This is a genomic window from Bacillus salipaludis, assembly GCF_030938565.1.
GTDB classification, from domain to species: Bacteria; Bacillota; Bacilli; order Bacillales; family Cytobacillaceae; genus Neobacillus; species Neobacillus salipaludis_A.
This window is the reverse complement of record NZ_JAVGVR010000001.1, coordinates 930344-988014: the sequence shown is the minus strand read 5'-3', so window position 1 is coordinate 988014 and position 57671 is coordinate 930344. Positions and strand designations below refer to the sequence as shown.

The 57671-nt window shown below is 40.2% G+C and carries 46 protein-coding genes (1 of these 46 cut by a window edge); 11 read left to right on the top strand and 35 right to left on the bottom strand.

What is annotated here, in order from left to right:
- Positions 1 to 26 precede the first annotated feature (26 nt).
- The 4 genes from RCG21_RS33755 to RCG21_RS04740 all read left to right on the top strand — a co-directional run bounded on the left by RCG21_RS33755 (position 27) and on the right by RCG21_RS04740 (position 1666).
- A complete protein-coding gene (locus tag RCG21_RS33755) occupies positions 27 to 221 on the top strand; it encodes a hypothetical protein (protein ID WP_504928504.1) in 195 nt (64 codons plus the stop codon).
- Between the two features lie 218 nt (positions 222 to 439).
- A complete protein-coding gene (locus RCG21_RS04750) occupies positions 440 to 886 on the top strand; it encodes a sulfatase-like hydrolase/transferase (RefSeq protein ID WP_133338234.1) in 447 nt (148 codons plus the stop codon).
- A complete protein-coding gene (locus RCG21_RS04745; protein WP_133338232.1) occupies positions 867 to 1385 on the top strand; it encodes an LTA synthase family protein in 519 nt (172 codons plus the stop codon). The genes RCG21_RS04750 and RCG21_RS04745 overlap by 20 nt, the downstream gene beginning before the upstream one ends.
- Before the next feature lie 71 nt (positions 1386 to 1456).
- Positions 1457 to 1666, top strand: coding sequence for a hypothetical protein (locus tag RCG21_RS04740; RefSeq protein WP_133338230.1), 210 nt, complete (start codon positions 1457 to 1459; stop codon positions 1664 to 1666).
- Between the two features lie 174 nt (positions 1667 to 1840).
- Here the strand turns inward: RCG21_RS04740 and RCG21_RS04735 are convergent, their stop codons facing one another.
- From RCG21_RS04735 to RCG21_RS04710, 6 genes are all read right to left on the bottom strand, one after another.
- Positions 1841 to 3259, bottom strand: a complete 1419-nt coding sequence (locus tag RCG21_RS04735) for an aldehyde dehydrogenase family protein (protein ID WP_133338228.1) — start codon at positions 3257 to 3259, stop codon at positions 1841 to 1843.
- Positions 3260 to 3277: 18 nt separating this feature from the next.
- The gene (gabT, locus tag RCG21_RS04730) at positions 3278 to 4621 is read right to left on the bottom strand and encodes a 4-aminobutyrate--2-oxoglutarate transaminase (RefSeq protein ID WP_133338226.1); all 1344 of its coding nucleotides are present in this window, start codon (positions 4619 to 4621) and stop codon (positions 3278 to 3280) included.
- 139 nt (positions 4622 to 4760) lie between these two features.
- Positions 4761 to 5549: a carbon-nitrogen hydrolase family protein gene (locus RCG21_RS04725; protein WP_133338224.1), complete on the bottom strand. Its 789-nt coding sequence runs from the start codon at positions 5547 to 5549 to the stop codon at positions 4761 to 4763.
- A gap of 63 nt (positions 5550 to 5612) precedes the next feature.
- Positions 5613 to 6965 (bottom strand): APC family permease, encoded by a 1353-nt coding sequence (locus RCG21_RS04720; protein WP_133338222.1) that lies wholly within the window; start codon positions 6963 to 6965, stop codon positions 5613 to 5615.
- Between the two features lie 344 nt (positions 6966 to 7309).
- Positions 7310 to 9043: a sigma 54-interacting transcriptional regulator gene (locus tag RCG21_RS04715; protein WP_165976350.1), complete on the bottom strand. Its 1734-nt coding sequence runs from the start codon at positions 9041 to 9043 to the stop codon at positions 7310 to 7312.
- Between the two features lie 192 nt (positions 9044 to 9235).
- Positions 9236 to 10777, bottom strand: coding sequence for a bifunctional GNAT family N-acetyltransferase/carbon-nitrogen hydrolase family protein (locus tag RCG21_RS04710; protein WP_133338218.1), 1542 nt, complete (start codon positions 10775 to 10777; stop codon positions 9236 to 9238).
- Between the two features lie 220 nt (positions 10778 to 10997).
- On the opposite strand from RCG21_RS04710, the gene bacA reads away from it, so the two are divergent.
- From bacA to RCG21_RS04690, 4 genes are all read left to right on the top strand, one after another.
- A complete protein-coding gene (gene bacA, locus RCG21_RS04705) occupies positions 10998 to 11795 on the top strand; it encodes an undecaprenyl-diphosphate phosphatase (RefSeq protein WP_133338216.1) in 798 nt (265 codons plus the stop codon).
- A 185-nt stretch (positions 11796 to 11980) separates the two neighbouring features.
- The gene (locus RCG21_RS04700; RefSeq protein ID WP_133338214.1) at positions 11981 to 12967 is read left to right on the top strand and encodes a metal-dependent hydrolase; all 987 of its coding nucleotides are present in this window, start codon (positions 11981 to 11983) and stop codon (positions 12965 to 12967) included.
- A gap of 112 nt (positions 12968 to 13079) precedes the next feature.
- Positions 13080 to 14231, top strand: a complete 1152-nt coding sequence (locus RCG21_RS04695; protein ID WP_133338212.1) for an MGDG synthase family glycosyltransferase — start codon at positions 13080 to 13082, stop codon at positions 14229 to 14231.
- A gap of 104 nt (positions 14232 to 14335) precedes the next feature.
- Positions 14336 to 15094, top strand: coding sequence for a TrmB family transcriptional regulator (locus RCG21_RS04690; protein ID WP_133338246.1), 759 nt, complete (start codon positions 14336 to 14338; stop codon positions 15092 to 15094).
- A gap of 35 nt (positions 15095 to 15129) precedes the next feature.
- Here RCG21_RS04690 and deoD read toward each other — a convergent pair whose 3' ends face one another.
- The 6 genes from deoD to RCG21_RS04660 all read right to left on the bottom strand — a co-directional run bounded on the left by deoD (position 15130) and on the right by RCG21_RS04660 (position 24268).
- Positions 15130 to 15828, bottom strand: a complete 699-nt coding sequence (gene deoD, locus RCG21_RS04685) for a purine-nucleoside phosphorylase (protein ID WP_133338210.1) — start codon at positions 15826 to 15828, stop codon at positions 15130 to 15132.
- Between the two features lie 27 nt (positions 15829 to 15855).
- A complete protein-coding gene (locus RCG21_RS04680) occupies positions 15856 to 17034 on the bottom strand; it encodes an MFS transporter (RefSeq protein WP_308912915.1) in 1179 nt (392 codons plus the stop codon).
- Between the two features lie 139 nt (positions 17035 to 17173).
- Positions 17174 to 18355 (bottom strand): NupC/NupG family nucleoside CNT transporter, encoded by a 1182-nt coding sequence (locus RCG21_RS04675; protein ID WP_308912914.1) that lies wholly within the window; start codon positions 18353 to 18355, stop codon positions 17174 to 17176.
- 283 nt (positions 18356 to 18638) lie between these two features.
- On the bottom strand, positions 18639 to 22049 hold the full coding sequence (locus tag RCG21_RS04670) for a S8 family peptidase (RefSeq protein WP_133338204.1): 3411 nt from the start codon (positions 22047 to 22049) through the stop codon (positions 18639 to 18641).
- A 156-nt stretch (positions 22050 to 22205) separates the two neighbouring features.
- Positions 22206 to 23045: an aldo/keto reductase gene (locus tag RCG21_RS04665; RefSeq protein ID WP_133338203.1), complete on the bottom strand. Its 840-nt coding sequence runs from the start codon at positions 23043 to 23045 to the stop codon at positions 22206 to 22208.
- A gap of 17 nt (positions 23046 to 23062) precedes the next feature.
- A complete protein-coding gene (locus RCG21_RS04660) occupies positions 23063 to 24268 on the bottom strand; it encodes an MFS transporter (protein ID WP_133338202.1) in 1206 nt (401 codons plus the stop codon).
- A 184-nt stretch (positions 24269 to 24452) separates the two neighbouring features.
- On the opposite strand from RCG21_RS04660, the gene RCG21_RS04655 reads away from it, so the two are divergent.
- Positions 24453 to 24821 carry a winged helix-turn-helix transcriptional regulator gene (locus RCG21_RS04655; protein WP_133338200.1) on the top strand — a complete coding sequence of 123 codons (369 nt, stop codon included), beginning with the start codon at positions 24453 to 24455 and terminating at the stop codon, positions 24819 to 24821.
- A 158-nt stretch (positions 24822 to 24979) separates the two neighbouring features.
- On the opposite strand, the gene RCG21_RS04650 is transcribed toward RCG21_RS04655, so the two are convergent.
- On the bottom strand, positions 24980 to 25915 hold the full coding sequence (locus tag RCG21_RS04650; RefSeq protein ID WP_133338198.1) for a helix-turn-helix transcriptional regulator: 936 nt from the start codon (positions 25913 to 25915) through the stop codon (positions 24980 to 24982).
- A gap of 157 nt (positions 25916 to 26072) precedes the next feature.
- Between RCG21_RS04650 and modA the strand changes: the two genes are divergently transcribed.
- Positions 26073 to 26864: a molybdate ABC transporter substrate-binding protein gene (modA, locus tag RCG21_RS04645; RefSeq protein ID WP_133338196.1), complete on the top strand. Its 792-nt coding sequence runs from the start codon at positions 26073 to 26075 to the stop codon at positions 26862 to 26864.
- Between the two features lie 39 nt (positions 26865 to 26903).
- Here the strand turns inward: modA and RCG21_RS04640 are convergent, their stop codons facing one another.
- The gene (locus RCG21_RS04640; RefSeq protein WP_133338194.1) at positions 26904 to 28172 is read right to left on the bottom strand and encodes an MFS transporter; all 1269 of its coding nucleotides are present in this window, start codon (positions 28170 to 28172) and stop codon (positions 26904 to 26906) included.
- 157 nt (positions 28173 to 28329) lie between these two features.
- Entirely contained in the window at positions 28330 to 28503 is a 174-nt protein-coding gene (locus tag RCG21_RS04635; RefSeq protein ID WP_208025409.1) for a tRNA-specific adenosine deaminase, read from the bottom strand.
- Positions 28504 to 28722: 219 nt separating this feature from the next.
- Between RCG21_RS04635 and RCG21_RS04630 the strand changes: the two genes are divergently transcribed.
- Positions 28723 to 29325 carry a DedA family protein gene (locus RCG21_RS04630; RefSeq protein WP_133338190.1) on the top strand — a complete coding sequence of 201 codons (603 nt, stop codon included), beginning with the start codon at positions 28723 to 28725 and terminating at the stop codon, positions 29323 to 29325.
- Positions 29326 to 29352: 27 nt separating this feature from the next.
- On the opposite strand, the gene RCG21_RS04625 is transcribed toward RCG21_RS04630, so the two are convergent.
- From RCG21_RS04625 to RCG21_RS04530, 20 genes are all read right to left on the bottom strand, one after another.
- On the bottom strand, positions 29353 to 29910 hold the full coding sequence (locus RCG21_RS04625) for a PepSY-associated TM helix domain-containing protein (RefSeq protein WP_133338188.1): 558 nt from the start codon (positions 29908 to 29910) through the stop codon (positions 29353 to 29355).
- A gap of 213 nt (positions 29911 to 30123) precedes the next feature.
- Positions 30124 to 31083, bottom strand: a complete 960-nt coding sequence (locus RCG21_RS04620) for an efflux RND transporter periplasmic adaptor subunit (RefSeq protein WP_133338186.1) — start codon at positions 31081 to 31083, stop codon at positions 30124 to 30126.
- Between the two features lie 164 nt (positions 31084 to 31247).
- Positions 31248 to 32237: a LacI family DNA-binding transcriptional regulator gene (locus RCG21_RS04615; protein WP_133338184.1), complete on the bottom strand. Its 990-nt coding sequence runs from the start codon at positions 32235 to 32237 to the stop codon at positions 31248 to 31250.
- Positions 32238 to 32249: 12 nt separating this feature from the next.
- Positions 32250 to 33299: an aldose epimerase family protein gene (locus RCG21_RS04610; protein ID WP_308912913.1), complete on the bottom strand. Its 1050-nt coding sequence runs from the start codon at positions 33297 to 33299 to the stop codon at positions 32250 to 32252.
- An 18-nt stretch (positions 33300 to 33317) separates the two neighbouring features.
- On the bottom strand, positions 33318 to 34793 hold the full coding sequence (galT, locus tag RCG21_RS04605; protein ID WP_308912912.1) for a UDP-glucose--hexose-1-phosphate uridylyltransferase: 1476 nt from the start codon (positions 34791 to 34793) through the stop codon (positions 33318 to 33320).
- Between the two features lie 11 nt (positions 34794 to 34804).
- Complete coding sequence (galE, locus tag RCG21_RS04600) at positions 34805 to 35794, bottom strand: UDP-glucose 4-epimerase GalE (protein WP_133338178.1); 990 nt, start codon at positions 35792 to 35794, stop codon at positions 34805 to 34807.
- A complete protein-coding gene (locus tag RCG21_RS04595; protein ID WP_133338176.1) occupies positions 35791 to 36972 on the bottom strand; it encodes a galactokinase in 1182 nt (393 codons plus the stop codon). The genes galE and RCG21_RS04595 overlap by 4 nt, the downstream gene beginning before the upstream one ends.
- Positions 36973 to 37191: 219 nt before the next feature.
- Positions 37192 to 39450, bottom strand: coding sequence for an alpha-galactosidase (locus tag RCG21_RS04590; RefSeq protein WP_308912911.1), 2259 nt, complete (start codon positions 39448 to 39450; stop codon positions 37192 to 37194).
- An 85-nt stretch (positions 39451 to 39535) separates the two neighbouring features.
- Positions 39536 to 42736: a glycoside hydrolase gene (locus RCG21_RS04585; protein WP_308912910.1), complete on the bottom strand. Its 3201-nt coding sequence runs from the start codon at positions 42734 to 42736 to the stop codon at positions 39536 to 39538.
- 255 nt (positions 42737 to 42991) lie between these two features.
- Complete coding sequence (lacZ, locus tag RCG21_RS04580; protein ID WP_308912909.1) at positions 42992 to 46021, bottom strand: beta-galactosidase, LacZ type; 3030 nt, start codon at positions 46019 to 46021, stop codon at positions 42992 to 42994.
- Positions 46022 to 46048: 27 nt separating this feature from the next.
- Positions 46049 to 46873, bottom strand: a complete 825-nt coding sequence (locus RCG21_RS04575; RefSeq protein ID WP_133338172.1) for a carbohydrate ABC transporter permease — start codon at positions 46871 to 46873, stop codon at positions 46049 to 46051.
- Positions 46866 to 47792, bottom strand: a complete 927-nt coding sequence (locus tag RCG21_RS04570) for a carbohydrate ABC transporter permease (RefSeq protein ID WP_133338242.1) — start codon at positions 47790 to 47792, stop codon at positions 46866 to 46868. Before RCG21_RS04570 ends, RCG21_RS04575 begins: the two co-directional genes overlap by 8 nt.
- A 321-nt stretch (positions 47793 to 48113) precedes the next feature.
- Positions 48114 to 49400: an ABC transporter substrate-binding protein gene (locus RCG21_RS04565; protein ID WP_308912908.1), complete on the bottom strand. Its 1287-nt coding sequence runs from the start codon at positions 49398 to 49400 to the stop codon at positions 48114 to 48116.
- Positions 49401 to 49578: 178 nt separating this feature from the next.
- Positions 49579 to 51351: a sensor histidine kinase gene (locus RCG21_RS04560; protein ID WP_308912907.1), complete on the bottom strand. Its 1773-nt coding sequence runs from the start codon at positions 51349 to 51351 to the stop codon at positions 49579 to 49581.
- A gap of 12 nt (positions 51352 to 51363) precedes the next feature.
- Positions 51364 to 52920, bottom strand: coding sequence for a response regulator transcription factor (locus tag RCG21_RS04555; protein WP_308912906.1), 1557 nt, complete (start codon positions 52918 to 52920; stop codon positions 51364 to 51366).
- Positions 52921 to 53038: 118 nt separating this feature from the next.
- Positions 53039 to 54271 carry a Zn-dependent hydrolase gene (locus tag RCG21_RS04550; RefSeq protein ID WP_308912905.1) on the bottom strand — a complete coding sequence of 411 codons (1233 nt, stop codon included), beginning with the start codon at positions 54269 to 54271 and terminating at the stop codon, positions 53039 to 53041.
- Positions 54272 to 54565: 294 nt separating this feature from the next.
- Entirely contained in the window at positions 54566 to 55750 is a 1185-nt protein-coding gene (locus RCG21_RS04545; protein ID WP_026573618.1) for an ABC transporter substrate-binding protein, read from the bottom strand.
- Positions 55751 to 55943: 193 nt separating this feature from the next.
- Positions 55944 to 56672: a hypothetical protein gene (locus RCG21_RS04540; RefSeq protein ID WP_308912904.1), complete on the bottom strand. Its 729-nt coding sequence runs from the start codon at positions 56670 to 56672 to the stop codon at positions 55944 to 55946.
- The gene (locus RCG21_RS04535; RefSeq protein WP_165976349.1) at positions 56669 to 57406 is read right to left on the bottom strand and encodes a hypothetical protein; all 738 of its coding nucleotides are present in this window, start codon (positions 57404 to 57406) and stop codon (positions 56669 to 56671) included. Before RCG21_RS04535 ends, RCG21_RS04540 begins: the two co-directional genes overlap by 4 nt.
- On the bottom strand, positions 57384 to 57671 hold the 3' portion of the coding sequence (locus tag RCG21_RS04530; RefSeq protein WP_133338160.1) for an ATP-binding cassette domain-containing protein. The gene runs 615 nt beyond the window's last position; 288 of the gene's 903 nt are visible here — the last part of the coding sequence; the start codon falls outside the window, past its right edge; the stop codon is at positions 57384 to 57386. Before RCG21_RS04530 ends, RCG21_RS04535 begins: the two co-directional genes overlap by 23 nt.

Sequence of the window (57671 nt, the reverse complement as noted above, 5' to 3'; positions counted from 1 at the left end):
TTTAATGATTTAAGCCAGGGATATTAATGGTCAGTGCTGGATGTGTGTTATTAGTATTTTCTTGGATCCTTTTTTTACAACCAAAAGCACGGTTGTATACCCTATGGTTCACTTCTACCCTTCTCAGTTTTATCGTTTTTTGTGATTTAATCTATTTTCGCTATTTCGATGACCTCACTTCCGTAACACTTTTAAATCAATCGGGCAGGTTACCAGTTTAACGGAAAGTATCGGGGAGTTATTCTCGAAGGAAGAATTACTTTTATTCGCTGATAGCATTCTTCTAATTCCGTTTTTAGTTCTAGTCCCACTCATCTATAGAAAAAAGGAAAAATTCCCTTCCAAAACTAGTCTTATCGTTGGAATTTCGCTTTTTTCGTTAGGTATATAATTTACCTGTTATCCTATTAACAAATGGCTTACTAACGGCGGGGGCTATTTGTTTGAAAAGCAGTTTTCAAATGAGCGGGTTTATGGAGTGCTGGGTCTGTTAGGCTACCACGGTTACGATCTAAAAGTATATGCTGAATCCATCTTGAGTAAAAAGAAATTTTCAAAAGACGAAGAAAAGAATATTCATGATTTGCTGAAGACAAAATCGGAGAGTCGCTCTTTCTCGACTCCCTTAAAAGGAATCGCAAAAGGAAAAAATGTTATCATTGTTCAATTAGAGTCGATGCAATCCTTTGCGATTGATAGGAGCATTAACGGGCAAGAGATTACCCCTCATCTTAATAAATTAAAAAATGAGATGTTTTGGTTCCCAAACATTTATGATGTTTCCTCGCAAGGAAGAACCTCAGATGCTGAATTTCTTATGAACACCTCCCTTCACCCGTTATTGACAGGTTCTGTTTACATGAAACATCCCGTTAAATACGTATGATGCCTTACCGGGAATCTTAAGGTCAAACGGTTATGATACCGCTGCGTTTCATCCCTATAAGGGAGGATTTTGGAATCGAAATACCGTTTATAATCATTTTGGTTTCAATCATTTCTATACCGAAAAGGATTTTACTGGTGAAGTAGTTGGTTGGGCGGTCAATGATAAGGATTTCTTTTTACAAAGTCTTGAAAAAATGAAGGAGTTAAAGAAACCTTTTCAAGCGACGATGATTGCCTTAACGAATCATCATCCATATGTAATACCCGAAAAGTATAAAAAATTAAATACAGCGGGTTACAATGAGAAAATGTTTCAGAATTACCTTAACGGCGTTCACTTTGTTGACGAGGCTGTTGGTACTTTTGTTGACCAACTGAAAAAGGAAGGTCTATGGGAGACTTCAGTTATTGTTTTCTATGGGGATCACGACAATGCTTTAATGACGGAAAATGGGGATATGATGAAGTTTTTAAAAGTCAAAAAGTCCGGACTTTAATCCGGTGGTACAATATAAATTTACGGAGGGTAATCCCACTTCTTATCCACATTCCTCAACAAATAGGAAGTGTGGTAGCAAAAACTGGTTCCCAAATTGATTTTGCCCCGACCCTTTTGCATCTTCTTGGGATTAACAAGAATCCCCTGTATATGCTTGGGGGAAATTTACTTAACAAGGAAAAAGGGCAAGCCGTTCAACGGGTTGGCAGTTTTATGAACGATGATTATCTATACATAGCTCCAAATGAAGGGCAGGTCAATTCCAGTTCATGCTATTAAGTAAAAACAAATAAAAAGATTAACCTTAGTGCCTGCGAAAAAGACCTCAAAGAAGTACATCAAGAGATTGAAATATCTGATCTCCTTATCCAGCAAGACGGGATTAAACAACTGAACCAACAAAAATGAAAAATTCGGGTGGTGGCACCACCCGAATTTTGTCTAATTCACACTCTATTTTTTAATGCTGATTAATTTCATTTCTGTCATTTCTTCAATTGCGTACTTTAGACCTTCGCGTCCGATTCCGCTTTCTTTTACGCCGCCGTATGGCATGTGGTCGACGCGGAAGGTTGGGATGTCGTTGATCATGACGCCGCCTACTTCTAGTTCTTCGGCTGCATGAAGTGCTTTAAAGATGTCATTTGTGTAGATTCCCGCTTGAAGTCCGTATCTTGAATCATTCACATAGGCAATAGCTTCTTCAACGGAAGCAACTTTGTTAATCAAGACAATTGGTGCAAATACCTCTTGGCAAGAAACCTTTTGTTTCGGATCAACATTTAATAGAACGGTTGGCTCAACGATATTGCCATCACGTCCGCCTCCTGCAGCTACAACGGCGCCAGACTGTCTTGCTTCCTCAATCCACGAAACCGCTCTTTCTGCATCTTTCGGACTAATAACTGCAGAAACATCTGTTTCCGGATCCAGCGGACTGCCGAGTTTCAACGTCTTCGTTTGGGCAATGAATTTTTCGGTAAACTCCCCATAAAGGTCCTCATGGACATAAACCCTTTGCAATGAAATACAAACCTGTCCGGCAAAGGAGAAGGCACCAGTAACGGTTCTTGGGATAATCGAATCAATATCGACACCTTTATCAACGATTAGCGCTGAGTTGGAGCCAAGTTCAAGGGTTACCTTCTTTAATCCTGCTTTATTGCGGAGACCAATTCCTACCGCAGGGCTGCCTGTAAAGGTAATTACTTTTACACGGTCATCCTGGATTAAGCGGTCACCGACAACACTTCCGCTTCCTGTTACCACATTGATTGCGCCATCAGGTAAGCCCGCTTCCTGAAGCAGTTCCGCTAAGAAAATGGAAGTTAACGGTGTTTGTGATGCCGGCTTCAATACGACTGTATTCCCTGCTGCAATCGCTGGACCGACTTTATGAGCCACTAAATTCATTGGAAAGTTAAATGGAGTAATCGCTGCTACTACGCCGACTGGCTCCCTTAACGTAAACGTAATCCGGCCTTCTCCCCCTGGGGCTGCATCCAACGGAATCGTTTCCCCATGAATACGTCTTGCTTCTTCTGCTGCAAATTTATAGGTCATGATTGTCCGCGCTACCTCAGCCTTTGCTGTCGTCCAAGGCTTTGCTGCTTCAAGTGCGAGCAAACGGGTACATTCTTCTTCATTTTTCGTTAAAAGCTCGACTAATTTTTCTAAAATCGATGCACGTTGATGTGCCGGCATTTTTGCCATAACAGGTCTTGCTTTCTCAGCAGCTGCAATCGCATCATCTACATCCTGAGCATCAGCATAGGCAATTTCAGCCAGGAGTTCATTATTGTAAGGGCTGTATAACGGACGGTACTCTTTCGTTTCCTTCCATTGTCCATCTATTAAAAGATGCTTTTTCATCTAGAACACTCCTATTCTTTAAACCAATTTTTTAAAAATGGATTCAATTGTATCAAGCGCCTCATCTAATTGCTCATCTGTAATCACAAGCGGAGAAAGGAAGCGAAGTACATTGCCGTATAAACCTGCACTTAGCACAATTACCCCTTGCTTTTGGCATTCTGCAACAAGTTTATTCGTTAAATCTTTGTCAGGCTCCTTCGTTTGCGGATCTTTTACAAGCTCAACCGCACACATTGCCCCTAAACCACGGACATCGCCGATTACATCATATGTTTCTTTTAAGCTGTTGAAACGGGAGATGATTTTTTCTCCAATCACATTTGCACGGTCAAGTAACTGATCTTCTTCAATTGTTTCAATCACCTTTAAGCCAGCCACACAACCAAGCGGACTTCCGCCATACGTACCGCCAATTTCTCCTGGTGCTGCTGCATCCATAATTTCCGCACGGCCTGTTACAGCACTGAGTGGCAGCCCCGCAGCGATTGATTTTGACATAGTCATCAGGTCTGGAACAACATCAAAGTGTTCAATCGCGAACATTTTCCCTGTACGTCCAAAACCGGTTTGGATTTCATCTGCAATAAATAGAATACCATTTTGTTCACAAATCCGTTTCACGCCTTGTACAAATGTCTTGGACGGAACAATAAATCCGCCTTCACCTTGAACGGGTTCCATAATAATCGCTGCAATTTCTTCTGCAGGAACTTCAGATTTGAAAAAGTCCTCAAGTTGATGTAATAGATTTGCATCAAGCTCTTCCTGGCTTACACCGAATGGTGCACGATAATAATAAGGGTAGCGTACTTTATACGTATCCGGTGCAAATGGACCAAAACCAAATTTGTAAGGTTTCACTTTACTTGTTAATGACATTGCCAGCAGTGTTCTACCATGGAAGGCACGGTCAAAAGAGAGAATAGCCTTTCTTCCTGTATATTTACGAGCAATTTTCACTGCATTTTCAACTGCTTCTGCACCGCTGTTTAGGAAAAAGGTCTTTTTCGCATGGGAACCAGGTGTAATTTCGTTTAACTTTTCAGCAAGTTCAATATATGGTTCGTACATCATCACGTTAAAGCCTGGGTGAAGATACTTTTGAATTTGCTCTGTTAATGCTTCAACCACTTTTGGCGGGCAATGACCTGTATTTTGTGTACCAATCGCTCCAGCTAAATCAATATAAACATTTCCGTCCACATCTTCTAAGATTGCTCCATTACCTTTTGCTGCAAAGGATGGCACATTATTCGATACTCCTACCGGTACATTATTTGCTCTTCTTTCTAAAAGGGCTTCAGCTTTTGGCCCTGGAATGGATGTTTTCAGTTCAATTGTTTTTGTTGTTGTGCTCATGTTATTATCCCCTTTATCAATTTATTCAACTACTAATCTATAATGCAAGAAGTGTGCCAAGTGCTAAATTCCCTGTTTACAATCAATCACAGAGAAATATTATTCAAAAATGAATATTCGCTATTCATAATTAAATGGATTAATAGAGTTCTCTTCTCCTGTCAGATAAATAGTCAAAAACAGCGCTAGGTTTTTTAAAGTTCTCGAAAGAAAGATCAATGATTTGCACCGTTTCAACATCGTCAGCAATTTCCATAATGATTTTTCCATCCGGCCCAATGACTGCACTTTGCCCATGATACTCATATTTTGAATTTGCCCCGATTCGATTACAGTAAACCACAAAGATTTGATTTTCGAGTGCTCTCGACTGAATAAATAAGCGATGGATATATTCGTATGGTGCCATATTGGCCGAATTCACGATTAAGAAATTTACCCCTTGTAATGCAAGTGCCCTTGCCGGCTCAGGAAATTCAATATCATAGCAGGTGAGAAACCCCAATGAAAGGCCGTCTTGGCTAAAGGCTATAAGCTCGTTCCCCTTGCTGAATAGTTCATTTTCTTCAGTAAAGAGATGTGTTTTACGATAATAAGCCAATGCCTCGCCGTCCTTGCCTACCAAGCAGGAGGTTATATAGATTTCCTCTTCAGAGACATACTCTGGAAAAGAATACAGTACAGATACAGGGTAATCTGCCAGCATACGTTGAATCCGGTTAAAGCTCTCCCCTTCGCGCGGCTCCGCTATTCCTGTCAATTGGTCCTTCGAGACTAAGCCGGTCAGGTTTAATTCCGGTAAAATCAAGAGATCTGCCGATTCCTTCCACGCACTCTTAATGGCAGATTCCATTTTCATCAAATTTTCTTCTTTATTTCCATCCGCCACAGCCAGCTGTGCGAGTGCAATTCTATAGTTTGCTTCCACTTATATGCCTCCCATTAGCGATAAAAGAGGGGCTTCATCCATGCCCTTCCCTTATTTTCATCCTTATACAGCCTCATCCATTTCCTCAAAATGCATTTCCGGCGGCTGCTTTTTAAACATTTTTGTAAGAACAAGTAGATAGACAAATCCGATTACTGCCCAAGTACCGCCTAAAATTAGTGCATTTTTATCAAGATTTACAAACAGCCAAATATCGAAGCAGCATCCTATGGCAGGAAATAATAAATAGAAAATCTTTTCTTTTCCTGTCCGTTTACCGCCTTTTATATAAAAGTGAGCAATAACGGAAACGTTTACTAAAATAAAGGCAATAAACGCACCAAAGTTTATAAATGAAGTGGATGTTGACACACTTAGCTTTAATGACAGTAACCCAATCACAGCGACAACAAGAATATTCAGTACAGGTGTTTTAAACTTTGGATGGAGATAGCCAAAGATTTTTTTCGGAAGTACGGAATCGCGGCCCATTGCATACAGCAATCTTGATGCACTTGCTTGAGCGGAAATTCCTGAAGCAAACTGGGCGATAATAATCCCTGCTAAGAAAATGGCGCTAAATAAGTTCCCGCCTATTTGCTTGGCAATTTCAAACCCTGCAGAATCTACCGCTTTGAAATGCGTAAAATCCGGGTGAGCTAAATGAGTGAAATAGGTAGAAACAACAAAAATCAATCCACCGATAACAGTTGTCAAAATGATGGCTCTTGGGATAGTTTTTTCAGGATTTCTTGTTTCTTCGGTAAAGGTTGAAATGGCATCAAAACCTAAGAATGAGTAGCAGGCAATTGATGCTCCAGCCAGGACAAATGAAAACGAAACATGAGTATTCACGAACGGGCTTACGGAAAGAAGTGTACCGGCGCCGCCACCGCCTAATACGCTTTTAATACTTAAAATAATAAATAGTGCAATAACTAAAAATTGAAACACCATCATAAGAAAGTTAACCTTGGTACTTAATTTGATTCCAAGAATATTGATTGCGGTTGTAACAAATATAAATAAGAGGATCCATAACCATGATGGTACAGAAGGAAATGCCGCATTCAAATAAGCACTTCCAATCAGCCAGATGGCCATTGGTATAAAGACATAATCGAGCAGGGTAGCCCAGCCGACCATAAATCCGAGGTGTGAATTAAGAGATTTACGTGTATAGGTATAGGCAGATCCGGCAACAGGATAAGCTTTAACCATATGCGTATAGCTGAAGGCAGTAAAAAACATTGCAATTAAGGCAACCAAATAAGCGCTTGCCTCAAGTCCATGGGTTACTTCTGCAACCGTCCCATAGATTCCAAACACAATCATCGGAGCTAAATAAGCAAGTCCAAATAAAACTAGATGTGTTAATGTAAGTGATCGTTCAAACGATACCTCTTGTTTTTCCATATATGTTCCCCCTTAAGTTGTCGTAAAACTTATAAGATAACGTTCATTTTTTTGTAAACGCTATCTATTTGACTAGTCACCCTTATCGGAATAGTCAGAAAGTTATAGCCGTGGCTTTGATTCCTCCCTCACTTATTATGGCAGTACAACTTTCCCTCTACCCTTATACTTTTAAACTATCCCTATTATTCTAATATGCATATTTCGTGCCAATCCTTTAAATATCGACATATCAACTATGTTTATAGATATAAAACGACAGTTCATTCATTTTTGAATGAATATTATTCAAAAATGAATGAACTGCTCGTTCAGCTATATTAGAAAAACAATTGTACTATTTTTTAACGAACCTGAAGACTGTTCTTCAGTTTATTATAAAGTCTGCTGATAGTCGGTTGACTCACCTCTAACACTTCTGCCACTTTTGTTAGCGTCTTATATTTCAATAAAGCTAATTGAAGCAGCTGTCTTTCCGTATCCTGGACTGCATGCTGAAGGGGGATAATGGTATGCACTTCTACAGGATGTTGGTTTTTCTGACGATTGTCCAATATTTTCACAAGGTCATTGGCAGTAATCATTTGCTCCGCCGTAACCACCATGGCCCGTTCTGTTACATTTTGCAGCTGCCGGATATTCCCTGGCCACTTATATGTTTTTAACACTTCCATTGCATCCTCTGAAAAATATTTCTTCGACGAAAATCTTTCATTATAATATTCAAGGAAATGGTAAACAATAGGTTCAATATCTGCGATTCTTTCCCTTAATGGTGGAATAAATAACGGAATAACATGAATTCGATAAAATAAATCCTCGCGGAAGGTTCCCTGCGAAACCATTTCCTCCAAATTTTTATTGGTTGCCGTAATAATTCGAATATTAATCGGGATTGCTTTGCTGCCGCCAATTTTCATAATCTCGCGTTCTTGTATCGCCCTTAAAAGCTTTACCTGTAAATTAAGCGGTAACTCGCCAATCTCATCTAAAAAAAGAGTTCCTTCATTGGCTAATTCGAACAAGCCCTTTTTTCCGTTGCTTAGGGCGCCGGTAAAGGCACCTTTTTCATAGCCAAATAGCTCGCTCTCCAATAAATTTTCAGGGATGGACCCGCAATTAATGCGAATAAATGGATTTTCCGCTCTTGGGCTCAGCTGATGGATGGCTTGAGCAAACAGCTCTTTCCCTACCCCTGATTCTCCATATAAGGTAACCGTTGATTCAACTCGGGCCACCCGTTCGACCTCAAACATTAAATTTTTAATTTGTTCAGATTGATAGATAATCTTCTTCTCATTTCCATGCTGAACTTTCTTTAAGATATCTACCTCTTTGCGATATTTTTCTTTTAATGTTTTCGCCTCTTCAAGTTCTTCCTCTAATTTTTTAACGGCTGTAATATCACGGGAAGCAATCACAATTCGTTCTAATTCATTTTTTTGATTAAAAACCGGGTTCCCGACGGCTAGTATTTTCCTGCCCAAGCGGTTATGCTGGACAATCGAAATTTTCTTCTTTTCCTCCAATACTTTTCTTGTAACAGAAGGCTTAAACCAGCCCTTTTCTTCAAGTTCTAAAATATTTTGACCAATAACCGTTTCAGGGTCTACTCCCCATAATTGATGGGTGCTTCGATTGGAAACCCGAATGATTTTTCCAAGACTGTCAACAACTAAAACTTCATCATATATCGAATCAACAATTGCTTCCAAATCGGTCGTTATGGCTCCTAGGTCTTTCGAATATGCTTGTTTTAGATGATCAATTTCCACTGACTTCTGATCCATCCAACCGATTATCTCCCCAGTATCATCCTCAATAAGGGCATATGAGAAATTATCATTGGCAAGAGAAAAGATATCCTTGCTGGTTGTTAGGATAAAATCCGTATGAAAAACTACTTTTTGTTCAGGCTGGTCTTTTTGCATTAATAGGTGAAAGCTGTCACAGACTCCGACAGGCTTTCCTTCTGATTCTATAACTAATAACCGGATACTAGCTTGAATTATCGTATCCAAGGCTTCCCTTACATTTGTTGAGGCATTGATTACGGCAAAGTCTTTATTATAATTCAACTGAATTTCTTCCTTCCCCGCTATTAAAATCATAATGTTGCAATAACTTTTTTACTATTCATATGATACCACGGTTATACGAAAAGAGTAAGCGCATGCATCAGTCGGAAAAGGGCCAAATCCCCTTCGGTGTAGTTTTTTCGACATCAAGTTTATAAAATATAGCTGCCCCCAACACTGGGAGCAGCTTATTTAGCTTAGATTTTTCCATTCCACTCGATATAAATCATGTCTTCGATCCCGCAATTGCCTAAGGGACCCGGAATTTCGAGAGCGCCTCAGTTTCTCAAGGTCAACGTCACCGACTACGACTGTATCAATATTTGCGTCACATTCCCCGACAATCCCGTCTCTGGCAAACTCAAAATCGGAAGGCGAGTAAATCCCGGATTGCGCATATTGAATATCCATATTTTCTACATGTGTTAAATTGCCGACCGTTCCAGCAATACAGGTATATACCTGATTCTCAATGGCACGTGCCTGAGCACAGCAGCGAATGCGGAGGTAGGCCTGGCGATCCTCCGTACAAAAAGGCACAAAAATGATGTTTGCTCCTTTATCCACGGCAATCCTTGCAAGCTCCGGAAATTCCACATCATAAGAAATCTGGATAGCAATTTTACCGCAATCAGTGTCAAACACATTGATATCCTTTCCTTCTGATATTCCCCACCATTTACGTTCATCCGGTGCTGCATGAAGTTTGGACTGTCTCTCAATTGTACCATCGCGGCGGAATAGAAAACCAATATTGTATAAATCACCATTCTCCTCAACAAAATGTGATCCGCCAATAATGTTGATATTGTATCTCACAGCAAGTTGTGTAAACAGTTCAATATACTGATTTGTATAGGTAGCAAGTTTCCGAACTGCTTGATCGGGGCGTTTTTCTTCGAGAAAGGACATCAACTGAGTCGTAAAAATCTCTGGAAAGACAGCAAAATCAGATCCAAAATCCGCCGCAACATCTACATAGTATTCGACCTGCCGGCTAAAATCCTGAAACGAATCAATTTTCTTCATCATATACTGCACGGCACAAATTCGAATGGGAAACGCTGTTCGATAGATTCGTTTGGACTTTGGACGATAATCAACATTATTCCATTCCATCAGGGTTGCCATGGAATCCGACGCTTTATCATCTGGCAGATACCTTGTGTTAATCCGTTTAATTGTAAATCCTTGAAGGAGCTGGAAGGACAATACCGGGTCGTAGATACTATGCTTCTCAACGGCCGCAACATATTCACGGGCTGTCATTTCTTCCTTATATTTGTGGTAATTTGGAATTCTTCCGCCGATAATAATACTTTTTAGATTTAACCGAACAGCAAGGTCCTTGCGTGCCTCATAAAGGCGGGCTCCTAATTTCATCCTGCGATATTCGGGGTCGACCATCACTTCGATCCCATATAAATTAAATCCATCCGGGTCATGATTGGTAATATACCCGTTGTCCGTGATGACATCCCATGTGTGCTGGTCATCATATTCATCAAAATTAACGATTAGACTGGAACAAGAACCAACAATCTTGTCCTCATATTCCACACAAAACTGACCATCGGGGAAAATTCGAATATGGCTTAATAATTGCTCCCTTGTCCACGGCTCCATGTTAGGGAAACAAACCTTCCCCAAGGCGATAATGGCATCAATATCATCCACACGTATATTACGGATTATAATTTTCTTTTCATATTTCGATATATCTGTCTCTGACATACTTTCACTTCCTGGTTTTCATGATTGGTAATTGATTATATAATTCCCTCTATTTCAAAAAACTAACGTATTTCTTCCATTAATCGATTTTTGAGTAAAAAAGACCCAAACTAAATGGAATATTAAGATTATGTAATTTTCTTGTAATTAGGGTTGAAATAACAATAGAGATGAGACTATACTTCCTTATACAAATTGACCAATGAAGGGATTAAGAAAAATGCATGAGAATCTCATCGCTTTTATTTTAGGAATCGTAGAAGGTTTAACAGAATATTTGCCTGTATCCTCCACCGGGCATTTAATTTTAGTAGGGAACTTATTAGGATTTAAAGGTCAAAAGGCCAATACCTTTGAGGTTGTGATTCAACTTGGCTCAATGCTTGCGATCTTAGTACTGTATTGGAAAAGATATTTATCTCTATTAAATTTCAGTACGATTGGAAAACCAGCTAAGAAATTAGATGCTATCCACATCATATTAGGAGTTATACCTGCGGCAATTGCCGGTTTGGTACTGCATGATTTTATAAAAACTCAGCTCTTTTCACCGAAGGTTGTAGTTTATAGCCTTATTGCTGGTGCTATTTTAATGTTATTCGCAGAAAAAAGACATGGAAAATTCACCTCTAATACAGTTGATGAATTGACGTACAAACAAGCATTAGCCATTGGACTTTTTCAATGCTTAGCTGTGATCCCTGGTTTTTCTCGAGCGGGATCCACTATTTCAGGAGGACTTTTAGTTGGAGCAAATCATCGAACGGCTGCCGAATTTTCCTTTTTAGTCGCTCTCCCCATTATGGTAGGTGCGACCGGCTTGGACTTAATTAAGAGTTTGGATTTTCTTCATACAAGCGACATCCCCATGTTTGCCATCGGTTTTATTACGGCTTTTGTTGTTGCGATGGTTGTTGCTGTCGTGTTCCTTAAATTAATTCAAAAAATTGGTCTAACCGTGTTTGCTTATTATCGAATTGCATTGGCTATTCTATTTACGGTATTTGTTATTCTTTAATTTCACTAAACTCTGAAATCTACCCGCTTTAAACAAACCAAAGAGCCATTAATAAAAGGGGATAATGCTCCCCTTTTATTAGTGGCTCTTACAAACTCTTTACATACTTTTAATAGTTGATTAATCTTGAAATCACAATTTCTTCAATATAATAAAAGTAACTTTATTATTTGGAGAGTGGTCAAATGGACACATTTTCTCACGTAATCATCGGTATAGGATTAGGTGCTCTAGCTCAAGTCGACCCGGCAATCGCAAATCAACCCATCCTATCCAATGCTGTCATTGCAGGGACCATCATTGGTTCAAATGCACCTGATTTTGACTTTATTTGTCGCTTAAAGGGAAAAGGCAGCTATCTCCGAAATCATCGAGGCTTTTCTCATTCACTCCCTGCTATTCCAATATGGAGTATTGTTGTCTCAAGCGTCATCTACCTTTTTTTTTCAAACACTTCATTTCTCCACCTGTATTTTTGGACACTTATAGCCGTATTGGTACATGTCTTTTTGGATTTATTTAATGTGCACGGTACGCAGGTTTTACTGCCTTTTTCTCGTAAATGGATTGCCTTTGATTCCATCCCGTTGGTCGATCCTTATATTTTATTCCTTCATGTTCTAGGAATCAGCTTACTCCCCTTCTATATGGCAGGGAAAACTTTTCTAATCATTTATATTCTCATCCTCATATACCTTGTTATTCGAGCACTTTCCTCCCTTTTAATAAAAAGACACTTACAAAATCATTTTAAAAATGCAGTTCGTTTAAAATTAATTCCAAGAATGACTATGTTTAAATGGGACGTTATCATTGAGACAAAGGAAGATTTATTATTTGGAGTTTACTTAAAGAATGATCTTTTTATTGACCACACTCTCTCTAAAAAAATTGACCTTCCAGAATTAGTTGAAGAGAGTAGAAATGACCCTTCCGTTTTAGACTTTTTATCAAGTACACACTTTGCCTATCCTTTTGTTAAGAAAAGAAAAAAGGGATTTTATGTTTATTGGAAGGATGTAAGATTTCGCACAAATAAATTTTTCCCTGCACTTGCAATTATGTTCATTTCATCTGACCTCAAAAACAAAAATAGTTTTATAGGGAAATTACATTCCTTAAAACAATACAAAAAGGTGCTTAGAGATTTAAAACGCTTCGATTCAAATTAGTAAATTCCTTGACTAGGTTTGTTAAAACTTAACATGGTTTTTACATTATTCAACTATGAAATTATTCTTATTTTGTTATGGTTTTACTAGGTCATTATGAGAGGCTGATAACATGGGGAAAACTGTACTTATTATTTCTTCCGATTATACCGGTCAAGGTCATAAAAGCATAACAGAGTCTTTATGTGAAAAAACTGAATTTCATCCTAACGTTAAAATTCATGTTGTAGATGGCTTTTCGCTCGGTGGACCATTTCTACTGAATATCGGCAAAATGTATGGACCCCTTACAAGAAATTCAGAGAATTTATGGAAGTATTTATGGAAATTATCAGCTATTAATCCTTCGTACCTTAACGATTTTTTAGAAGTTCTTATCAGAGATAACCTTCAAAAATTATTGGATGAAGTAAAACCTGATATGATTTTATCTGTTCATCCTAATTTTAATGGTTCTATCTTAAACATCTTAGAAAAACAGCATCTCAAAATACCTTTTATTACGCTTATTGCAGATCTTGTAAATATTTATCCTCTATGGGCTGATCTGCGGGCAGATTATATTATCAGCCCCACGTTTGAAGCTCGTCACAGGTGTTTAGAATATGGTATTCCAGATAAGAAAATAAAAGTTTTAGGATTTCCAGTCCGTTCTAAATTTTTCAAAAAAAATAAAATAGAAAAAGTTCATTATAAGAAAGAACAACCCTTCACATGCCTAATTATGAGCGGAGGTGAAGGCGTTGGAAATATGAAAAAGATCGCTCAAACCTTGCTTAATCATTTTGATTGCTCAGTAAAAATTGTAGCTGGAAGAAATGAAAAACAAAGAATTAAGCTAGAAAAATTGCTTAAAAGTCAATATGGAGAGAAAGTGGAGATTTACGGTTTTATCAAAAACATTCAGGACCTAATGTTAGCTTCTGATATCATTTTTACTAGAGGCAGTCCTAATGTAATGTTTGAGGCGATTGCTACTGCAACTCCTCTTATCATTACAGGTGCCTTACCAGGTCAAGAGGAAGATAATCCTGCTTTTGTTGAAAAATTAAATTTAGGAGTGGTATGTAAAAATCCGCATGATATTAAAAATACCATAAACACATTGCTTGAAAATAACGGTGAAAAACTAAAGATAATGAAGAAATGCCAGCAGGAATTTATCAATTCAAATGCTGCAGAAGATATCTTCCGATTTATAGTAGAATCTGCAGATCCTTATTATGAAGAGAAAATACTCCCCAAAAAGAAGCGATTACTATAATAGAGTAATGATTACAACTGCTGCGGTTTGATTTTACAAAAATTCTGTATTCTAATATGATTAAGACAATATAGATGAACTTTTCTAAAAATGAGGTCAGAATGATGCTGCAAAAGTTTGGTTTTTCACAGTATGAAAGTAAGGTTTATGAGATCCTTTCCTCCAATGATGAACCGCTGGATGCCACTCAAATTGTAAAATACTCCGGGGTTCCAAAAGCAAAGGTATATGAAGTGTTGACGCGGATGATTGAAAAAGGGCTGGTGCTGGATTCTGTTTCAGAGAAGAAAAAGCTCTATACGGCGCTGCCGTTGAATCTAGTCATAGAAATGCTGACAAAGCAATTCCAAGCCAATATCGATCGTTTGAAACAAAATTCATCAAAAAAACAAATAACCGATGACCGGGTGTGGAGTCTCAAGGTCGATTCCTCGATTCAATTAAAATGTAAACAGCTGCTACAAGAGGCAAAGAAAACAATACAAATTTCCCTTTGGGAAGAAGACTTCCAAGACTTTCTGCCTGTTTTACTCGAAAAAGAACAAGCGGGTGTGAAAGTAGAGGCACTTGTTGTCGGGAGTGTGGAGGCCGCGTTATCCTCGCTCACGATTTTGTCTCCGAATGAAGAGCATCAAATGTTAGAAAATAGCCGCTTAATCATAACGGATGAAGAGGAAATTTTGTTCGCCGGTGTGGAAAACGGTGCATGGCAGGCAATGATCACAAAATCACCACCCTTTGTAAAATTTTTTGCTGACTTTTTCTACCATGATTTAGCCTTAGCAAAAATTACGAAAAGATTTGAAGATACATTAATGCAGGATGAGGAAATAAAAAACCTTTTAATGAGGCTTCGATATTAAAATGGCAGCGGGGTTTGTGACCCGCTGCCTTTATTTTATAATGCATCCAGCGCAATAACGACCATTTCATTAAATGTCGTTTGGCGTTCTTCGGCTGTCGTTTCTTCCCCGGTAAAAATATGATCACTGACGGTTAAAATCGATAGGGCGTTCACGCCATATTTTGCTGCCAGCGTATATAATGCGGTGGTTTCCATTTCCACTGCGAGCACACCATAATCAGCCAGTTTTTTCACAATATCCATGCTGTCCCGGTAGAATACATCCGCTGACAATACATTGCCAACCTTTAGTTCCATCCCCTTTTGCCTGCCTGCTTGATAAGCATTATGCAGTAGATTAAAGTTGGCACACGGTGCATAATCAATTCCTGGAAAAGCCATGCGGTTGGTATTCGAATCAGTTGAAGATGTCATCGCCAGAACCACATCCCGGACCTTTATATCCTTCTGGATTGCCCCGCAGGAACCTACACGAATTAAGTTTTTCACTCCATATTCTCGGATTAACTCATTCACATAGATGGATATCGACGGAATTCCCATCCCTGTTCCTTGAACAGATACTTTTTTTCCTTTATACGTACCGGTAAAACCAAGCATACCGCGCACTTCATTGTAACAAGTCACATCTTCCAAAAAGGTCTCCGCGATATACTTGGCACGCAAAGGATCTCCAGGTAATAAAATATTTTCTGCAATTTCCCCTTGTTTTGCATTGATATGAACACTCATTCGGCCATGATGCTGAAGTGGATATTCCTACTCCATCATCATGCTCACCTCCTCTTGTCTATTTTCGGTTGGTTTTCTTGTGATAGAAAAAATGGCACATAGTAAAGCAAAGATGATAAAGACCCCGCCCACTGATGCATTCGCTTGAACTGAATATTGATTAATCACCATTCCGCCGATTACGGAGCCTAGTGCAATCCCAATATGCAAGGCTGAATTATTCAAGCTCTGCTGGATATCGGATGTTTCTGGCGCTGTTTCAATTAAATAATTTTGCTGTGCCGGTGTAATGGCCCAGCTTAACGCACTCCAAATCATCATCACGATGACAAAAATCGTAATTGAAGATGTAACATTCGGCAGGACAAACAGAGTTACAGCAAATACGGTTACGATGGTTAAAATGCTTTTCTTTGAACCCCATTTGTCGGCCAGCCAGCCGCCAAAGCCACCGCCAAACACTGCCGAGATCCCAAAAATAAAGTAAAAAATACTGACCCATGTTGCATCTAAATGTAAGGTTGATTTTAAAAACGGGGTCAGGTACGCATAGAGAGTTAAATGACCCGTTAGAAATAAAACAGATGTTAATTGTGCTGATAATGTCTTTGAATTTTTTAAAGTTTGTAATTGCTGTTTTAGTGAAATCATAGGTCTAGGCTCGATTTTATTTAAAAGGGCATAAACCCCAGCCATCGAAATCAGTGTCAGCACAGCGATAAACAGAAATGGTGAGCGCCAGCCGAAATGATTCCCAATCACCAGTCCAATCGGCACTCCTAATACGAGAGATCCGCTGATTCCCATAAAGATGACCCCAATTGCCCGCGCCCGATACTCTTCTTTTACAATACTTGAAGCAATGGTTACGGAAAGAACCACTAATAGAGATCCACTTGCAGCAGAGATAATTCTTGAAAGAAATAGAACAATAAAATTAGGGCTGATGAAGGCGATCATATTCCCGATTAAGAATATTAGCAGTGTCCAAAGCAGCAGCCGTTTTCTTTCAATTTTTGCGGTTACTGTTAAAAGGACCGGTGAGGCGATCGCAAAAACAAGCGAGTATACCGTGATTAGTTCTCCGGCTGTACTAATTGAAATTCCAAAGCCGTCTGAGACGATGTCAAGAATCCCGCCAACAATTAGCTCCGCCATTCCAACCACAAACGAAACAATCGCTAAAAGATAAATGCTAAAATTCACGAGGTGACTCCTCCCTTCGATTAGTTAATATTTCGAATGTTATTCATTTGGTTACTACCATTATAGTAACCCCTAGTAAACCTTATGGCAAGAGATTTTTTCAATAAAAAAAACCTAGTGAAATCACTAGGTTTGATTTTTATAAGACAATACTCACAATCACACCAGAAAGAACGCTGACAAGTGTCGCTCCGTAAAGAAGTTTTAAACCGAAGCGGGCGACGACATTTCCTTGTTTTTCATTTAACCCTTTAACCGCACCTGCAATAATACCAATTGAGGCAAAATTCGCAAAGGATACTAAAAATACCGAGAGAATTCCAACCGTCCGCGGGTCAAAACTTTTTACCGCTTTCGATAAATCCATCATCGCCACAAATTCATTTGTTACTAGTTTGGTCGCCATGATTCCACCCACACGAACAGTTTCAGATGGGGTAATTCCCATAATAAAGGCCACCGGCGCAAAAATATATCCTAAAATTTGCTGGAAGGAAATCGAAAACAATAATTGAAATAAATTATTAATCGCAGCCATTAAGGCAACAAAGCCAATTAGCATTGCACCTACGATTATGGCCACCTTAAATCCATCCAGGATATACTCACCAAGCATTTCAAAGAAGGACTGTTTCGCTTCTTCATGGATCTCCAAAATATCTTCATTCGGTTCCACCCTATAAGGGTTAATAATGGATGTAACGATAAAGCCGCCAAAAAGGTTAAGGACAAGGGCTGTAACAACAAATTTCGGCTGAAGCATATTCATATAGGCTCCGACAATCGACATTGACACGGTGGACATCGCGGAGGCACAAAGAGTATACAAGCGATGCTCCGGCAGCTGTCCGAGCTGTTTTTTAACCGTAATAAACACTTCCGACTGTCCGACCATCATCGATGCCACTGCATTATACGATTCCAATTTCCCCATCCCATTGACCTTACTAAGAACCAGTCCAATTCCTTTCATGATAAGGGGGAGAATTTTTAGATACTGGAAAATCCCGATTAAGACAGAAATAAACACAATGGGCAACAGCACATTTAAAAAGAAAGGTGCCTCTCCTTTATTCGCCAGTCCGCCAAACACGAAGCTTACCCCTTCATTTGCGTATTCCAGTAATTTACTGAAAACAGTAGAGATCGCCCGAATAATGATTAAACCAATTTCGGTATTCAAGAGGATCCAGGACAAAAGAATTTGAATGACCACCATGATGATAATCGGTTTTACTCTTACCCTTTTCCGATCTTTGCTAGCCAATAGTGCTAAACCGAATACAAAAAGAAGACCAATAATTGAAATGACATATTTCATACATTACCCCCAGATGATATCAAACGGCAGCCTCTTGTAGACGCTTACAAACGTTTGTTTTGGTTACTACCAATATAGTAACTATTTTTAGAATTTTGTGCAAGAACTATTTATCTTTAATATGCCCCATAAACCAATAACATTTATCCCTTTTACAACTTTGTCCACCTCAGACGCACAAAATCATGTTTTTGTCCACGAACGGTGACAGGCACCGTATGAAATAAAAAAAGCGGCTAGTTGGGCACATGTATTGTGCACTCAGCTAACCGCCTTACTTTTGTTATTTTGTCACTTTGATTGTATATGGCTTGATTGTTGCGTTGCCATTAATATCCTTGACTTTGATATAGTATTTTCCTTTTTTGAGATGGACGCGCATGACTTCAGATTGCCCTTGAGCATAATAATCAGCAAGGGAGACTCTTTTACCTTTATGGTAAAGGGAGATGACCGTATCAATCTCAGGTCCGCCCGATACCGAAATATATCCGTTCCATTTGTCTTTTACATTCAACACATACCAATCTTCATCGCCATACCCTACTCCGCTGTTTAAATTGCCAGTAGCCATCAGCGTATGGGAGCCTTTCTTTTTCAAAGCAAGCGGTTTAGAAGGCACATTTTTCTTCACTTTCGATTTTGCGTCTTCATCTTTTGTCGGAACAGGTGCAATTGATAAATTATACGGTACTAAAGATATTTGAGAAGAACTCGCCGTGAGCCCAATAATGACGACAATATAGTTACTTCCCTTTTCCACTTTAAAGGAGCCGTAATTATTTGATGCACCCTCGAACAGCCCTTTTGCCATCACGCTGGCCATTTCGGCATCTGCTCCATCGATTTTCCGGTTCTTATTGACATCCTTGTAAACAATCGCCGCTCCGTAAATTTGTGAGAATAGCTCTTTTGGATATTTTTTCAGCAAGGCCGCACTAGGCTTTCCGCCCTCAAATAACAGACTGTAAGTACTTGATTTCTTCCCTTTTAAATAAAACATGTCCACATCATTTGGCGTTGCAAAATTTCCATGGACGGTTGAGGACGGCAAATTTTTTGGAACTGTATCATTGTCCTCATATTTATCTCCAGTATTCGAAATCAATAACTTTGATGATAATTGATACGGATTAAGGGAAATACCTCCCCCTGTCATTGGATTCCCCATTAAATGAATCAAATAAGTTTCATTCTTTTTTAATCCGGCAAAAATGGTATCGCTTAATTCTCCTGATACCCAGTTCGCATCATTCATATTGGTTCCAACTAAATCAAAATCAACAACATCCTTGCCATTTTCATCCTTGCCATTCAGCACATGTACAATTTCAATATACGGCTTTACTTCTAATCCCTTAGGCAGACTAAATTGATAAATTCCCGTTTTAGTTGGCTTAATCCCATACCAATCCTCATCATCCGGCGTTTGCAAATAGCCAACAAGTGTTTTACCGACAGGAGATGAAACAGCGCCATCCAAAATCGATTGATAATAATCAGAAAGAGATCCATCCGGATTCGTATTACCGCTGTTATCTTCATCCGGCGGTATCACCTTGCCTTGAATTTTAACGGTGTAGGGTTCTAGCGATGCCTGTGCTTCCTCACTCGACTTGTCGACAAGAACCATCCCTTTTTCATCTGCAAAATCCAGCATTGGTTTACTCGAAACCTTGACTAAATATTCTGTATTAGGCTGAGCAGGGAATGTCAACGTTTCCCCTTCCCCCATTCCTTTACTATCTGCCGCTGCAATTGGCGGGAGCTGATCAAGCGGGACATTATCCTCCGTGGCGTTTTCATCATTTTTTTCCGTTTCTTCATCCACCACAGACAGACTATAGACTTGAATATTCGTATCAATCCCCGCAATTCCCGAGAGCACTACTTTCGCAGCATTCTCATTTTTCGTCTTAAGAAAAAAGTAATCATCATCCCCATTTTCCCCCATTAACGTTTGCTGTGGGGATGTATACGGCAGTGATGTTACCGCGATTGGAGCATCCGCCGTCGACTCATCAGCCGGCATCACAGCAGAGCGTTTAATGGAAAGATGATAGGTCGACTGCTTTGCAGAGGAATCATCATAATGTCCATTGATATCATTCACACCAATTGCCATCATTCCGGAAAAAGGAACCTGGATTAGTTTCCCTTCCGTTTTTCCCGCTTGTACTTTGTTTACGTCAATCGAAAGGCTTTGGTCTTCTCCATAAACGCGAAGGGTCATTTTATAATCATATTGTTTTGCCCCCGCAAGCACAGTTTGGATATACTCACCTTTTTGAACAGGGAACTGATACCACTTTTGCTGCCGTGGTTTCGTTAAAGATCCTGTTACTGACTTTGTCTTTTTCACTGAAAGTGCAGTTGCATTTTGCAAAATTTCTTTTTTCGTCCAGACAGTATTTACAAAAGAAGGAAGCTTTTTAATATCATACTTTAAGGCTGCAGCAGGATTAACAAGGCCCTTTCCATATTTCACATCGTACCCTTTCGCTCCCAAATCATTGGTCGTATGCTCAAGAATATATTCAACCTGTGCCGGTTTTAATTTAGGGTACTTGGATAAAAGCAAGGAGGCTGCCCCCGCCACCATCGGTGACGCCATGGAGGTTCCGCTCAGAGTTTGAAAGGTTGATTTTTTCTCATAATCATAAAACGGGGCGTAAATATCCTCCCCTGGTGCCACGATGTCCATCGAAGGACCGTAGGACGAGAAATAACTTAAGTGCTTCGATTTATTGATCGAACCAACTCCAATGACTCCTTCGTAGCTTGCAGGATAATTCGGAACGGAAGTCCCATCATTTCCTGAAGCAGCGACAACGGTTACTCCTTTTTGAATCGCAGTTTTAACCGCATCTCCTAAAATGGAGGACGGAATGGGCGAACCAAGACTCATATTAATTACCTTTGCACCGTGGTTCGCTGCGTATAGCACTGCTTGGGCAATCGTATAGTCCGTTATAAAACCATCACGGTCAAACACATCAATGGGCAGGATTTTCACATTTGGGTTGATTCCATAACCGCCAATGCCATTTCCTTTTGCTGCAGCAATAATACCGGTCACATGGGTACCATGCTGGTCAGGGGCTCCATGATTCATTGGATTGATTTCATTTACGGCTGGAAGCACTTTTCCCTTTAGTTCCGGATGATTTCCATCAATCCCTGTATCAATGACAGCAACAGTTATTTTATTTTTCCCTTTCAGTTTTTGGGCTTCGGGGATCTTTAACATGGATAGATAGTATTCATCCTTTGTTTTTGGATCTGATGGAACGGAAAATGGTTTATATAGAACACTTCTTTCCACAGAAAGAACCTTACTGTTCTTTTGAAAGGCCTGGGTTACTTTTTGAAGGGAGTCTTTTTTTAGAAGCTTGACCACCATGTATCCCAGCTTTTCCACATTTTGAACGATAATATAATTTTTGTTTGCTCCTTTTACTTCACCGAGTAAAAGCGGCTGCTTATACTTGATGATGAGCGTATCTTCGCTAAATAATGGAGTCTTGTTTTCCTCGAGCTTTTCCTTAAGTGACTTTGTTTTCTGTTGAATCAATGCTTTGGATGTTCCAAACTTGCTTGCTGCCGATACCTCGACGGTGGTGGTCAATAGCGTGGATGTCATCAGTGTTGCGCCAATTCCGATGGCACTTAATTTTCGCCAAACCGACTTCATGGATACCCCTCTTTTCTATGAAACTAGCAATATCATACCATATGTTACCAAAAGTAAAAGAGTTTAATTTTCGGTAAATTTCCTCTGTTTTTCGACAAACACGGGGAACAAAAAAGAGACATCAGGTCTTAACCCCTGATATCTCGATGGTTTTTGTTAAAAGTCAATATGATCTGGGTCTGGGCCAACGCGATGATTCTGATTCAACTGATCAATCCGATCCATCTCATCTTTGGTCAGCGTAAAATCAAAGACCGAGGCGTTTTCGATGATACGATGCTCTTTAGTAGATTTTGGAATCGTCACAACCCCGTTTTGCAGGTCCCAGCGCAAAATGATTTGAGCAGCCGATTTATGATACTTTGAAGCTATGTCTTTGAGAACAGGGTTATCAAGTAATTGTCCTTGCATCAGTGGAGACCAGGCCTCGAGCTGTATATCATGTTCCCGGCAAAATTCCTGAAGTGCTTTTTGGGTTAGTCGGGGATGATACTCTACCTGATTAATCACTGGTTTAATTTCCGCATCATTCATTAAATCCTCAAGATGGTGGATTTGGAAATTACTCACCCCAATTGCTTTTACCCGTCCCTCTTTATAAAGGGTTTCTAATGCTCTCCAGGCCTCTTTATATTTCCCATCAACAGGCCAGTGAATAAGATATAAATCCAAGTACTCTAAACCTAGTTTCTGCAGGCTTGTTTCATAGGCTGCTAGAGTGGATTCATAGCCTAGGTCAGAATTCCAAACCTTTGAGGTTACAAATAATTCTTCTCTTGAAATTTCGGCCACTTCTATTCCTTCATGGATTCCCTGTCCGACTCCTTCTTCATTTCCGTAAATGGCCGCTGTATCAACACAGCGATAACCATGTTTTATGGCTGTTTTAACAGCATTGACAAGCTCAGGACCTTCCTCTACTTTAAACACACCAATGCCAAACCAAGGCATTTTTACTCCATTATTTAATATGGTTGTATCTTGTAAGTTTTTCATAAATATTCTCCTTATTTTTAAGAAATTTTTTGTAAAACGATTTTTTCATCTTTCCGTTCCAAAGCACGGCTCCAGCCTGTTAAAATAACGGCACCAAAAACCATCAGTGCACCAACCCATGCTGTATGAATGAGTCCAATTGAATCGGTGATCACACCACCAAGATAAGATCCAATCGCAATGCCTGCGTTAAATGCGGCGATATTTATTGCGGAAGCGACATCCACTGCGCTTGGGACATAACGTTCGGCCAGCATCACAACATATACCTGTAATCCAGGAACGTTCATGAATGCCAATACCCCCATAAAAATAATCGTTATTAAGCCGGCCGCTTTAAATGGTGCCGTAAAGGTTAAAACAAACAGTACAATAGCTTGTAGAATAAACATATAGAATAAGGCTGAAATTGGCTTTCGGTTGGCTGCTTTTCCGCCAATCACATTTCCAATGGCAATCGCAAGTCCATAGACGAGTAAAATCACCGCTACAGACCCTTGTTTAAACCCCGTAATTTCTTGAAGTAATGGCGAAAGATAGGTAAAAACTACAAACGTCCCGCCATATCCTAAAGCGGTAATGATGAATAAAAGTAATAACCTTCCATTGGTAATAAGCTTCACCTGATCTCGGAATCTGGTTTTGATTCCTTTTGGTAATTCAGCAGGTATTAATAGACTGTTTGCAATAAACGCTATCACGCCAACTGCCACAATGGTTATAAAGGCAAATCTCCAGCCAAATTGCTGACCAATAAAGGTTCCGAACGGAACACCCGTGACCGTAGCGACGGTTAGCCCTGTAAACATAATCGAAATCGCACTCGCCCGACGATTTTCCGGCACTAAATTCGCTGCTATGGTAGAGCCGATCGACATAAAAACCCCATGTGATAATGCAGATACAACACGGGCCAACAGCAACACCCACACCATTGTTGCACTGGCAGCAATACTATTGCCGATGATAAAAATAACCATAATCCATAGTAATAATGTTTTTCTCGATATTCTCGATGTTAGCGAGGTTAGAATCGGTGCTCCAAAAGTAACCCCTAATGCATATAACGAAACCGTTAAACCAGCAGTTGTAACCGATATTTTTAAGTCCTTAGCGATCAACGGTAATAATCCGACACTGATAAACTCAGTTGTGCCAATCGCAAAAGCACTGACAGCTAAAGCGAGCAGCGCCAATGTACTTCTTTTTTTATCTAAACCCATTTTTTCTCCTCCTTATTGAAATAGTTATTTCTGGCAAACTATATATAAAATGTGTGGTTTTAATCAGCCGGCAAATGTTATTATGGGTTATAGTGAACATAAAGAAAAGTACGCACTTTAAAGTGATATAGGAACCAAAAAGTTATATAGGTACTTTTGGGTACCTATTGAGAAGGGGAGAAAAATGCAGAAGAAATATAATATTTCAGTTGAAGCTACGCTGGAAGTAATCGGCGGAAAATGGAAATGTGTGATCCTTTGCCATCTTACACATGGGAAAAAAAGAACAAGTGAATTGAAACGCCTCATGCCAAACATTACGCAAAAAATGCTGACACAACAATTACGAGAATTGGAAGAAGATGGGGTTGTAAAGCGGATTGTCCATAACCAAGTCCCTCCGAAAGTAGAGTACGAGCTTAGTGAATATGGATGGAGTTTAAAAGACATTTTAGATTCTCTTTGTGCATGGGGAGAAAAACATATTACTATGGTATATGGGGATAAATTTGCAGTCTTAGAGGAAAACATATTAAATGATCCGTTGAAGTAAAAGGTTTAAAAAATAGATTGAAAGGTCTCGTGATTCGAACTCAATTGGCTTTGAAATCAACAGCTTTGTACAATAGTGATTATGTGAGTAAAAATAACAAAGTTTACGAAAACAACCTAAAAAAAGAAGGCCATGATTTAAAAATCAGTGCCTTCTTTTTAATTTGTTTCATAAATAATTTTTCCTGTCTGAGAGGTATCATAATCTCCCAAAGCGTTAATTTCTGACTGAAATTGCCGGGAAGACAAAATGTTCTTTAGCGTCGTGATCAGTTGTTCCGTTTCCGAGTTTTTTAGAATAACCAGGTCGTAACGCTCGGTTATTATTGGGATAAAATCAATCCCCACTATTTTGGCAGCTTTTTCAATTCCCACTCCCACATCAGCTGCCCCTGAAGAAATGACGGATGCCACACTTAAATGATTAGACTCTTCGTGTTCATAGCCATTAATGTCCCTCGGCGAAATTTGGTAGAGTCGAAGTTGTTCATCAAGAAGAATCCTCGCTCCCGATCCTTTTTCTCGATTTACAAGCTTTATATGTTTCTGGTTTAAATCGGTCCAAGAAGCGATATTAAGAGGGTTGCCTTTTTTAACATAAAAACCCGCTTTCCTTGAGAGAAGGTTGAGTAAAATATAAGTCCGTCCGGCCAAAATTTTCTTTATGTATGGAGTATTATATTCCCCTGTATCCCCGTCAAATAGATGCAAACTAACAATATCACATTCGCCATTATACATGGAGATAAGACTGTTTAAACTGCCAGTATAGGAACGGAGCGGCTTATAGGTTGATTTATTCTCAATATACTTACTGAGAATATCCAAAACGATGTCCTGCCCGCTAATAATAATATGATTGGACTCCCTTGATTCATTTCTGTTAAGGTCCACCACAGGTGCCTGGAAATTGTTCCTATGAATCGTTTTTTGATTGTTTATATAATGGTCAAGGTCTACTGCATCAATTCTCATCTGCCGGCCCACACGGAAAGCTGGCAGCTCGCCTTTTTTAACAAGGTCGTAAAGGGTTAATTTCGATACTTTTAATAACTGTGATACTTCTTCAATCGTATAGGAAAGATCCTTTGACATTTGCATCTCCTCCATCCTTATATTTTAACTTACTGATTATAAAAAATATATTTCTAATAAAAAAATGCAAAAAGTGATTTTTGATATATTCTTTTTCGTTATAACTAATTATAATTAGTTATAACTAATTATATCCAATTATAAAGGGAGATGGATTATGAAGAAACAATATCTTTTATTTTTAACAATGGTACTGTTAATCCTGGCGATAGCTGGCTGTTCAACGAATGAACAGGCGAAAAAGCCGGAGAAGCAAAAAACAGTGGAATTAACCGTTTCAGCCGCTGCCAGTTTACAAAATGCTTTAAATGACATTAAAACAGCTTTTGAAAAAGAACATCCAAATGTCATTATAAACTATAATTTTGGCGCTTCCGGTACCCTTAAACAACAAATTTCACAAGGGGCACCTGTCGATCTTTTCTTCTCAGCCGCTGAGGATAAATTTGATAAATTAGTACAAGACGGACTAATTGAAAAATCAAAAGGAACAGATCTTGTTGGAAATGAACTGGTGTTAGTTGTTCCAAAGGATTCTAAAAAAGATATCAACACATTTGAAGACCTTGTTAAAGCGGATAAGATTTCGATTGGAACACCGGAGTCCGTACCGGCAGGTCAGTATGCCAAGGAGACTTTAGAACATATCCATGAATGGAAAGCCGTTGAAGGAAAAGTGGTCTATGCGAAGGATGTCCGCCAAGTACTTACATATGCGGAAACGAACAATGTGGATGCAGGGATTGTTTATAAAACGGATGCATTAATTTCTCCAAAGGTTAAAATTGCCGCTACGGCTAAGGAAGATAGTCATGGACCGATTATTTATCCTGTAGGGGTGATTAAGAATAGTTCCCACCCAAAAGAGGCGCAGTTATTTTACGATTATCTTAAAGGTCAAACATCCATAAATGTTTTGGAAAAATACGGATTTAAAGGACTTCATTAAAAGAGGAAGCAATTTTGCTTCCTCTTTTTTCAAAAAAACTTATACTCTTACTTCACTCGGCCGCTTTGCCTCCTGGCGTTGTTCTTTAATTAAGATTCCCCCAAGCAAGCCTAACAGAGTAAACATGACGGGAATGATAAAACCGTATTGGTAGCCAACACTTGCTGCTGAAGTATGAAAATGATCCAAAACCTTTCCAAAAATCGTTGGCAAAAGGACGGCACTTAAAAATCCACCTGTATTGGCAAATCCCGATACGACACCAACCTCTTTCATCGGGAAGGATTTCCGAACGACCGCAAAGGTTAACGCACTTGCCCCGTTCCCATAACCAATCATAAAATATAGGATCATCAGCATATAGAACGGAGGCTTACCATTAAACAAAAGAAATGCAGCCCAGCTTATAAAGATAATCACATGAACCACCATATAAGGGCGTTTAATGGAATCAACCCGATTGGAAATCCAGGTGGTTAGCGGTGCGCCGATAATTGCCCCAATCAAACCGATCATAATGAACTGGCTGGCATGCGACCGCGTCAATCCGTAAACATGCATCCCGTATGGTACTGCCCATGATCCGATAAATCCCACATACGTACCAACAGCGCCAAAATGGCAAAAGAAAGTCGCCCATGCCTGCCTTGCCGAGAAAATCCGGCGCAGCAACACCAATGGATTATCCTGTTTCTTCACCATTTTAACCTTAGGTGCCTCGTTCGTAAAAATCTGTTTTGGTTTTTTAACCAACACGAAATAAAGCAGCAGTGCACAAAGACATAAAATAATACCAATAACCAAAAAGGGCGGACGCCAGCCAAATAAGGAGATCCATGTTGAGAATGGAACGGTCGCCAGCAAAAAGCCCATACTGCCCGCTACGCCGGCCAGCCCCAGCAGTCCCACAAATTCTTTAACTTTGAACCATTGGCTTAATATTAATACCAAGTTCACCCAAATAGTCGCATCTCCCATCCCCACTAATAATCGGGAAAGAACAAGGATTGCCCCATTGGGAGCAAGACTATACACTACGGTTCCAATGGCATTCAGCAAGGTACCAATAATTAGAAAAAAGTTCGGGCCAAACCGGTCTGACAATATCCCAATCGGTATTTGCAGTCCTGCATACGCTAAAAATTGAATACTTGTCATTAAGCCCATGGTAGCTGCAGTTAATTTGAAATCCTTCATTAACTGGTCCGTAATTAATCCCGGTGCCGTTCTTTGGCTGACAATTAAAAAATACGTAAACAATACCGAGGCAAAAACAACCCAACGATATTTGCTGTTTTGTTTATTCAATATTCTCTTCTCCTGATCGTTTTTTTCTTCCTCATATTATACTCCATATTTATTTCGAATATAGAAATTTCCACTCATGTAGGCGTTTACACTTCGAAAAAATTTTTTCCCAACAAAAAAAGGAATTACAGAAGATAAATTTCTCCTATATTTCCTTTTAAAACTGAAGAACTGTCCACCCCACACGGACAAAGGCCGTCGGGTCTTTTTCCGCCACCACTTGATTCCGACCCATGCTAATAACCTTTCCGTTTTTAACAATAACGGCACCGAACGGACCCCCGCTGCTTGTCAGCACATTGTTAAGAGCAATATCAATAGCCGCTTTCATAAATAGGTTATCGATCGTTATCCCCCCTAATTCCATAAAACTTTATAAGGAATAAAACGATTACCGTGTTTTTATTCACTTCTAGTATATTGTCTATAGGGAGCGAAGATTCCCGCCATTTCCTCCCCCCACAACAAATGAAGGCAAATGTATATCCCAATTCAATTTAGGAAAAATACATAGGTAGGCATTATAAATCTAACTGGAAGTGTAAAAAACATGCATCAACTAAGTTACTTAATTGCTCATTTCGGATACATGGGGATTATTATCGCCTTAATTGGCGGAATTATTGGACTTCCGATTCCTGATGAGGTTCTTCTTACCTATGTGGGATATAACGTTTTTCAAGGAAACCTTAGCTACATCCCTTCCCTTCTTTGTGCCGCAGCCGGAGCTTGCGGCGGGATCACATTAAGCTATCTTCTAGGAGTAAAATTAGGGGTGCCTTTCTTAAATAGATATGGGCCGAAGCTTCATATTACAGAAGAACGAGTGAATCGGACGAAAAAATTATTTATGAAAATGGGACCCTTCCTCTTGTTTATTGGCTTTTTTATTCCCGGAATCCGCCATATTACTGCCTATCTTGCCGGGATTAATAGCTATACTTATAAAAAGTTTGCCTTATTTGCCTATTCGGGTGCAGTGATTTGGTGTTTTAGCTTTATTACATTAGGAAGGATATTGGGAGAAAATTGGACAGCTGTCTCAGGCTATTTTTCGAGATACAGCATTATTTTAATCATCCTTTTCATTCTGGTCACCATTATTATTTATACCTATCAGCGAAAAAGAAGAATAAGATTAAGAACTCCTTGAAATTAATTCAAGGAGTTCTTTCTATTTTTACACGACAGCCTTCTCACTATTTTTCCGATTTCTTCTAATTTTATCAGCCCGTAAGACTTTCATCGATAAGAAGATTCCAGATCCGGTTAGGAAAATCATCGCCAATGCCGTCAGGTCAATCAGCCACTTGATATTTGTTGTTCCGATTCTGCCTTCGTGAAGCCCTTTAATGATACCCATGAGGGAACCGGAGGTTCCACGTTCTCCTCCCGGTCCACCCGTCATACCCTCTCGTCCCGGAAATTGCCCGTTGGCGGTACTTCCCATCTGCCCTTGTAGTTGGCCATTGGACGTTTGACCGCTTGTCTGACCTTGTCCATTTTGAGAAATTTTCCCCTGGTTTTGAGCGTTAGCCTGCCCGGCTGTTTGACTCGAACCAGATGCCGATGTCCCTTGATTCATCTGTTGCGGCTGAAAGCCGCCCTTTCCTTCCATTTGTGTGGACTGTCCAACCAGCCATGGTTCATTCATTAATAATCCTGTTATCGACTCCATTAAGATTAATATCGAAGCAATTAACCCAATCCATAAGTGGGCTTTTCGTGTTTTTTTCATTGATCCATCTCCTCTTAATTGATTATTTTATAATGATGATAAAACCTTAAATTTTGCTTAAGTCCAATTCTTTAGCGCTAGGGAAAAATAATTTCTATAGATTCCCTTTACTCCTGACAAATCTGGTCCGCTGCCTATAAATTGGTTCCTTTTTCAAAAATCTGTTATTCATATCGTAATGCCTGAATTGGATTTAATTTCAATGCTAGCCCACTAATTGCCACTCCTTCCTCCTTGTCCCTGTCCACCGCTGCTTGGAGGCATACCGCCGCCCATGGCGTCCATTCCTCCCATACCTTTCATCATATTTCCTGTATTAGTAGAGGAAGTGTTCGCTAACTGCGGCAATTGAATGGATTGGCCTTCCGTAACTCCTTGGGTTATTTCAATATAATCGTCATTTGCCAGACCTGTTTTTACCGTCAACTGCTGGGTGCCGCTTGATTGCTCGGCAGCTGTATCTGTGGAAATAGCCATTACATACTTTTGATTATTTGCCGAGTGTACGGCATCTATTGGAACGTACAAGGCATTTTCCTTGCTAGCGGTTAATATGCTTGCTTCCGTTCTCATCCCAACCTTTAAGTTTTCAGGATTGCTAATTTTAATCGTCACATCAAAGGTTGAAGAACCGTTTGAGGATGTTCCCTCATTAGCAACTGCTGTTACCATGCCAGAGTAGGTTTTATCCGGGTAAGAGCTGACCGTAATGTTAACCTTTTGATCCTTTTTAATTTTGGGAATATCCAGTTCATCAATTTGGACGACTGTTTTTAAATTTTTATAGTTTGTCAGATGGGCAACAGCCTGGCCGTTTGTCACGCGTTCCCCAGCAGCAACGGAAACCATTGTGACCGTACCATCCGCAGGAGCTGTAATCGGGGCACTATCATCTGTAAAAGTAACCAATTTATCGCCCTTGCTTACCTTGTCACCAGCAGCTACTAACACTTCATCGATTTCATCACTATCGATTGTTGATTTAATATCTTCACTGGCAACCGGTTGTACTGTACCGGAACCGCTGACCTTTACCTGTAATTTTCCTTTTTGTACAACCGCCGTTCTCCCCTGTGTTGAAACATCTTGAGTAGTTGATTTCGATTCATAATACTGATAACCGACAAATCCAATGACTAACACACTTATGATCACGGCAATCCATTTCTTCATTTTCTAACTCCTTTTTCCACGGTAAGCTTGCGCCCTGAATGCCCATGGTTGATTTATTTGATAAGCCTATTATTAAGAGAAATCCTTAACATTCCCTTAATAAAATTAAAATTGGATTAAAAAATCAAAAAAACACATGGAACTGTTTTAACGTTCCATGCGTTTTAAAAGCTGCTATTTCGTAGAATCAGCTTAGTGGCAATCATGATTTTTTTCGCAATTTTTCTGCCTTCGATTCTTTCTAACAGCGTATCCACGGCTGTTTCCCCCATAAGTTCGGTATAAACCTTCACCGTACTCAAGGTTGGAAAAACATATTTTGCAAGGCTGATATCATTTACTCCGATAATGTTCACCCGGTCCGGTACAGAAATTCCTTCCTCCAGCAGCGCTCGTAGTGCACCAACGGCTATCGAATCATTAGCTGCAAAAAACGCCGTCGGCAATTGTTCCTTATGTTCGTCAATTGCCCTTTTCATCAACGAATGACCATCCTGAACTGAAAAGCTGCCATTATACATATAGGCTTCATTAAGAAGACCTTTTTCAGCTAAGTAACGCTTAAAGGTTGATTCCCGCAGGTCTTCAATCGTCGAAGTTTTGTCCCTAAATACTTCCCTGCCACCAATATACCCAATCCTCTCATGACCCTTTTTAATCAGATGGTTGAGTACCTTTTTTGTTGCCTTTTCAAAATCAATCACAATCGAATCAAATTGCTCCTCATCTGGGGAGTAATCGACAAAAACAATATTTTTCGTAATCGAACTTAATTCTTTTACCTGTTTGCTGCTGAACTTACCAATTGCAATCAGCCCGCGCAAATCGTCCAGCTTCAAATCCTCGATATTGTCTTGGAAGTATGACGCCATTTGAAGCCCATGATGGCGGCAGCGATTTTCAACACCTAATCGAATCGACATATAATACAAATCTTCCAGCTCTTCTTTTTCCGTATACCACTGGAGAAGGGCAATTTTTCCGGTTTCCTGCTTCCGAGCCGGCAGTTTTTTATAGGAGAGTTCTTCTGCTGCTTCAAAAATTCTTTTTTTCGTATCATCGCTGACAGATAGAGTAGTGTCATAATTCAAGACACGGGAAACGGTCGCGATTGAAACTCCAGCCAATTGGGCAATATCCTTAATTGTAGCCATAGTTAAAACTCCTTACTGATTAACAAAGAAACGGTACGTTGTTTTCCCAAAGTATACTTCTTCTGGATTCAAAATGATAGATGGAAACGATGGATGATGAATCGCATCTGGAAAACCCTGTGTTTCCAGACACACGCCTAAATAATCCCGAGCCGAAACACCTGAAATGGAATAGGGCCCCTCTAAAAAATTGCCAGTATAGAGGACAACACATGGTTGATCTGTTGTTACCTCAAGCGCACGTCCACTTCCTTCATCTTTGAGCCAAACGCAATTCTCACCTTTTTTTGAAAAAATCAGCGGGTGGTCGTAGCCATTTCCAACCAAAACATTCTGATCGTACGTTGAATTCATCCCATCCCGCAACCTTCTTCCTTGGCTAAAATCAAACGGAGTCCCGGCAGTCTCGATCATTTTACCAGTTGGAATTAAATCTGGCCCCAATTCTAAAAAGCGATGGCTGTCCAGCTGCAGGATGTGTTCAGTAATATCCCGTTTTATATGACCGCTCAAATTAAAATAAGAATGATTCGTTAAATTGACCAGCGTTTTTTGGTCAGTTCTCGCTTCGAACGTTATTTGTAATTCATTATTATTGGTTAATAGATACGTAACTGCTGTCTCTAAATTACCTGGATAGCCCTCTTCACCCTCCGGAGAGTGATAAAAAAACTTTATACCGATTGCCTGGTCTTTTTCCAGTTTTTCAGCCTGCCAAATTACGGAGTTAAGGCCTTTTTGACCGCCGTGAAGATGGTTAGCTCCCTCATTTTTCGAAAGAAGATATTCTTTTCCATCCAACTTAAAACGGGCATCTTTAATTCGGCCTGCCACCCGGCCGACAACGGCGCCAAAATACGGAGACCACTCTAAGTAATCATTAAAGTTGTCGAATCCGAGCACAACATTTTCGATCGTTCCGTTCCGGTCTGGGACCATAATTTTCGTAATCACACAACCGTAATTCAAACACGAGATAGACATACCAGAATCATTGACCAGTGTATATTCGATTACCTGCTGGCCATGATCATCTCCGAATACTTGATCTATTATTTTCATGGATTGTTGCTCCTTCGTTTATAATGACGCAATAAAACGTTTAAACCCGGCCGTTCCCTCTTCATTTCGTTTGAATACACCGGCATCCTCGAGAACCCGTAGGAACTTCTTGCCGACTTCTTCTTTTACGAATAATCCCGCATTCATTTCGCCTGCAAAACGTGATTTTAACTGCTCAGCCCACTCCAAATGATAGTCCGCAACTACAGCTGCTTGGCTCTGGATGAATTTTTCCACCTCTTCCAGCTCCTCCTTTAATCGTGCCGGTAAAACAGCAAGTCCCATCACTTCAATCAGGCCTATGTTTTCCTTTTTAATATGATGAACATCTTGATGTGGATGGAATATTCCCAGTGGATGCTCCTTACTTGTCCGGTTGTTTCGAAGGACTAAATCCAATTCGAAAAAGTTCCCCTTTTTACGAGCAATCGGGGTAATCGTATTGTGCGGTGTTCCGTCTGAAGCCGCCAGAATTCCGAGCGAACCATCACTATAGTTTTTCCATTTCGTTAAGATATGCGCAGCGGCATCCACAAGGTCTGCTTTTTGCTCCGAACGGAGGCGGATAACCGACATCGGCCATTTCACCACAGAGCCTTGAACCTCTGGAAATCTATCTAGTGTAAAAACCCAATCAGCTTCTGCCTTGGCCATCGCAAATTCATAGTTGCCGCCCTGGTAATGATCATGGGATAAAATCGAACCGCCAACAATCGGAAGATCCGCATTCGAACCAAGAAAATAATGAGGAAATAGGTCCACAAATGTTAAGATACACAAAAAGGTTTGCGGAGTTATTTTCATATCGGTATGGTTCTCAGACAAGACAATGCAATGCTCATTGTAGTACACATAGGGCGAGTATTGTAAATACCAGTTTTGCTCCATAAGGTTCACGCGAATCATCCGGTGATTGGAGCGGGCCGGGTGGCCAATTCGTCCTGCATAGCCCTCATTCTCAATACAGAGCAGACATTTCGGGTACTCATTCTTTTTCGCTTCCCGCTCTAGCGCAATACTTTTCGGGTCTTTTTCGGGCTTTGATAGATTAATAGTAATATCTAATTCACCATATTCGGTAGCCGCTTTATACTCAATATTTTTGGAGATCCGCTTCGTTTGGATATAGTTACTGTTTTTACTTAAGTCATAAAAATAGTCGGTTGCTTTGTGAGGACTTTGTATATATTTTTCATAGAATATCTGATTCACCGTTGACGGTCTTGCCATCAAACCATTCATCACCTTACTTGAAAAAATTTCTTTTTCATCAAAAAGGTCCTCAATAATCCCTTGCGCGCAAGCATAATCGACAATCTGATCAAGCAAATCGGGGATAGAGGGACCTGATTCTGTTAATGGGTCGGATTCCATAAAATCCGTTAATTGCAGCAGAGACAAGATTTGATTTCGGGCATAAATCTCATCTTCCTTCTGTATTAATTGGACAGCAAGCGCATGGTTCAGTAATTGCTGGATAACATGATCAATCATTTTTTTCACCTCTATTTTTGGTAGCCGTTCGGGTGATGCTGATGCCAGTTCCACGCATCACGGATAATTTCACGGATGGATGTTCTAGATGGGTTCCAACCCAGCACATGCTTTGCTTTTTCTGAGGAAGCGATAAGCGTGCTCGGATCCCCGGAACGTCGTTCGCCCATGACAACAGAAAATTCGATGCCAGTAACCTGCTTTGCAGTCTCAATAATTTCTTTTACTGAAAATCCTTGGTTGCTGCCAAGATTGAACACATTGCTCCCGCCGCCATTTTGCAAATACTTTAGGGCCAACAAGTGGGCTGCAATTAAGTCCTCGACATGAATATAATCGCGGACACAGGTTCCATCTTCTGTGTCATAATCCTCACCAAATACGGTAACGGCAGGTCTTTTTCCGAGTGCCGCTTCCAAAACAACAGGGATTAGATGTGTTTCCGGATTATGGTCCTCACCAATTTGTCCGTCTCCTCTGGCTCCGGCTACATTAAAATAGCGCAGTGATACATACTTGAGGTCAAAGGCTTTTTCACACCAGGACATCATTTTTTCCATGGTCAATTTAGTTTCACCGTAGGTATTGGTTGGATTCTTATCCGCGGCTTCTGTAATCGGCATGACCATTTGTTCACCATATACCGCTGCTGTTGAAGAAAAGACGATGTGTTTTACTCCGAATTCCTTCATCATCTCCAGCACGATTTGGGTCCCGTACACATTGTTATCAAAGTATTTTAATGGCTCTGTCATCGACTCGCCTACAAGGGAGTTTGCCGCAAAATGGAGGATTCCATCAATGGTTTCTCTTTCAAAAACTGATCGCATAAACACGCGGTCACGTATATCTCCTTCGTAAAAGTTTGCTTTTGGATGGACTGCCTCCCGGTGCCCTGTTTGCAAATTATCGATAACAACCACACGGAAATTTTGATCGACTAATTGATATACAGCGTGTGAACCAATATAGCCAGCTCCGCCTAAAACGAGAATACTCATCTTACCGCCTCCATTTCTACTTCTTTCGCTCCATCACCAATACTTGCTACATAGAAATCGGCATCATAGCCAATTTTTTCGCGATAGGCTGCACCGACATTGGCAACAAAGTTGTCGACTTTTTCGTTTTCGACAATTGCAATCGCACAGCCGCCAAAGCCGGCTCCCGTCATCCGGGCCCCAAGGACTCCAGGCTGTTTCCAAGCTGCTTCTACTAAGCGATCAAGCTCGATTCCGGTAACCTCGTAGTCGTCCCGTAAGGATAGATGGGATTGGTTCATTAATTTCCCGAAGGCCTCCAGGTTTCCAGCCTTTAATTCTTGCAGCGCCTTCAAGGTTCTCATATTTTCATAGACAGCATGTTTCGCCCGTTTGCGAACGGTTTCGTTTGTGATGAGGGATTGATTGGCATCAAACTCTTCTTCTGAAAGCTGTCCAAGCGCTTCGATTGGCAGTTTTTGCTGCAGCTGCGAGAGAGCCTCTTCACATTCACCTCTGCGCTCATTGTATTTCGAATCCGCTAATTCACGGCGTTTGTTCGTGTTCATGATTAAGATTTTGTGGTTTTCAAGTTTGATTGGGGCATATTCATAGCTTAATGTCTGGCAATCTAGTAAAATCCCTGCATCTTTTTGGCCCATTCCGATTGCAAATTGGTCCATGATTCCGCTGTTAACACCGATGAATTGATTTTCAACCTGTTTTCCTAATTTGATTAACTCAAGGCGTGGAATCTCTAAATCATATAGTCCATTCAAAAGGACGCCTGTTAACAATTCAATGGAAGCAGAGGAGGAAAGTCCGGCGCCATTTGGGATATTTCCTTGGATGACGCAATCGAGGCCGGTTGAAATTGGGTACCCCGCTTGGATGATATAGTGAATCATCCCTTTTGGGTAATTGGCCCAGTTATCTTCTTTTGCATACTCTAGATGGTTTAAGTCAAATTCAATAATACCTTTTTCAAGAAAGTTTGCTGAGTACAAGCGGACTAGCTGATCGTCCCGCTTTTTGGCAACCGCATAGGTTCCATAGGTAATGGCACAGGGAAACACATGGCCGCCGTTATAATCGGTGTGCTCGCCGATTAAATTGATTCTGCCTGGTGCGAAGAATGCTTTTTCAGGCTCGCTTTGAAACAAATCTTGGAAGGTTGTTTTTAAGGTAGTGACGTTCATTTCAGTGTCCTCCGTTATCTAGGAATCTTTCATTAATTTTATTTTACTGCTTTTAGTAAAAGTCGTGCAATAATTTTACTAAAATTTTTACTAAAATTTATTAAAAAAGAACGGGGGTTAATCCGTTCTCATTTTGCCTCATTACTACATTAAAATTGTCGCCAATCACTTACTTTTTAAATTAGCTCTGTTAAACTTGGTTGTTGATTTCCGCTCCAATCAACGTTTTTCAAAATCAACATTGTCCTTTAGCATAGCCTTTAAATAAAAAACCTGGGATTGATAGTCGCCGCCACGTTCTGCGGAATCCCTATTAACACCATTAAATTCCGTTGAAAGTGGAAGTCCCACCTGCATGAGTTCATCTCCATAAAAAATCTGATCACGTCCAAATACACTATAGGATTTCGATGGGTCTAACCCCATTAGTTTTACTGTTTGCTGTTTCAAGGAGGTCGGTGTTGCTAAAACCTTATACCAGCCAACTAACGCCTCAGATTTGTCCGAGCTGACAATCATCCAAGCCGTTTCATTCCCTTCAAAGGGACATAACAGACGATAAAAATGGCCGTCGCGTACCAACCTGCGATGCTGTTTATAAAAAGCAACCTGCTCTTTAATCGCCTCCCGCTCTTCCTCCGTTAATAACAATGGATTTAGTTCATACCCAAAAGTTCCAAAGTATGCTGTGTTTGCCCTGGTAGATAAAGGGGTTAACCGTAACGTTTGGTGATTCGGGACAGCCGACACATGTGAGCCCATACTATAAATTGGATAGGCGAACGATGTTCCGTATTGGATTTTCAGCCTTTCAACCGCATCCGTATCATCACTCGTCCAAGCTTGCGGCGCATAATACATCATCCCAGGATCAAATCGCCCTCCGCCTCCAGCACAGGATTCAAACAGCACCTCAGGAAACTCCGCAGTCAACCGCTCGTATAATCGATAAACACCTAATATATAACGATGGAAGAATTCACCTTGCTGGTTTGCAGCAAGTCTTTGCGAAAACGCCTCCGTAATATTCCGATTCATATCCCACTTAATATAAGAAAGGTTTGTCCCCCTGATGATATTGGACATTTTTTCATAAAGATATTCAACAATTTCTGACCTTGAAAAATCAAGTACAAGCTGGTTACGGCCAAGCGTTTGCGGTAAATGCGGCATCCCTACAGCCCAGTCAGGGTGCTCTCGATATAAATCGCTGTCGGGACTGATCATTTCCGGTTCAAACCAAAGCCCGAATTTCATTCCCAGCCCAGAAATTTTCTCCGCCAAGCTTTCCAGACCATTCGGAAGTTTGTTTAGATCCACATCCCAATCACCAAGCGAGGTTGTATCGTCATTTCTTTTTCCAAACCAGCCATCATCAAGGACAAACAATTCAATTCCTAATTCTTTCGCTGATTTTGCGATGTTTACGAGCTTTTCCTCATTAAAGTCAAAATAGGTTGCTTCCCAATTATTTATCAAAATTGGGCGATCTTCCTTCCTCCACCTGGCACGAATCAGATGCTCCCGATAAAGCGAATGAAAAGCTTGACTCATCCCATTTAAACCTTGGGCAGAATACACCATTACAACCTCCGGGGTTTGGAAAGAATCTTGCGGCATAAGCCCCCACTTAAAACCAAATGGATGAATCCCTGCCATCACCCGCGTCACATCATAATGGTCCACCTCTGCCTGCATGATAAAATTACTGCTGTAGACAAAATTAAAGCCATAAACTTCACCGGAATTCTCTGTTGCATGCGGCCTTTTTAAGGCTAAAAATGGATTATGGTGATGGGAGCTGGAACCGCGCAGACTTGAAATGGACTGAATTCCCGCTTCAAGCTTTCGTTCCTTAACATGACGTTCCCGCGACCAAGTCCCTGATAAGTGGACAAACATAAAATCTTTTTCGGGAAGATCAATCGAGGCTCCCATCACCCGGTCAATGACTAATTTCTGCGAGCCAGCATTCATTACCTGAGCACTTCTCGCAATAACAGGAAGGTCGCGGAATATTGTATAATTTAACGTCAACTCCGCTTGAAGGTGGTCATCCTTTAAGAGGAGTTGAAGCGTACTGGCAACTTGCGCGTCTTCAACATATGTTGCCGGCAGCCCCTCAAGCCTTGGCTTTCCGTCTAGTATTTTAAAAGTTTGATATTGAAAGTTTGAAATATGATGTTCGTCGTGTCTACTGATACTAATAGCGGGTTCACGGAAATCGGAATTACCGTAGGCCGGGTACTCCTGTCTCAATGTTTCCAAGCTAAAGGCAGGGTCATCCGCATAGGGATGACAGCTTGCAGCAGTTGGAACATCATAGGTTTGCAAATGTGAAAAATCCGATCGATGCCTTAGTGCCTTACCATAATAAAGGTGCCCTAGCTGGCCATTTTTCATTACGTGAAAAATATAGCTCACCTGGCCATTTGTTAAATGAAATTGTTTGGTTTCTTGATTCACATAGATTAACATACCCTTCACCTTTTCCTGCTTGGTTTATGTATGAGATAAGGGGGTTTTCTATCAAACCCCCTTAAGCTAAGTTAAAAATAATCTATTATTTACCCTTTTGATTTACAAACTCAATGCTGTACTCTTCAGTGTGTTTTTTATCTTCAGATGTAACAATAATGGTTGCTTTTCCAGGTAGAGATTCCGGCATTTCCACTTGTGCTGTTGCAAATAAATCATTGGTTACAGCCTCAACTTCCAATTCTTTTTTCGTCATACCATTTAGTTCAAAACGATAGTCAGTTTGATCAGATTGAAAATCCTTAAGAGGCTTGCCATTAATTAGAATACCTCCCAGTGATGTATCCTTTCCGATACTTGGAATTGTATTTTCCCCCATTCCCCATACCATCAATTCAGAAATAGCGATACAGGTGTTCGGCATGGCCTTCATCATAGCTCTTATCTTTGTAGTCGAAATTGGTTCAAACTGAAGATTTACAACACTTTTTGCTGAAACATCAGTTTGTGTGCCGTCAATGTCTTTCCAATCACTTCCATCCCAATATTGCAGCTTCAAAGATTCTGCTGGTCTTGTACCGCCGCCATCATCATAAAAATAGAAATCTACTTGTGAAATGGCCCTCTCTTTATCAAATTCAACCGCAACCCAATCTTCCGGCCGCCAGGTATTCGGATCCCAGTTCGTCCAACGTGCACTAGAAATGACTCCATCTGTTATATTTGCCAGACTGTCATATTGTCCTGTAAAAGAAGCACTCAACTTTGGAGGAGTGTTCGTTCCCTGCCTTAATAGATTTTGTACCCCCGGTTCCACCACTTGCACATTAGCAAATGCTTTAACCGGACTGTCCGGAATCTTCCCTCTTACTGTAAATTTTCCAAGTTCGGCATATTGCTGGGAGTCTATCTCATCCCACTTTACTGCCACCTTTGCATAGGTTCCAATTTGCAGCTTCGCTGTCACTTCATTCGGAAGAACAGGGGCCTGACCTGGTGTTGTTTTCATTTTAATCGGTTCAATACGATCAATCTTAGAAACTGTTACCGTAGCTGTTGCTTTTAATTTTGTTCCTTCCACGGTCCCTTGAACCGTAAAGATATTCTCGTGATCATATTGTGAAGGATCAATTTTATCCCAAATAACATTTCTTAAAACTTGATCCCCATCCTCATAGATTCCTGTTACCTTTTCAGGTAAAACGGGAGCTGTTTTTTTCTTAAGTACAGTTACTTCTACCGGGTCAATCTTCGTGATACCGGCTTTTACAACCTTCCAAACCTGATTGCTGCCTGCGTTAGCTGTCCAAACATCTACAGCGGCATCTTCATTTTTCGATTGCCCGCCTACTTCCAGCAATCTTCCATTCTGAATATTAATCAAAGTATATTCGCCGTTTCCATAAGTTGAAAGCATCCATTTTTGACTGGAGTCATTTTCATTAAAATCTTTCAAAACGGCTGAGCCATTTTCGACCCCAAGAACCTTACCAGTTTCTGTGTTGACTACTTTATAAACCTCTTTGGAGCTGAATCCGCTTGTCACCTTTTGAATTTTCCAACTTTGGCTTTCTTTTTCGTGTACTTTTGTTTTTTGTACAATGGATTGCTGATTTTGGGCGATGTCCATCGCTTTACCACTGTTTTTATTGATCAAGTTGTAATCTTCATCAGAGTTTAAAAAGCTGTTATTCGGATTCACCCCTGAAACACCTGAGACAACAAAAGTCGTAATCGATTGCGGTTTAACAGTGGCTGCAAGTTTTTTATCAGAAATCTTAATACTTGCTCCTTGAGCAATATTATCAGTTGCTGAGGTGATGTACGGAATGGCTGCAGCATCCTCTTTTACCGTACCGAATCCGGATAAATCAAAATTAAGTGATTTTTCTTCTGTTGAATTATTTGTGTATACAATGACAACTGAGTCTTCTTTTTTATTGATTGCAGCAAGTGTATTGTTATTATTTGCATTAATCACTTGATCTCCAGGGCGAATAAATTTACTGTAATTTCCCATTGCGTAGTATTTCTTATTTTTATAAATCTTTACCTTGCTAAAATCCTGCGGATCAAAGTCAACCTGGATCAATCCCCAGTTTCCATTTTCATGCTGCGGGTTCATATTGACTTCGTCTTCAACTGCCTGCCAGAGCACCCATGCGCCTGGTTCTAATGTTTTAATATCGTTTGTGACTCTCTCTGATAATCCGAGACCTGTTCGAATATCTTCAAAATCTTGACCGATTCCGCCAGGACTGAGGTCGACTTCGGACATCCAAAGATTTTTCCCGACACCTTTTGCGATATCTCTCGCGCCAATTTGGTTTGTCGGGGAGTAGGTATGGGTATTTAATTGCCCAATATTTGCTCTTGTTCCAGCATCATACTGATCCCAATCCTCCCGGAACTTTTGCGGGTTCGTTTCATCCATTGCGGATACTACTGTTTTAAGGCTTTTCGCATCCAATTGTTTTTTTACAGCATTGATAATCTTTGCTTGGGATGCCGGTGACCAGTGGGAACCTTCCTGTCTTCCCTTCGCTCCCCAATAGTTTGTATTCGGTTCATTAACAGGTGAAAGGGTTTTAAACGCAATCCCTAAGTCCCTTTGTAAATGGTCTACAACCGTGGTTAAATAAGTGGCGAAGTTGTCATATTGGTCTGGTTTTAAATTATCTTTATTTGCATCCCAGTTCCCTGAAACATAACCGCTTTGAGTCATGAAATAAGGTGCCGAGTTGGAAAAAGCCTCAAATGTATCTGCGCCTCGTTCTTTCGCTGCCTTCAGCCACCAGCGCTGATTAGCATCAGCATTCCAATTCCAATGGTCTGGGTTTCCAGGGTTCCACCAATTTTGCGGTTCAGTCCAATTTTCTGTATTTCCTCCTGGCGGTCCGAATTCAGCTGGCCGATTCCAATACCCAGGTACTGCTCCGCCTTTTCGCATATATGGCACGGTTTCAGGTGAATCACCGCCGCCAATATTGTAGCGGGCAATAGTAAAATTCAACCCTTTTTCACCAAAGAGATCATCAGCCAACTTATTTTTAACCTCATCCGGCCATCCGCCTGTAATATTGGCAAACCAGACAAGAGCGGTTCCCCATCCTTGAAAAGGTTGATTTTGATAACTTGGATCCAATTGAATGGTTTCATCAACTGTGTCACTCTCTGTTCCTTCAGCAGAGGCTGTTTTGGGCATCGCTGGTGAAATGACACTAAAAATCAGTAAGACAATCAAACAATGAAAAAATAATTTTTTCCCTATCCCCTTTGATAACATAAATGGTAATTTCTCCTTTTCAATTAATTTAACTTCTTTTTCTACCTTTTTCAGTTAAGGAAATTGAAGTAAATTCTACTAGGATGGTAAAGATCATTATCCTTAGCCGCATTCCATAAACAAAAGTTTATGAACAGTTGCTTATAAATTAGATCAGTGTCATCACCCCCTAAAATGAAGAGAGATAAAATTACCATTCCTTTCTTGTATTTTTTCTATGTCTTTTGTAAGATACAAACTTAGTAATTTTATTATTTAGATTCTCTGAATCCTAAACTCAAATTCCATATCCTGATCGGCTCGGATTAAGTACTCATCATGCACCGGCGCCCCCCAGCTGTCATCCCCGCCAACTCCCATCTGCTTACCTGCAATCGTTACGACGGTATAATAGATATTTGGCAGTTCATAATGATGCTTCGCATTTTCGAGTTCGAACGCCGTATAGGGTGAAAAATTGCACTCTAGCGGTTCGCTGACAGAGGAGATCCGAATTCCCCGTCCGTCCTGATTTGTAAGATTTACCCGTCGAACTCCGGTCCGATTCCCCGATTCCTGCGGCATTACATAACCAGAAAGATTATCGGCAACCGTATTCTTAAAAAGACCGAGCCTTGCTCCATTATTGCGATCAGCGTAATTTTCCTCAGGCCCCATCGCATACCATTCTAATTGGTCATATTCCGCCGGCACTTTAAAAGCAAGGGCGAAAGTCGGCATCTGCGGGAGATTTTCTACTCCGTGATAACTTGATTTCACGCGAATGCTGCCTTCTGGATACACCCTGTAGGCTACCTTTACATCTGCCGCATCGCTAATCGAAAATTTATAAGTAAAGGAAATCGTAACAAAGCCTTCCATCTCCTCCACTTCAAAACCAACGCATTTTCGGGCCAAGCTTGCCATATACCAAACCCCAGAATGGTAATCTTGTGAAAAACCTCTATCGTTATCCGTAGTTGCCCTCCAGAATAATGGCGCAGGAGGATAGGCAATCATTTCTTTTTCGGCATAATTAAGTGAGATCAGGCTGCCAGCCTGTTTCGAGAAGATTGCCGAGAAATCCCTGCCATGCACACCAATATTCACATCGCCATGGACAACCCTGATTTCCCCTTCAGGTGGAGGAGTCTCAATTAAACTTTCCCCCTTAAACACATATTGTCCGAAGGCAATCTCATAACCGGCATCTGCCCAAAGCTGTTTTTCCTTCAACCTGAAGAAGACATGGACACAATACTCACCCGGGGAGCTTTCTAATTCTTCAGGCCAGTCAAATTCCACCCGTCCATCACTCAAAGGAGCAACAACAAAATCAAGCTTTTTACGGTAGAGTTCCTTCCCTTCAAGATGAAGGACATATTCCAAATCATAATCTGATGTATCAATGAAAAGATTTTCATTCGTAATCGTCACGCCATTTTTGTCAGGTGTGAGCTTCACGTTTTGATACAAAAACTTTACTTCCTGCATTTTTGGCGACAGCTCCCGATTTGCATAGACGATTCCGTTCGTACAGAACCCGTAGTCTGTTGGGCGATCATCAAAATCACCGCCGTAAGCTAAAAACTCCTTGCCATATCGGTCCTTTTTCATAATTGATTGGTCAATATAATCCCAGATAAAACCGCCTTGATACATCGGGTATTTCCGTTCCAGCTCCGTGTATTTATGCATTCCGCCAAGCGAATTTCCCATCGCATGGATATATTCGCAGCTAATGTAAGGCTTCTCTGGATTTTCCGATAAATATTTTTCAATATCCGCAGGCTTCGCATACATCCTGCTTTCCATATCACTTGTCTCATTATAATCGCGATTATGGAATACTCCCTCATAATGGACCAACCGGCTTGGGTCAACAGATTTGAAATAGCGGGAGACATTGAGAATCACCTCCCCTGCGTATGATTCATTTCCACAAGACCAAATCAAAATGGAAGGATGGTTTTTATCTCGTTCTACCATCGATATCGCCCGGTCCATGACAATTTCCTGCCACTCATGTCTATTACCCGGAATATTCCAAGATGGCTCAACGGCCCCCATCTTTTGCCACGACCCATGCGTTTCTAAATTCATTTCATCTATCACATAAATCCCGTATTCGTCACAAAGCTCATACCAATCACTCTGATTTGGATAATGGGAGGTCCGTACCGCATTAATGTTGTTTTGCTTCAGCGTTTTAATATCCCAGAGCATATCTTCTTTTGTTACTGCCCGGCCGCGGCGGCAATTGAATTCATGGCGGTTCACACCCTTAAACACAATGCGTTCACCATTAAGGTGCATGATTTTATCCACGAGCTCAAATCTGCGGAAGCCCACTTTTTGCGGGATAACCTCTACCAATTGGTCCTTCTCGTTAATAACTTGAACATATAGTTTGTATAAATAAGGATCCTCCGCACTCCACAGCTTCGGTGCATCGACAGAAAGCGAAATGGATCCTTTATCTCCCGCAAGAGAACCATTCACTGAGACTACTAATCTATCCATTGCATCATACAACTCAGCTACAATTTTCGCAGGAGGTCCCGATAAAAATTTCAGGTCCGCGGTAAGATCTCCTTTTAAAAAAGATTTGTCCAGCTCTGTACGGATAAAAAGATCCTGAACATGAATCTCCGTCACCGTGTAAAGATAGACATCCCTGAAGATTCCCGAAAAACGCCAGAAATCCTGATCCTCGAGCCAGCTTCCCGTACTGCGCTGATACACCTCAACCGCCAGCTTATTCTCTCCTTCTATTAAAAAAGGAGTAAGTTCAAATTCCGCTGGAGTAAAAGAGTCTTCACTGTAGCCGACAAACTCACCGTTTAACCACACATAAAAGGCGGATTCCACCCCCTGGAAGCTGATAAATACAGGTTTATTTTTCATTTTGTCCGGAAGTTGAAACATCTTCACATAGCTGCCAACCGGGTTTTGATCCATTGGTATTTCAGGTGGGCGGATTTCATTATGCCCATCCCACGGATACATGGTATTAACATACTGAGGTTTCCCATAGCCCTGAAGCTGGATATGTCCTGGGACCGTAATATTCCCCCAGCCTGAACAATCAAAGTCTTTTTTGAAAAAAGGCTCCGGTCTCGACGCTGGATTTACTGCATAATTAAATTTCCAATCTCCGTTCAAAACATGTCGCATCGCCATCGGCACAGTACTTTTTGCCTCTTCCAGCGTCTCATAATACTTGTGGTCAGAGTGTGCAGGAAGACGATTAACTGCAAACACATTTACGTCCGTAAGCCAATTAATTGTTGGAATTGTGGTCATTGTGATTTTCCTTCCTATCTCGATCATTTATTTCACTGAACCCATCATCCCTGCAACAAAATGCTTTTGCATGAGGAAGAAAATAAGCGCCGCCGGCAAGGTTGCAATGACAATCGCTGTCATAATAATTCCATAATCGGGTGCGTAACTAGAGCCGAGATTGGAGATCAGTAATGGAATTGTCTGATTTTCAGGTGATTGTAAAATTACGAGCGGCCATAAGTAACTATTCCAGCTAGCCATAAAGGTAATGATGGCTGCCGCGGAATAAGAGGTCTTCATCGTTGGAATATAAATTCTAAAGAATAACCCCAGTTCCGTTAAACCATCAATCCGGCCGGCTTCCAAAATTTCTTTTGGAAACATCTTTGTGCTTTGTCTAAAAAAGAAAATTAGAAAGGCCGTTGTGACAGTCGGCAATACGACAGCTGTAAGTGTATCGATTCCAAGTACTGGGACTGTTTGTGAAATCGTTCCGAACATTCGGAATAACGGTACCATTAAAGCCGCAAACGGAATCATCATTGAAAGCAATAAGATATTAAACACGACATCCTTTGCTTTGCTTTTATAAATTTCAAAACCATAGCCGGCCAAGGAGGCGATGAGCATCGCTAATACGGTCGTAGTAATGGAAATCTTCGCTGAATTCATTAACGCTGTGCCAAGGTCTGCTGTATCCAACAAATTATGAAGATTTTGCATAAAATGACTGCCAGGCAGCAATCTGCCCTTTGTTACATCAACGGACCTATTCGTTGAGCTGACAATCATCCATAAAAATGGAAAAACCGAAATAATTGAAGCGATGATAAGGACTGCATAGCTGAATACACGTTTAAGATTAGTCATTTTTATCACCTGCTACTTTGAACTGAATAATAGAGAAAAAGATAATTAAAATCACAATGGCGTAAGAGACCGTCGCTGCATAACCGAAATCAGGTGTATATTTGAATGAGACATTATAGATGTACTCAGAAATGGTCATCGTCGCATTTCCTGGTCCGCCTTTGGTAATATTCATAACTTCGTCAAACAATTGCAGTGTACCAATTGTTGATGTGATTGTTGTAAATAAGATAATTGGCTTCATCATGGGAATCGTTATTTTGAAAAATTGCTGAATGGACGAGGCCCCATCAATTTTGGCCGCTTCATATATGGATTCATCGATGTTCTGCAAACCGGATAAAAAGAAAATCATGTTATACCCTGTCCAGCGCCAAGTAATCGCAATGATAATCGTAATTTTCGCCCAAAAAGGGTCTGTCAGCCATTGGATGGGTTCTGAAATAAGCGCAATCTTCATGAGCATGAAGTTAATGATGCCATCTTGACCAAATAAATATTTAAAAATAACGGAATAAGCAACAAGGGAAGTTACACACGGTAAAAAGATTGCGGTCCGAAAGAAACCCTTTAGCTTAAGTTTTTTATTATTCAGCAAAACCGATAGAAATAAAGCGAGAATAATCATAATTGGCACTTGAATGATCAAGTAAATCACGGTATTTTTTACGGTGGTGAGGAACACTGGGTCCTTGAATAAACGAACGTAATTTTCAAAACCTACAAATTTCAAACTGACTCCAGTACCTGACTTAAAGGACAGGATGAGGGATTGAATCATCGGGTAGAAATAAAATAAACCAATCATTACGGTTGCAATAGCAATAAAGGACCAGCCAATCAAGGTATTTTTCACCCGAAGGTTACGATTGGATTTTACTAATGGAAGGCTTTTGTCGGCTTTTGCGGGTATCACGATCAATCAACTCCTTTACCTTTAAAGAAAAAGCCCCGGAAATCCCGCCTGCCCATCAGTTTGCTCCATTAAACCGAGTAGGAGAAGCTAGCGAATTCCTGAGGCTAAAGTTCTCATTGTTTTTTTAAAATATGGCTCTGTTAAAGTTAGTTGTTGATTTCCACTCCAGGCACAAGCGGTTCGTGGGCGGTCCGGGGAGCCTCCTCGTCGCTTCGCTCCTGCGGGTCTCCCCTGCCCCGTACTCCCACAGGAGTCTTCGTGCCTTCCGCTCCAATCAACGTTGTTCCAAAATCGGCATTGTTCTTTAACACAGCCTAAATTAATTTATTTAATTTGCTCTTCCGCTTGCTTTTGAGCATCTGTGAGCACTTTATCAAGGTCTTTACCTTTTAAATAATCCTGCATGGCAACAGCAAGAATGTCCTCAATAGCGTAAGTGTGTAAGCCGTAGTTTACTTGAGGAATTTGAGTAGTCCAATTTGCAAAATCAGTAATGACTTTTTGACCTCCGAAGAATTCATCACTTGCTTTATAAGCCTCACCCTCAGCAGCCGGCTTGTAAGTTCCAATTGCCCCAATTTCTTTAACTAATGTTTGATAAAAATCAACATTAGAACCAAAGGTTTTTGCTAAGAATTCTGCTGCCTTTTCTTTTCCTGGCACATTTAGAACGTACCATGAGCTGCCGCCTAGGTTAGAGGCATTAACAGAAGTTTCTACACCAGGAAGCTTTGGAAGCGGAGCAACTGCCCACTTGCCAGATTGTGACGCCTCTGCTTTGATGGATGCGGTAATCCAGTTACCAGTTGGAACAGTAGCAACTGCCCCGCTGTTAAAGCCGGCAACAAATTGGCTCCAGTCAGAAACCGGTTTAACAAGACCAGCATCTAAAATCGCTTTATAAGTTTTAAAGGCATCTTTCAATGCAGCGTTGTCCGCTAGGTCAGGTGTTGTTCCATCGTTCTTTAAATACCATGAACCGGCAGATTGGATCATCATACGGATAAGTCCAAGGTCTTTTGGATCCTGCGTTAACATTTCTTTACCAGTTGCAGCTTTTACTTTTTTACCAATTTCAATATATTTGTTCCAATCGATACCTTTTAAATCATCGATTGTGTAGCCTGCTTTTTTCAAATAATCTGTTCTTACATATAGTCCTGTAACACCAGTGTCGAACGGAAGTCCGTAGTGCTTGCCGTCCAAGCTGGTTGGAGCTAGTTTATATTGAGCAAAATCATCAGCATTAAATGTTTTGCTTAAATCATAGAATGCGTCTGGATATGCTTTAAGGAAACTCTGCGCACGATAATCCTCAATTAATACAATGTTTGGCAGCCCTTTTGTTGTACCAGAGCTTAATGAAGTGTTGAGCTTTTGAACGATATCCGCTTGAGCGTTTTCAACGACTTTAATATTGAGCTTTGGATCAACGGACTTGTAAGCTTCTTTTGCTAGATTCATTGCTTTGATGTTAAAATTAGGATCCCAAGCCAATACGGTTATTTCTTTTGTGTCTTTCGCGCTGCCGGAAGTTTTCTCTTTTGTTCCAGAAGAGCAGGCAGACAATAACAGTATGCTTACTAATAACAGTGCAAGTACTTTCTTCATCGATATTTCCCCCCAATTTTAAAAAGGTATGTAAGCGTTATCTCCTTACATACCTAATGTTAGCATCTGCCCAACTGTAGACGTTAGGACGATATTTTTCTTTATTTGTAATATTTTTGTAAAATGAATACGGTTACATTCCCTAAATTTGTACTTTTTTTAGATAGTAAGACTTTTTTTAGATTGAATGAATGGGCAAGAGAATTCGAACCTTTGTCCCGTTTCCGATCTCACTAGAAATCGTTACACCAAAATCCTCCCCATAAATCAGCTGAATCCGCTCATGGACATTCCGTACACCAATGCCTGAGAAAAGCTGTTGTTTGCGCTTTGTTTTCGGAATCGAATTATCGACCCCAACTTCCATACCATCCCCATTATCGACTACTTCACAAATCAAGTTTTCACTATCTCTCCATACCAATACATTAATGTAACCTTCCGCTTTCCGGTTAAACCCATGGAAAAATGAGTTCTCCATAAACGGCTGTAAAATCAGTTTCGGAATTTGAAAGTCCATACAATCTGGCGCTAGAAAATAGTTGACCTTGATCCGGTCACCATAGCGTTTTTGATTAATTAATACATAGTTTTTCAGATTATCAATTTCCTGCTTAACCGAGATGGTTTCACTCACATTACCGATTGTATTTTGCAGTAAGGAAATCAAGGCATGAATGGTCGCTTCTGTCTCTTGCTTCTCACCCTGATTTACCATGAATTTAATGGAAGTCAGTGTATTGTATAAAAAATGAGGGTTTATTTGCTGCTGCAGGGCCGCCAGTTCTGCATTTCGTTTTTCCTTTTGCGACAATATCAATTGCTCGACATACTCATGCAATTCATCAAGCATAGAATTAAAGGCAATGCCAATTTGCCTTGTTTCATACGTACCTGATACGGAAACATACTTATCGAAATCGTGTTTTGGGGCACTTCCAATTTGCTTGACCAGGCTTGTTAACGAGTTCGTTAACCTTCTTGAGGCAAGGAAAACAATCATGAGCGCCAGCAAGACTATCGCCATTGCAACAAGTGCAATCGCCTTTTTGTCAATTAAATCGCCGAATGCAGTTTGCTTGTCGATAATATTAAACAAATACATATCAAATTGAGGGAGATAGTCCATTAAAATGATTTGATCCTTCCCCATAAATTTGCCGACGATATATTGGTGTGATTGATTTTTCAACTTATCCGCATAACCTAAAAGCTCTTTTGATTTTTCTCCGATAAGCTTCGTTCGATCACTCGAGACAATACCGCCTGACCTATCCACTAGAAACACATGATTACCTGGGCTTGTATAGTTGCTATAGAATTGACGAAATTCATTTTCTCGAATGGCAAAATACATTGACCCATAGACGATTCCGGAAATCCGATCCATTAAGGCCTTAGAAGCAACGATAAACCGCTGATCCCCTGTTTCAGAAGCTGCATTGGGCCGCTGATCGTATTGGTACATCAACTTTTTTGGCTGCCCAATAGTATTCCTGACAAGAGTACTGTTTTTCAATTCTTGATCCGAAATCGTCCAAACATTCCGATCTGTTCGGAAGCTTACTCCATTCCTACCTAAAAGGATTATTTCTATTTCATATGGGTCCAAATTGGATTGGATGTGTTTTAACTGCTGCCCCACCGTATAAAAAGAGGTCATTTGTTGGACAGTAGTTTGTTTTTCGGTTAGTACGGAGCGGATTGTCCCACTCTCAAGAATATTGTTTGCGGATGTAACGATCGAGTAATTAAATGTTTCAAAACGATCTTTTACCTGGTTCATTACTTTAGCATTCATGATACTAAATCTTTGAAAAAAGAATTGCTCGGCCATTTGAATGGTTGTCCACGCAATGGTGGTGGAAACAATGATGATAATGACCATTGTGATCAGGAACATATTAATAAATAAACCATTATGTTTAAGGCGTTCAGGAACGAGTCTCATTGCTACCATCTCTTATCTGAAGTTTTGTTTTCGCTTAAATTGGCTGGGAGACAATCCCTTTATTTTTTTAAATACTTTACAAAAATAACTATGATCGGAATAGCCAACCATCGCACTAATCTCGGAAATGTTTGCTTCACCCTTTATCAACAGTTTTACAGCTTCCTCAATCCGAATTCTATTCAAATATTCAATAAATCCTTCATTATTATGTGCAGAAAAATAGCTTGAAAGATAAGAAGGATTAAAATGAAAATGCTTTGCTACTTCCTTTAAGGTTAGTGGTTGTGCATAATGCTCCCTCATGTATTCCATTAGTTTTTTCATATTAATATTTTCAGGCTGATTTTGGGCAGAATTGATGCATTTCTTAACTTCCTCAATAAAACGATTCAGCAGTTGAACGGTTTCACCTGCCGTTTGAGCTTCATCAATCGCCCGAAAGTAGGAATATCTTGCGTTCTCTAATTCCTTTACATCATATTCCATATTGTTAAGGAGGACAGTGATGTTAAAAATGATGTTTCCAAAGAAAGCTTTATATTCAAAGACATCCATCGTATAGCAGCTAGATACTGATTGAACATGATCGACTAAATAACTTAAAGCTGAATCAAACTGCCTGCGCTTAAACTCACTTGTAAACCAATCCAGATTAAAATTGTCACTTTTAGGAGGTAGTTTCGGTAGACTTTTCTCCATTAAAAGTGGGACATCTGGCAAATAGAATCGATAATTTAATAGCTTTATTAGATCTTCTTTGCATTGTTTGCCAAGTTGAGAAAAATGGTCGAATGCTTCTGTTAAGGCGAAACCAATGTTAGAATCGGACTTTGCCAGTTGTCTAGCCAGTTCTATGACCTTGTCCATTCCTTCAGTATTAAAATTAATGAGAAATACCTGGATTGCCTGGTCAAAGGGAAAGAAGTGGCATGCGGCCTCTTTTACGTTTGTTTTGAGAGCATTTTCGATATTTTCTTTAATTCTTTCCGTAAATTCAACCGTTCCTTTTGATGGATGATTCTTCACGTCAACACCTAATAAACAGAAGTGACGATATGGAAAAGCTTTGGAGATGGTCACCGAATCAAAATCGGCCTCGTATCCTGAAATCAATTTTTGTATGATTTGGCCGATAGAAAGATTGGCTTCTACCTGATTTCCCACATCTTGAAGCGAGGGAATTCTTTCCCGGGCCGTATTTAATGCCTGTAACAGGCTGTTAGAATCAAGTTTCGGTTTTAATATATAATCCACGACTCCGCTTTGAAAGGTTGACCTTACGTAATCAAACTCTCCAAAACTACTAAGAATAATGATTTCAATATTGGGGTATTTATCCTTTACCAGTCTCGTTAATTCTTCCCCGTCCATAATCGGCATTACAATATCCGTGATGATAATATGCGGATTCGCTGTCTCAATTAATTCAAATGCTTCCTGACCATTGGCGGCTTCCCCAACAATTAAAAAACCTTCCTTTTCCCAATCGATATAATGTTTAATTCCTTGTCTAATCAATAGTTCATCATCTACGATAAGTGTTCTGCAAAGTTCTGGAGTTGTCATATTAATTCCCCCTTCCTTAAAAAGTTTTCAAATATTCTGCAATTCCCGAGTAGTCCTATTACCTCATTTTAGCACAAAAAAATGCAGGCATAATTTTTGCCTGCATTTCCCTTATTTCTTATTTCGATAATAGTGCGAGCGTCGTATCTAGTAGGACGTTTACACCTTTTTCGCATTCTTCCCATGTGGTCAGTTCTTCCTCGCAATGGCTTTTTCCGTTTTTGCTTGGAACGAACAGCATGGCTGTTGGAATAAGGCTTGCAATGAATTGAGCATCATGTCCAGCACCGCTGACCATTCGCTTATTGGAATAGCCCAGTGACTGGGCAGATTGCTCTAAGTGATTGACTACTTCTTCATTAAACCAAACCGTGTCACGCTCCCACAGCTTTGTTACTTTTACATCGCAGCCTTCGTCTAAGCCTAGATGTGGCAGGCTTTGTACAAAGTCCTTAAAGGTACTGACAATTTCCGTATCCTTGTGACGAGCTTCCAATGAAAAGACGACCTTATTTGGAATAACGGTATGGATACTTGGATAAACATTTACCCGCCCGATTGTAAATACTAAGTCCTCATCAAGTGAGCCTAAGCGGCTGCGGATTTCATTGATTAGATTATTTGTCGCAAATAAGGCATCTTTTCTCATATTCATTGGGGTGGTTCCAGCATGATCGGATTCACCGGTTACTTCAATTTCGAAGCAGGCCATTCCGACAACGCATTCGACAACGCCAATGGCGAGTGCTTCTTTTTCAAGGATTGGTCCTTGCTCGATATGCAATTCTAAAAGAGCAGTTGCTTCTTTCAAGCGGTTTGCCTCTTCGCCAACGTACCCGATTTTCTCTAGGGCATCTCCAAAGGTAATGCCGTCTGCGTCTTTCTTTTGTAACATGGTGGCCTTGTCAAATTTGCCGGCAATGACACCGGAAGCCATCATTGAAGGTTCAAATCTTGCTCCCTCTTCATTTGTCCAGTTCACAATCGTAATCGGAATTTTTGGCTTTACGCCATTTTCCACGAGGGTTCGGACCACCTCTAATCCGGCAACAACCCCAAGTACTCCGTCAAAGCGGCCGCCCTTTTTTACCGTATCCAGATGTGAGCCGATGACAATTGGAGGTTTTTGTTCCGTTCCTGCAAGTGTGGCATACATACAACCCATATCATCAATCTTAACTGTTAAGCCGAGTTCTTCACAGGTGGACTTGAAATAGTTTCTTACTAGACGATCCTGCTCCGAAAGGGCGAGGCGGGTGACCCCATTGTTTTCTGTTCGGCCAAAATCCGCGAACCGTTCTAGCTCCTGGTGAAGTCTTTCTCCATTAACCAATAACTTTTGACGTTGCATGATTAACCACTCCTTTTTACTGATAGATTTTCAGACCAGTTTCATAGCACTTGGTAATACGAGAAGTTAATGTAAGCGTATACAGTTTTAAAAGTGTTGGTAATCCTTGTTTCAAACAATTATAGTTATGCCTTTATGTAAATATTCAGACTTGTATATAAAATTATATACTATTCCAGCTCGATGTCATTAGACAAAACATAAAATCTTTTCCATAAATTGTTTTATAGTATGTAAAGTTCTACCTAACAAAAAAAGTGGGAGGCAGCTGCCCCTCCACTTCTTTCTTCATTATTAAGGATTAATTTTTGTATTGAAGACTTGTTTACCATCTTTATATTCTAGGATTGTTGCTGATTTAATTGGGTTATGATTTTTATCAATGGATACAATTCCGGTTACAAGTGATAGATCCTTCGTTTTTGCCAATTCGTCTTTGATTTTGGTTGAGTCTGTGCTGCCGGCACGCTTGATTGCATCGGCTAACATATAAACGGTATCATAGCCAAGTGCGTTGAAGGCATTTGGTGATTCGCCCTTGTTCTTATCTTTAAAGAGTGTAACAAAGTCTTGGATCTTTTTATCTGGGTCTTCAGATGAATAATGGTTTGTAATATAAGTGTTATTCAATGCATCTTTTCCTGCGATTTCAATTAACTTTGGAGAATCCCAGCCGTCAGCACCCATAAACGGTACAGTGATTCCTAATTCACGAGCCTGCTTAATGATTAAACCTACCTCTTCATAGTATCCAGGGATAAAGATGAATTCAGGCTTTTTCGCCTTAATACGAGTTAATTGAGAGCGGAAATCAGTATCTTTAGCAACATAAGCATCTTCTGCTATAACCTTGCCGCCATCTGCTTCAAAAGTCTTTTTGAAGGATGCAGAAAGACCTTTAGCGTAATCACTAGAGCTGTCTGCGAAAATGGCTGCGTTTTTAACCTTTAATTTTTGTGCTGCAAAGTTTGCTGCAACTGTTCCTTGGAATGGATCGATAAATGATGTACGGAAAACAAATTCATTTAACTTTCCTTTGTCATCAACTGTTACGTTCGGGGCTGTACCCGATGGTGTTAATAAAACCGTCTTCGTATCATTTGCGATTTGCGCCTGTGCAAGGGTGTCACCGCTGGTTGCTGCTCCAATAATAGCTGTTACATGGTCTTGGCTGGATAACTTAACCGCACCGTTGGTTGCTTCGGCTGCATCTGATTTATTATCGACTTTTACCATCTCAATCTTTTTGCCGTCAACTCCACCTTTTTTATTGATTTCATCGACTGCAATATTAATCCCGTCAAGCAGCGATTCACCGTAAGATGCAACCCCGCCAGAGAGCTCCAAGTTTACCCCAACTTTAATAGATTTGCTATTGTCGGAGCCTGAACCTGAACTGCTATTTGCTCCTGAGCATCCAGCTAGAATTCCAGCCACTAAGCTCGATGCCATAAAAAGTTTTGCCATTTTCTTTTTCATACTAGTAATCTCCCTTTTCTGATTTTATCTCTCTGATGTAATTTTTAATGTTTTCAGAATATAACTTATGGACAGCCCTGTCAATGTTTTTTCAGAATAATTTTTAAAATTAAATTTTTCCACTTCAGCAACAAGTGTCCACCACAGAAGGACAAAATCACGAAATGTCCACGAACGGTGCCTGTCACCGCTTTTAGTTGTTTACGTACTGAAGGTCTAGTTCGGATTGTGCGTTGAGGTCAAGTTTTTTTGGAATTTGGAGATAGAGGATGCCTTGGCCTTCGTAGAAGTTGGATTCATGTTGGAACCAGCCTGTACCGGTAAATTGGTTAATGGTAAAGACATTTTCAAACTGTGAGAATTTTAATTCGACTCTTTCTGGTTGCCCCAGCATGAGTGTATCCTCTGATAATTGTATTCTAATTGGACGCTTCTTCTCAGTAATTTCCCGCTGATCCACACTTGACCTTGTATGATAGTAGATGGCATCGATTTTCCCGTCATTTTCCTTCTTCCGTTCTACTACAACTCTTGCATTAAAGAACTCCCCGTTTTCAGTCCTGATTTTCACCTTTTTCCCTTGATAATCAAAGTCCCATTTTTTTACGACAAATGGGTTTCCAGTTTCAGCAATTTTCCCTTCTAAAGCTGCTACATATAATTCCGAGTTTTCTTGAGCAAGATCTTTTTCTTTAACTATTTTTCGGTCTGTCATCATGCCGTTAACTGGATGTGCAATATCTATAATAAAACAGACCAATAAAACCGTAATATAGCCTCCCAAAATCCAATAAACTCTTTTTCTAAAATTATATCTGCCTTTTCGCTTACCGCTTCCATTCATCATTTTTACTACAAAGAAGGCAATGATCATTCCGATAATTATAATGATGATAATCGGCATCAGGTTTGCAACCATCATGACCTGACCTCCATTCGATTGGATAAAACCACTGACCCGTAAAATAGCAATACAACAGCGACGACAATTTTAACAATAAATAGTAAAAGCGATGACTCTGTAAAGAAAATAGCAAATAGATTGATTAGCAGTTTTTCCTTACCAATCCCAATTCCTAAGAAAATAGCGGGCAGCACAATGATAAATATTTTATTGATCTGAACAAGCATCCCGACAAAATAACCTAATGCACAAAATAGAAAAATATAAAAACTAGTGGTCATAATACCAAGTAGAAATTCTGAAGGGACAAACATTTTGCTCGAAGAAGCCACCAATTGCTCCCCTCTAAAATACACCATAATGACCTTTAGTAAAGAAGTGGAAAGCACTGATGTGCCCCCGCCAATGACACTTGCCGCCAGCAGAAACAGTATATTCGATAAATTACTGCTGACTCTATTTGTAATAAATGCGAAATCATCATAACGATACGCTTTTGTCGTTAGGTTAATCGCGGTAACAAACGCCCATAAAAACGTAAAACCGACGACTATGTCAGCTGAATAATATCGGATATCAATATTGATGCTTTGACTACCCGAACCCATCGATCCAACACCATTAAAGGAAAAGAATATCGCAATCACCTGAATAATGACGAGTGTAGTAAAAACCTGTTGATAGGCTTTGAGTTTATAACAAAATTGTTTTTTGACCACATGACCCAGACTAGGATTTGATAAAGACACCATCAATTCCACCTTTCGTTTTACCAGTTAAATAGACACATAGGTCACTAGAGTCCACTGGCGAAATCTCAATTCCAGCTGCACGAACTTCTTTTAACTCCGCTGGAGAAAAGCTATTTTTCACCACAACATATAAATAATTCCCTCCGATCGCCTGGGAATAAAGGATTCCCCTATCTTCTACCCATTTCGTTACAATAGCAGCACTCCCCTGCAGCCCCACTGCCCATTCCTTCAAATCAGCTGACGGGAGATGAAGCAGTTCTTT

Bases quoted from the DNA above. Each gene is read 5' to 3' on its own strand.
- RCG21_RS33755 (WP_504928504.1), top strand. From the start codon at position 27: ATGGTCAGTGCTGGATGTGTGTTATTAGTATTTTCTTGGATCCTTTTT.
- RCG21_RS04735 (WP_133338228.1), bottom strand. From the start codon at position 3,259: ATGAAAAAGCATCTTTTAATAGATGGACAATGGAAGGAAACGAAAGAG.
- gabT (WP_133338226.1), bottom strand. From the start codon at position 4,621: ATGAGCACAACAACAAAAACAATTGAACTGAAAACATCCATTCCAGGG.
- RCG21_RS04720 (WP_133338222.1), bottom strand. From the start codon at position 6,965: ATGGAAAAACAAGAGGTATCGTTTGAACGATCACTTACATTAACACAT.
- RCG21_RS04710 (WP_133338218.1), bottom strand. From the start codon at position 10,777: ATGTCAGAGACAGATATATCGAAATATGAAAAGAAAATTATAATCCGT.
- bacA (WP_133338216.1), top strand. From the start codon at position 10,998: ATGCATGAGAATCTCATCGCTTTTATTTTAGGAATCGTAGAAGGTTTA.
- RCG21_RS04700 (WP_133338214.1), top strand. From the start codon at position 11,981: ATGGACACATTTTCTCACGTAATCATCGGTATAGGATTAGGTGCTCTA.
- RCG21_RS04695 (WP_133338212.1), top strand. From the start codon at position 13,080: ATGGGGAAAACTGTACTTATTATTTCTTCCGATTATACCGGTCAAGGT.
- RCG21_RS04690 (WP_133338246.1), top strand. From the start codon at position 14,336: ATGCTGCAAAAGTTTGGTTTTTCACAGTATGAAAGTAAGGTTTATGAG.
- deoD (WP_133338210.1), bottom strand. From the start codon at position 15,828: ATGAGTGTTCATATCAATGCAAAACAAGGGGAAATTGCAGAAAATATT.
- RCG21_RS04675 (WP_308912914.1), bottom strand. From the start codon at position 18,355: ATGAAATATGTCATTTCAATTATTGGTCTTCTTTTTGTATTCGGTTTA.
- RCG21_RS04670 (WP_133338204.1), bottom strand. From the start codon at position 22,049: ATGAAGTCGGTTTGGCGAAAATTAAGTGCCATCGGAATTGGCGCAACA.
- RCG21_RS04665 (WP_133338203.1), bottom strand. From the start codon at position 23,045: ATGAAAAACTTACAAGATACAACCATATTAAATAATGGAGTAAAAATG.
- RCG21_RS04660 (WP_133338202.1), bottom strand. From the start codon at position 24,268: ATGGGTTTAGATAAAAAAAGAAGTACATTGGCGCTGCTCGCTTTAGCT.
- RCG21_RS04655 (WP_133338200.1), top strand. From the start codon at position 24,453: ATGCAGAAGAAATATAATATTTCAGTTGAAGCTACGCTGGAAGTAATC.
- RCG21_RS04650 (WP_133338198.1), bottom strand. From the start codon at position 25,915: ATGTCAAAGGATCTTTCCTATACGATTGAAGAAGTATCACAGTTATTA.
- modA (WP_133338196.1), top strand. From the start codon at position 26,073: ATGAAGAAACAATATCTTTTATTTTTAACAATGGTACTGTTAATCCTG.
- RCG21_RS04635 (WP_208025409.1), bottom strand. From the start codon at position 28,503: ATGAAAGCGGCTATTGATATTGCTCTTAACAATGTGCTGACAAGCAGC.
- RCG21_RS04630 (WP_133338190.1), top strand. From the start codon at position 28,723: ATGCATCAACTAAGTTACTTAATTGCTCATTTCGGATACATGGGGATT.
- RCG21_RS04625 (WP_133338188.1), bottom strand. From the start codon at position 29,910: ATGAAAAAAACACGAAAAGCCCACTTATGGATTGGGTTAATTGCTTCG.
- RCG21_RS04620 (WP_133338186.1), bottom strand. From the start codon at position 31,083: ATGAAGAAATGGATTGCCGTGATCATAAGTGTGTTAGTCATTGGATTT.
- RCG21_RS04615 (WP_133338184.1), bottom strand. From the start codon at position 32,237: ATGGCTACAATTAAGGATATTGCCCAATTGGCTGGAGTTTCAATCGCG.
- RCG21_RS04610 (WP_308912913.1), bottom strand. From the start codon at position 33,299: ATGAAAATAATAGATCAAGTATTCGGAGATGATCATGGCCAGCAGGTA.
- galT (WP_308912912.1), bottom strand. From the start codon at position 34,793: ATGATTGATCATGTTATCCAGCAATTACTGAACCATGCGCTTGCTGTC.
- galE (WP_133338178.1), bottom strand. From the start codon at position 35,794: ATGAGTATTCTCGTTTTAGGCGGAGCTGGCTATATTGGTTCACACGCT.
- RCG21_RS04595 (WP_133338176.1), bottom strand. From the start codon at position 36,972: ATGAACGTCACTACCTTAAAAACAACCTTCCAAGATTTGTTTCAAAGC.
- RCG21_RS04590 (WP_308912911.1), bottom strand. From the start codon at position 39,450: ATGTTAATCTATGTGAATCAAGAAACCAAACAATTTCATTTAACAAAT.
- RCG21_RS04585 (WP_308912910.1), bottom strand. From the start codon at position 42,736: ATGTTATCAAAGGGGATAGGGAAAAAATTATTTTTTCATTGTTTGATT.
- lacZ (WP_308912909.1), bottom strand. From the start codon at position 46,021: ATGACCACAATTCCAACAATTAATTGGCTTACGGACGTAAATGTGTTT.
- RCG21_RS04575 (WP_133338172.1), bottom strand. From the start codon at position 46,873: ATGACTAATCTTAAACGTGTATTCAGCTATGCAGTCCTTATCATCGCT.
- RCG21_RS04565 (WP_308912908.1), bottom strand. From the start codon at position 49,400: ATGAAGAAAGTACTTGCACTGTTATTAGTAAGCATACTGTTATTGTCT.
- RCG21_RS04560 (WP_308912907.1), bottom strand. From the start codon at position 51,351: ATGAGACTCGTTCCTGAACGCCTTAAACATAATGGTTTATTTATTAAT.
- RCG21_RS04555 (WP_308912906.1), bottom strand. From the start codon at position 52,920: ATGACAACTCCAGAACTTTGCAGAACACTTATCGTAGATGATGAACTA.
- RCG21_RS04550 (WP_308912905.1), bottom strand. From the start codon at position 54,271: ATGCAACGTCAAAAGTTATTGGTTAATGGAGAAAGACTTCACCAGGAG.
- RCG21_RS04545 (WP_026573618.1), bottom strand. From the start codon at position 55,750: ATGAAAAAGAAAATGGCAAAACTTTTTATGGCATCGAGCTTAGTGGCT.
- RCG21_RS04540 (WP_308912904.1), bottom strand. From the start codon at position 56,672: ATGATGGTTGCAAACCTGATGCCGATTATCATCATTATAATTATCGGA.
- RCG21_RS04535 (WP_165976349.1), bottom strand. From the start codon at position 57,406: ATGGTGTCTTTATCAAATCCTAGTCTGGGTCATGTGGTCAAAAAACAA.